The organism is Peribacillus sp. NPDC097295 (genome assembly GCF_044761665.1).
GTDB lineage: Bacteria > Bacillota > Bacilli > Bacillales > DSM-1321 > Peribacillus.
In genome coordinates this window covers 182,523-239,769 of record NZ_JBIWCW010000006.1, presented here as the reverse complement: position 1 = coordinate 239,769, position 57,247 = coordinate 182,523, and the positions used below count along the sequence as shown (strand labels likewise).

Here is a 57,247-nt window from a genome sequence, read left to right as displayed (position 1 = left end):
GAATGGAGGAGAACAAAAACAAGTCGCAAATCAATTACTCGATCAGAAAGACATCGTGGAATTTGAGAGTAACATTATTCTTTCTTTTGCTGATTACAACTTTCTAGGTTCCTATAATTCAAAAGTGTTATTGGAAATGGACGTTCCTTTTGAACAAATTCTTATTCACTATGACTCTATTGTTTTCCCAAACGGTACATCAGGTGAAGAAAAAGAAAATGAAGTTTGGGTATTAAATAAAGATCCATTTGGACGGATTAAACAACCCAAAGATAATTTTCGATTTGAAAAGCTTTCAAGAAATAAAAATGATTTCCCAGACTTTTCCCTACCTCAAACCGAGGACTTCTGGGGTTATGAGGAGGCATACAAAAAGCATAGAAAGGTATGGGATGATCCCTGGGTACAATTCATAATTAAACTCCGAAAAAAAATGGGGAAACTAAATTAGACTTAGTTTTTAATCCTTTTAGATTGTGAATTAATATAGTTAAATAAACGGGAACTTTAATTAAAGAAGAAAAGATAGAGTCAGCATTTGGATGCTGGCTTTTTAATAACGTATTAGGAAGATTTAGTTCATTAAGAAAACATTTTCTTTATGCAACTAACGGGTGAGTGTCATCATTACTTTAAACTCCTGGAGTAGAATAATTTTGAATAGTAATCTAACTTCGGTGTGAAAATATTAAGGAATACTTTAAAAAGGAGCTGACCTTAATGTATAAACAACTAAGATGGATTGTTATCACGTTTTTCCTTATTCCTTTATTTCTCATTGTAAGTGCTATACCTTCTTTCGCTGAGGGTAAAAACAATGAAGAAGGCAAGGTTATATTTAGGTATAAAACTGATTTTGAAGCCATATCTCGTTTTCTGGGTATAACCCAGGAAGAATATTTTGAATTAAGAAATCAAAAAAGTATTGTTGAAATCGTAAAAGAAAGAGGAATTTCTGAAGATGAGGTATTTCGTTACTTTGTAGAAAAAAATTCGATGCACTTAAAACAGGATATGAAAAAGGTGATTATGATATCGGGTTTGTTATGGATTATTGCTTAAGGTTAAAAGATGATATTGAATGGGAGATAAAAGTTAAAAAGGGCAAAGACGGTAGTTTGATAACGGAATAGCTAACTAAACTAAAGGATGCATTACTAGAACTGTAATGCTTTTTTCTTCTTCAAGTAAAGGGCAGAACATTTGAATAGTAATAACTTTTTTCTGTTGAGGAGAATTGATTTTCTTAATGAACTCCCTCAGTTTAATAAGAAAACATAAAGTCGACAGTAAATCTGTTGACTTTTTTGTGTCGCATCAGGAAGATTTAGTACATCAAGATAGCATTATCTTTTTCAACTAATGATGTAGTTTACTTTAACTGAAAAAGGTAAAATAAGTGGGGGTGAAAGAAAGGGGTAATTTTGAAAAAATGAGAAAGTTAACTAAATCTAAAATGGATAAATCATTATTTGGAGTGTGTGGAGGAGTAAGTGAGTTTTTGGGTATACCCTCTTTTATCGTAAGGGTGATAAGTATCTTAACTTTTCCAGTTGCTTTATGGGTGTACTTGATTCTCTATTATTTGTTAACGGTAAAAGAGAAACCAACACTATGATTATTCCTCTTCAAATAATAGGAGCTTTAGTTTAATAGGAAAACATAAAGTCGACAGAAGATCTGTTGGCTTTTTTTGCTGCGTATCAGGAAGATTTAGTTCACCAAGAGTGTTTTAACTTTTTCAACTAGCGAGTCAAGATATTTGAAAAACGAATGTGGGTTTTTATGGTATATTAACTTATGTATCCTTATTAAGGATTTTATTTGTAATTTAGAAATAGAAAAATTTAGGAGTTTCTTCTATGTTTGATATTGTCTTGATTTTGTTTATAGCTTCTCTTGGGGGAGTTATTGCTATTACAGGCTTTCTAGTTATATTAGGACGAAGAATTTTAGAACCTAAGAAAGAACTTCAACAAAAAATCGAAAAACTAGAAGAAGAGGTTCAAATATTAAAAAACTCTAATAAAAACTAGCTTTAATGAACTATCTGATTCCCTTAGATTAATAGAACATAATTCGACGGAAAGACTGTTAACTTTTTTAGAGGTGAAAACGATGAAACGTGCAGTAGGGATATTTCTTACGCTTTCTTCTTTACTAACATTCTTAATAGTGGATAAGCGTTATCCTCCTATTGAGGGAAAAATAACAACAACAGATTGGAATTCAGGAGTTACAAGAATCACAGTGACACACCAATATCCTTTGGTTTATTGGGTACTTTGTGTCATTTTAATAATTACTTTCATTCTTGGGATTTACTTTATTCTAGCAAAGGAAAAGCAATATGAGGAATATACACTCTGTGATACTCCAGAATATACTAGAAATAATTGAATCGAACTAAAGGGTTCTTTAGTTTAATAGAAAAACATATGCCGACAAAAATTTGTTGGCTTTTTTTGTTACGCATCCGGAAGAAGATACGCAACAAAACAAACACCCATATAGGTTTATGTTTTATCTCCTTTTAAATAAATAAATACTTTTTAGGTATTTATCGCTATCATTAAGTAGTGAATAATACCTATAGGAGAGATAGAATTGAAAAACTTATTTAAGATTATTAGCGCAATTACACTAATTTTAAGTGTAACTTTTGTTGTACCCACGGCAAAAGCAGCAACAAAAACTAATTCTACAACAGACAAAGTTATGTGGGGGAAAGTTGAGGTTAAAGACGGAGTAATAGGAAAAGTTAAAGTATTAAAAGATACTAACGTGTATAAAGTTGTAAGCATGAAGTTAAAGTATGTAAAAAAATTAAAAAAAATGAAGAATATGCGGTATATGGTAAAAGTGAAATAGCTGGTTCGAATACTTACCTATTAGAAAATAAGCTTTATGTGAAAAAAAATTCTAATGTAAAATATGAGACCATTCCAAATGCCAAAATAAAAGAATACAAAAACAGCCTAAAACCAGTTTCATATTTAAGCAAGGTCTTACCTAGTTTAGATTTTGAAATGTCAAAAGAGGAACTAATTACTCTTTTAGATAAAGATCCAACTAAGAATAAACCTGTAAGAATTAAATCAAATTACTTATTTTATTCTTTAGAAGTGAATGACAATGAGATTTTACGCTTGTTTAATGGGGTTAATGATATTGATTCTATGGATTTATACGTAGAATTTAAAAATGATCAGATTTCACTGGCTAGTTTAACTGTAAATATACCTGTTACAAAAAGCATAGATACAGAAAAAGAAGTTCATGACGAGCTATATTTATATGTTAACAACCTAGTCAAAGTATTAGCTGCTCCTGATAAACAGGAAAAGGAAATCTATAATGGAATTCAAAAGGGAATTTCAGAATGGGTGCTTTGGGAAAATGATATAGGGAATGCAGCAGTGCAAACTAATTATGTCTATAATAATGATTCTGCTTATGCTTATGCTTATTCATATACAGATATTACTTTTGTAAATTATGCATTGTATGGACATTAGATCAATATTTTGAACTGCACCCCTTTGTTTGAAGCAAAAACAATGGGGTGCAGTTTTTTATATCATATTGGGAAGATGATGCGACCTACTATTTCTATCCTCTTATGATAAAAAGAAAGGTATAATTTGTTCAGGAGGGGATTGATAGTGAAGGGAAAATTATATGAACTAGAATTAAGACTTGAAAACCTGCAAGATATGGTGCAAATGGTAGATGAATATTCTAGACATATGACTGCCCAAATGTGGACTATGTTAGGTGTTTTTATAACATTATTCATATTTATTATGAGCGGGGCGGCATATTTTCTGATAAGAAATATTGTAAATGATAAGGTAAATAAAGAGATAGATAAACGTTTGATTAACCTATTAAAAGAAAATCCACCTGTATTTAATGCTTCGGGGTCTTCAACGCCTGATGAAAATAAAAGAATTTATTTAAATTCTTCTATAGATGGTATTAGTCAACTTATTCCAGACCAAGTGATGATATTTAACGTATCTCCTGATAAATCTACCTACATGACTTTATCTGATGGTTTAATTCCAATACTTCGAATAAATGAGAATGGAATTGTGGAAATAGAAATACCGGATTATCATGAAAATAATGGAGAAATTCATTGGAAAATTCTATGGCCGAGAATGGAATACGAGAATAAAATTTAATTAATACACCCATAGAGGTGTATTTTTTATGTCCAAAATAGAGAGATAAATTAGAAGGGGGTCCCTAGAGAATAGAAAGGGGCGATAGTAGGTGACGAGATTGGAAGTAGCAGGGATTAAAAGCATTGGGGCTTTGATAGCAAGCTTCGGTGCTTATATATTGGGAATGATAAACGAGTGGGTTGTGGTGCTCGTTTTTTTTATGCTCTTAGATATGGGCACAGGATTACTAAGAAGTTGGATGACGAAAAGTTGGAATAGCACGATAGGGATGGCTGGAGTTATCAAAAAGGTGGCCATTGTTTTTCTTATAGGTATGGCAGGCGGAGTAGAATATATCATTAATGCTGCTGGACAGGATTCAAAAGGGATTGTCATTATTGGAGTAACCTCTTTTTTTATCGTAAATGAAGGGATATCAATCTTGGAAAACTGTGCACAATTAGGCTTACCAATACCGCCTATTCTATATAACGCCCTAGAAAAGTTGAATAAGGAGCCTATCGGAAAGGAACATCTTATTGAAAGAAATCCGAAACTATAGGAAATGGATAAGGCTGAATTGATAAAAGAAGTTGAAGTATTACAAATGGAAATAAAGGTTGATAAAAAAGAAGAAAATTAAAAGGAGATGATTTATATGAGTACAAAAACCGAAAATTTCATTCGACAAGTTAAAGATGGGGCTCTCGCATTATGGGAGGTTTATAAAGTATTACCTTCCGTTGCAATTGCACAAGCAGCATTAGAGTCATCATGGGGAACATCCGGTTTATCTACAAAGTATAACAACCTATTTGGCATCAAAGGAAATTACAGCGGAAACTCGTCAGCAATGCGTACTTGGGAAGTATACGGAGGGGTCACCTACAAAATTACAGCAAACTTTCGTTCATATCCGAATTGGTCCACGTCAATTAAAGATTATGGGGCATTCCTTAATGTAAACGGCCGTTATAAAAAAGCCCTTGGTCTAACCAACTATAAGGATCAAATTAAGGCTATTCACGAAGCAGGCTATGCAACCGATCCTGGCTATCAAGCTAAGATTATTTCCATCATTGAAGCGAATAATCTTGTTAAATATGATAAAGAGGTACTTGGTAGAAAAAGTACTGCCGTAAAGAATACAGCCGGAAGTACAAAATCTGTCTCTTATACAGTTAAATCAGGAGATACTCTTACAGCTATATCCAACAGATATAACACAAGCGTTAAAGTACTACAAAGCCTGAATGGAATAAAAAATCCTGACAAAATCACTGTAGGTCAAAAACTTAAAGTGCCATACACAGCTGAATTTACTTATCACAAAGTTACAAAAGGCGATACTGTATCTGCTCTTGCAGAAAAATACAGCAGCACAATAAAAAAAATTAAAGATTGTAATGACCTTGATAACAATTACACAATTACTATTGGTCAAAAAATGCGTGTTAAATAATTTAATTGATATGAAAATTATCTGTAACTGGGCTATAGTTCAACATTAAAAAGCCACAGATATTGTGGCTTTTTAATGTCTATTTATTGTTTTAGAGATGCCTGCAATGCTAGCTATATGGTTAGTAAGGAAATCTAATTGTACATTTTTTTTATTTATGTAACTTGTGAATAAATAAATAAATAATTTAAATACTCCATAACCAATCAACGTGCCGATAAAATTACAAATTAAATCATTAATATCTATTTTTCTCTCAGTATACTCTAAAGATAAAGCTAATAAGAACTGAATACCTTCTAATATAATAGGTAGAGTAATTGCAAAAATTAAAATTTTTCTTAGATTAATTTTCATTATAAATGGTAAAAGCAAACCAAATGGTATTGTCATTATTACATTTAGTATTAAGTTTTTGGGGTAATATAATATACCCTCAAATGGAATCAGGTTTATTTGTTTATATATATCAATAGTACCGCGAAACTCAGGAACAATAGTAATAGGGAATTGCGTGTAATTTATTAATTCACAAATATAGATATAGAATAAAGTAAAGAAAAGTAAATAAGCATTTGTTCTTTTTAACATAATTTTTAATACTAATACACATAGTAACCAAATAATAGCCGCGCCCAAAATTATATAATCTTCAAAATATATCCTCATACAGTTCCACCTCTTTTTATGAATGGCAATGGAGTTTTAAAACTTTAGATTTACTAACTCACTAATTTACTGTTTTAGTTTACCTTCGCCAGATATTTTCCAACCAGTATCTTTAGTGGAAATTACAAGGTAGTATTTAGATGATTTTGCTCCAGGTGATTTATCAAATGCTTCATTAAATTTATCAACTTTATTCGGGGTACTAGTACTACTAACATACTGACTTACAGTTCCGTAAAATGTATCTGCACCTGAATCATCTTTGTATAAGGCATAACTAACATTTTGACCAGGTGGCTTAGAAGCAGCATAGTCTTTACTAGTTCCTGTATAATATGCTAAGCCGGCAGCCGAAACAGAGCCTATATCTAGAGTATGATAGTTTCCTTTTTCTTTTCCATCTACAGCAACTACTATATTAAAATCGTAAGAGGAAGAAGCTGCAAATGCTGGAATTGCTACTATAAAAGATAATGATAAAACAAATAGAATTGAAAATAATTTCGACTTTAATTTCATTTTTTGTCAACTTTTTTCTAAAATTCTCCATTGCAGTAAAATAATATAACATACATTTATATGCAATTATAGTTTTTTTTTATTCTTTTAGAAAAATAATACTTAATATAGTTTGTAGCATTGGGTTTTTATTTTTCTTTTTTCTCTCATTATTCAAGGTCTATTTATAGCTTCTGTACTGTAAATGATTATTCTGCAATAAAATCCTCGTCAAAATAAAACTTTGTCATCAATTTGTTCACAATCCCGTTGAAGTATGCAAACTGCCCCTTAATCATTTTAGTTCCAGCTTTAACTTTCATAGCAAACTCCTTGAATACTCTGTTACCAATTTGTATTTCCTGAGACTTGTTAAATGCTCTGGATCCTGTGGAATGGTTTATAACTCTGTTGCATTGCTTAACGACCTTCCAAAATTCTTGAATCGTTTTAGCTTCATGATAAAAAGCACTTGCTAGGTTAGCAAAGTTATCTGGTACCCATGCAGCTACAAAGTTTGCTTTGAGTAGGTTATCAACAGATTTATCCACATGAGAAAGAGAAGGGGCGTTGTTACGTTCTTTATATCTTTTAATATTTTGTTTTAAGGAACTAGTAGTTGTTTTAATGGTAGGACACTTCTTGTCCACTTTCACAGGGGTCTTGTCGGTCACTTCTTCATTTACAGGTTGGATGATGATAGCATTAGCTGTTTGCATCATATCTTTTTTACGCTTCATAGGTATCTGCTTGATCATGCCTAGATCCACTAGTTTCTGCATTAGGCGTTGTACTGTTTTATAAGATAGTTTTAGCTTTTCTGCGATCGTATTTTTACACATGTAGCTCACACCGATTTGCTTACAGCTGTGGCGTTTAAGAACTTCCAGTAATGCAATAAGTCTAGCTTGTACATCTGCACGTTTAATAGACGTACGAATAATGTCTCTGTACACACGGACTGCTTTATTCATTTCTTCTCTTTCTGTGAAAGATGATAGGTTGTTATATGATTCGTCATTTGCTATTACATCGATACGTTTCTTCATTAATTATTCGTCTCCTTTTAGGAAACAAAAAAGCAACGATTCACCAATGATTAGCAAACCGTTGCGAAGAAACCCAAAATGTATTAAACTACATCTAGGGTACAGCAAGTGTTTGCCTATCGAGAGTAGGCGGACGGTATAAGAGTGTTGGTAGCACTACTTATACACGCTGTGCTCTTTTGTTTTTTATAATTAATATCTGCCCATATAATTGCCCATGGATTGCCCATAAAAGTTAGATGGATTTTGATTTATAATGATTATATTCATTTGGGAAATCACGATAATTAAGCATATTTAATATGTTTTTATCCGTTTTACTTCTATAGAATATGTTCCGCACGCAAGTTCACCCTTGGGAACGCGAACAATATATGAGCACGTATTAATTATTTGAACCCTTGACGCTCTAAGCGTTGAGGGTTTTTATTTTGTGGGTGAATACTTTATATTTATGCTTACTTTTTAAATACCTATTTTCAAGACAGAATTTTGTTTATAGATGCATCAAAAATTTACAAATTAGTAAATAAGATGGAATAAATTTATTTTATTAGTAATTTTATGTATAATAGTTAACTGAATGAGTTAATAATACAATGATGCAAAGTTCATATGATTCAATTGAGAAAAAAAAGAGAAGAAATGATCTTTTTTGAAGGTAGCATGGGCTAACTTCCCCAGAAATAATTTATGCAAGTCAACAGTTAGATCACCTCCTGAATGGATTACGCCTCACATGATACAATTTAAATCAAAAATGATTGCGCTTACACTCCACTCGATAAAAGTTTTTTAAAAAGAGGTTTGTACAAGCTTCCATCGTCTTAATCACATAATTCTATAAATTACAAAAAATAGGAAGTGTTAAATTGGAAATTAAAATTTCTGAAGAGAGTTATAACCATAATTTAGTTATGAACGAACGCAAAATTTTAATACCCTCTTCGGCTTTTGGGATTCTTCGAGAGCAACTGGTTAGGAACATAGGAATAGAGAGACTTAAAGGTTTTCTTTTTCATTATGGTTGGGAAACGGGCGTTAGTGAAGCCAAAGAGGCTTTGAAAACTGATATATCGTTAGAATCATTAATCAAAGTTGGACCTATTCTTCATGTTAAAAACGGTCAAATCAGTGGTTTTAAGCATGAATGCAATGTTGAGTTGGATGAAGACCAAACAATTATATCTTATCATGCAACTGGTACTTGGATTGATTCTTATGAGGCAGCCGAGCATATTAAACGAATTGGCCTATCTAAAACTCCTGTTTGTCATACACTTATTGGTTATTCAAGTGGTTTTATGTCAACCGTAAGCGGGGAACCACTTATGGCTAAAGAAATAGCATGTGTGGGAAAGGGAGATTCAGCATGCCGCTGGATCTTAAGGACACAAAAAGAATGGGAAAGTGAACTACAGAAAGATGAACAGCCTTTTTATAATGAAACACCTATATTGAAGGAATTAGAGTATACATATGAACAATTGCTTGAGCAAAAGAATTTCATTACACGATTAGCCAATTTTCAAAAAAAGTTAACGGAAGAGATAGCTCGAGGAAGTGATTTGCAAACGATAGCCAATATGGTATATGACATCGTTCAAATTCCGATCATGATTGAAGATATAGATTTTCAAACCATTACCTATTCGGGTTTATCTAAAGAGAAATATTTGGAACTAAACGCGGATCTGGAACAATATATTCAAGAAAACGAATCAAAAAATATGTTAGAAAGAAAAGATAGGAATCCAAGAGTATTTAGGAAAAAAGCATTGAAAACCACTATACAAGAACGTCTCATTACTCCTATTCTTGTACAAAAGGAAGTTTTAGGATATTGTTCTTTTATTTATGAAGACATAAAAAATGATAAACAAGAAGAAGATTATTTACTTTTAGATCGTTTTGCAAATGCGGCTTCTCTTATTCTATTAAATGAGAAGACTAAGTATGAAACTTTTGAGAGAATGAAAGGAAATTTCTTAGAACAAATATTAGATTCACAGTTCCCTGCTAGTGAACTAATCAAAAGAGGAAAATATGCTGGTCTAGACCTTGAGCAGCCTTATTATATAACGGTAATGGAATATAAGAATACACAAAGTTCTATTGAAAAAGAATTTCTTTTCCAGGAACAAATTTTCGAAATTGCTTTTCGCTACTTTACTGAAAAAAACCATAATATATTAGTAAGTCAACATGATGGAAAGATCATCTTATTTATTACGAACGATACCGTCCGAAATTCCACAATTTATAATATGATCAAAGAATTTCATGAATTTATGATGCAAAAATATCCACAAGGTGAATTTAAGTTTGGAATTAGTAATGTGGGTGATGATATTAAGAATGCATCAAAATATTATGAGGAAGCAACAATTGCCTTACGACTAACGATAAAGAAGAAAATTGTTCCATTCCAAACATTAGGAATCGTTGGGGTGCTGATTAACTCGAATAATAGAAACGGAATTAAAATGATCGCCGAGCAGGAACTCGGACCTTTATATGACCTGAAGGAACCAAAAACAATCGAACTTATTAAAACGTTATATTCTTTCTTGTTAAATGGTGGAAAACTGGAGCAAACTATGAGTGATCTATCACTATCAATGAGTGGGTTGCGGCATAGGATTAATAAGATAGAAAGTTTGCTAGAAAAAGATCTCCGAGATTCGAATGAAACGCATCAATTATTACTGATTATAAAATCCTTAATTGCTTTAGGTGAATTAGATCTCGAATAAAAAGTTCATTAATACAAGAGAGACCATCCAGTTTTTAACTGGTTGGTCTTTCTTGTTTTTTTGAGAAATAACTTCATCCGCTGTTTATAGATGGACAACAAAATGCTATAAAAAGGAATTTTATGAACAGTTTTTGTTCTAGTCTGAATATTTTAAAAACATTACACTGTATTTAGACGGTTACAAGTAATAGAGAGCTTGAAACACGTGAATGTAAGCGGTATCAAATATTTAATTCATTAGTTCAATCACTTTTCCTTTTCATTATAAAAAATAAGAAGCCGTCAAGGAATGAAAAATAAACAAATGAGGTGAAGATATGGGAAACATGGCACTAAAAGAAGAATATATGACAGTTGAACAGATATTAGCAGGAGCCGAAAAAGTTGGGAAACTAGCGGAACAAGAAGCGCAGGAAGCAGAGAAAAATGCGACGATTTCTGAGAATGTTATCAATCTAATGAAAGAAACACAAATTTCTAGATTAATGCTACCTAAGAAATACGGTGGACCTCAAATCGATTTAAAAACGTTTGCAAAGGTTGTCCGTAAGGTTGCCAATTATAACATTTCCGCGGCTTGGTTGGCATATCTTTACCCTCTCCATAATATTTTGCCCTCTTATCTTCCGGAAAAAGGCAGAGATGAAATAGTGAATCAAGGTGGATTAATTTGCGATGTATTTGCTGCAATTGGAAAAGCAGAAAGAGATGGTGATGGGTACCGGATTAGTGGAAAGTGGAATTTTGCGAGCGGTGTCCTATATTGTGATTGGATAGGGCTTGGGGTTGAAATGCAATTTCCCGATAGTATAAAACCAGAGGTTGCTTTGCCGATTTTACGAGCATCAGAAATTCAAATTGTGGAAAATTGGGATACATTTGGGCTTAGAGGTTCTGGAAGTAACCAAGTGATTGTGGATAATGTATATGTTCCCATGGAACGTATTTTACGGTTAAAGGATGCTGAATCAAAACGAAAACCACCAGAGGAAGACTATGATAAGGAATATCCTTTATACCATGTTCCATTTTACCCTGCTTTTTATCTCGGATTTCCAAACATGGCACTTGGCGGTGCAGAGCGTATCCTCTCAGAATTTAAGAAGCTTACCGAAAACCGTGTTCGATTAATGGACGGAATACGGGAAAGTGAGTCACCTCGCAGCCAAAGAGTTCTAGCTGAAATAACAACGGAATTTCACGCTGCAGAAGGATTGATGGAACAATATATTCGTTTATTAGAAAACTATGAAAAAGATGGTGCGGAAACCGGATTAGCAGAATTCTTTGCAATTAGGACGAAAATAATCAAAATCTGTACGGATATCGCGGTAAGAGCTCTTTCAACACTTGGAGGTGCTGCTCTCTATAAGGGCGGTACAATGGAATTGTTTATAAGGGATATCTTATCCGTAGCCACTCATAAAACATCATTATATGAAGATTCAGTAGCTGCTTACGGTAAGGAACTATTTGGATTTGATGGAGAAGTTAGGGGATAAAAAGGGCAGTTAGTGATTGGATAATAGAATATCTAATTCAAAAACCAGGAGGTTCTGAGAATGGATGATCGTCAATTTCGTAATGCAATGGGTAAATTCGTAACAGGCGTAACGGTAATTGTAACAGAAGTGGATGGCGTGGAGCATGGAATGACTGCAAATGCTTTCATGTCCGTATCACTCGACCCGAATCTAGTGGTCATCTCACTTGCTGAAAAAGCACAAATGCTCGGAAAGATTAAACGGAGCAAAACGTTTACAGTCAATATTCTTGCTGACAATCAACAGGAGTTATCGATGGTTTTTGCTGGGCAGAAAAAGGAACAACAGGAAGTTGTGTTTGACCGTCTTGATGGGAAACCAGTGATCCCGGGTGCAGTGGCACAAATTGCCTGTGAAGTATCGGTGGAACATGTCGAAGGTGATCATACGCTGATTATTGGTAAAGTGACCGATATTCATTTAGAAGAATCTGAACCGCTTATTTTCTATAGCGGACGATACCGTTCATTGTCAGAAGCGCAACCTGTAATCGTATAGTGACATGGGAGGAGACTGTATGGAAACGATTTATTTGAACCGAGAAAATTTGGCCACTTGGCAGGAAAAGGCTAGACCGAATGTTATGGCTCTTGGATGTTTTGACGGTCTCCATCTTGGACATTGTAAAGTGATCGAAACAGCTTTACAGAAGGCGAAAACAAGAAATATATCGTTAGCGCTTATGAGCTTCTTCCCCCATCCGAAAACTGTATTATCGTGTGGAAAAGAACAAGTAAACTATTTGATGCCGTTAGGTGAAAAAGAGGAACGACTTCGTAAACTTGGGGTCGATACGTTTTATATTGTTACATTCGATGAAGAATTTGCTGCTCTTTCGCCAGGACAGTTTGTCGCCAGTTACTTGATCAATCTCGGAAGTGTTCATGCAGTTGCAGGTTTTGACTTTTCATATGGATGCAAGGGTGCTGGACATATGGATCGGCTAAAAAACGACTCCAGAGGTATTGTTGATGTAACGAAGGTAGAAAAAGTAGAACACCATGGCGAAAAGATTAGTTCAACTTGTATACGCGAAAAACTGTTAAAAGGGGATGTAAATGAGTTGTATGATCTTCTAGGAAGATCCTACGAAGTAAAATGTGACTGGGACGGAAATTCATTTGAACTTCTCCCGTATTATACGCTCCCTGCCTCCGGTCGCTATGCTGTTACGTTGAAAAATGAGATGAAATCAATGCAAACAGAAGTGATCGTAATGAAGAAGCAAGGAGTTCAATCTCTAAAATGTGTGATAGAGATTCCCCCATTCATGGAAGGGAGACTATCCATTGTGTGGCATCGCCATATCCCGGAAGAAAAGGTTCAAATACATGACGAGAGAGTACTAAGCTATTAAGTGGGTCAAACGGTGGAAAAATGGATTATTTTAGGAATTTCGGAAAATGAAAAATAGGTTAATTCAAGTTTTCATGAGTGACTCCGTAATCGAAAGAGGTTAAAAAGAAAGCGCTTTAGAGACGAATTTTAGAAACTTCAACCAGCAGTGTTAATCAGGCTGGATGGATTAAACAGGAGGATGACTTTGAGTTTAAACAATACGGATAAAAGTATCGAGTATTCTCAATATCTGGAGCAGGCAGAACAAAATCAAGAGGGAGTCTCTCCTCTCACTGAATTGGACCCGGATCTGACACAGGACGAGGCGTATTATATTCAATTAAAAACCATTCAGAAAAAAGTAGAAGCAGGTCAGAAAATAGTAGGGAAGAAGATTGGATTAACTTCAAAAGCCATGCAAAATCTTTTGGGAGTGGATCAGCCGGATTATGGTCATTTACTAGATGGGATGGCAATTGAAAATGATGGCGAGATTTCATTAGAAAAAGTGATGCAGCCAAAAGTAGAAGCAGAAATTGCTTTTGTATTAAAAGATGACTTAACAGGGCCAAGGGTAACGATCGAAGATGTACTGAATGCCACTGCTTATGTGGTTCCTGCTTTAGAAATTGTAGATAGTAGAATTAAAGATTGGAAAATTACATTGCAGGATACGATTGCCGATAATGCTTCTTCAGGATTATATGTACTCGGAGGAAAAATTCTTTCTGTTCATGAGATTGACCTAGTTCAAGAAGAAATGGTTTTTTATAAAAATGGTGAAATCATGAATTCAGGGGCAGGAGTAGAGGCTCTTGGACATCCAGCTAATTGTGTCGCTTGGCTGGCCAATAAATTGTTTGAATACGGTATAACGCTTAAGAAGGGAGAGGTTATTCTTTCAGGTGCTCTATCGGCCGCAGTTATTGGAGTTCCAGGGGATCATTTCCAAGCACGCTTTGGTCATTTAGGAGAAGTCAGTGTTCGTTTTTCTCAAAAGTAATAATGAATTGGTAAGGAGAGGAAAAGATGTCTAAAGTGAAAGTAGCGGTTCTAGGGTCTGGAAATATCGGGACAGACCTGATGATGAAATTGGAGCGTTCAAACGAGTTAGAAGTAACGACGATGATTGGAATTGACCCAGACTCAGAGGGGTTGCAAAGGGCTAAAGCAAAAGGGTATCACGTGGTTGATACCGGGTTAAAGGGTTTTCTTGAAACTGAACACGATGTTGAAATCGTATTTGATGCTACTGCCGCAAAAGCACATATCCGTCATGCAAGAATGCTGCGGGACGCGGGGATTATTGCCCTTGATTTAACACCAGCTGCAGTGGGTGAATTGATTGTGACATCTGTCAATTTAGAAGAACATATTGATAAAGATAACGTGAATTTAATAACATGTGGCGGGCAGGCAACGATTCCCATTGTTCATGCGATTAACCGTGTTAGTCCAGTTGATTATGCAGAGATCGTTGCAACGATTTCAAGTAAAAGTGCAGGTCCTGGAACACGTGCGAACATCGATGAATTTACTGAAACAACAGCAAAAGGAATCGAAAAGATTGGCGGTGCTAAAAAAGGGAAGGCCATCATTATCTTAAATCCAGCTGAACCACCGATTTTGATGCGCGATACGGTTCATGTATTAGTGGAAGAAGGCAGTATGAACGAAGTAGCTGTGATTCAATCGATTCAAGAGATGGTCCAATCTGTTCAATCTTATGTACCAGGTTATCGCTTGCGAACAGAACCGATTATTGAAGGAAATAAAATAACTGTACTTATCGAGGTAGAAGGAGCAGGCGATTATTTGCCAAAATATTCAGGTAACCTTGATATTATGACCGCAGCAGCCGTGCGAGTAGCTGAAACAATAGCAAAAAAAAGACTTGCTAAAGAATCAGTCTAAGGAGGGATCATGTTGGGAAACAAACGAGAAATTATCTTAACAGAAGTTGCATTACGCGATGGAAGTCATGCTGTTGCGCATCAATATACAGTAGAACAAATATTGAATATCGCAAAAGGGTTAAATGAGGCTAAAGTACCTTATATTGAAGTAACGCATGGGGATGGTCTTGCAGGTTCTTCTCTGCAATATGGATTTTCCCGCACTAATGAACTTGAGTTAATTGAGGCAGCTGTTGCTGTATGCGATACATCGAAAATTGCGGTTTTGTTACTGCCAGGAATCGGGACGGTAAAGGAATTAAAACAGGCAGCAAAACTTGGTGTGAAAATGGCAAGAGTGGCAACTCATGTAACCGAAGCTGATGTATCAGCTCAACATATTGCTGCAGCGAAAGATCTAGGTCTTGAAACAGTTGGATTTTTGATGATGTCCCATATGGCACCGATTGCAAAGCTAGTTGAACAAGCTAAGCTTATGGAAAGCTATGGAGCGGATATTGTTTATATGGTTGATTCAGCTGGAGCGCTTTTGCCACATCAAGTAACCGAGCGAATTAAAGCATTAAGAGAGCATATTGGAGTTGAAATCGGATTTCACGGTCACAATAATTTATCTCTTGCGATGGGTAATACGATTGCATCCATTGAAGCAGGGGCGACACGCGTTGATGGAAGCATTCGCTGTCTAGGCGCGGGTGCTGGAAATACGCAAACAGAAGTGCTGGTTGCTGTTTTGGATCGAATGGGTATTCAAACGGGCGTAGATTTGTATAAAATCATGGATCTTGCTGAGAATATTGTGGCCCCTATCTTACCAAAACCACAGGAAATTACGAAAGACAGTCTTGTACTTGGGTATGCAGGTGTGTATTCTAGCTTCTTATTGCATGCTCAGCGTGCAGCAAAAAAATATGAAATTGATTCACGTGATATTTTAATAGAATTGGGGCGCTGTAACGTGGTTGGCGGTCAAGAAGATATGATAGTAGATGTAGCAGCGGAAATCGCTCAAAAAAGAACAGCATCCATCACTTACTAATATTTTAATAGATGAATAGTAAGTTTGTTTTCATCCTATACGAACGACTGTTAAATGATGGAGTAATTTTTGGATTGTCAATTAAACAAAAATAATAGAATGCGGGAGTGACGAAAAATGATTTTACGTTTAGGGCAAATTGAACTTTTTGTAACTGATTTAAACAAATCCAAGGAATTTTATGTGGATGTATTAGGCTTTATAGAAGTTGAAAGAACGGAAAATAACTTATATCTAAAAGCTACAGAGGAATTTGATAAATACACGTTGATCTTAACTCAAAAACCAGTTGCAGCATTAGGTAGCTTTGGATTACGGGTTTCAACCCCTGATTATTTAGAGGTATTAAAAAGAAAACATGATGAAGTAGGAATTAGAACGGAACTTTGTCTAGATAGCCCACATCCTGGTAGAGGACCTTCTTTAAAAGTAGCTGAGCCAAACGGACATTCAGTAGAATTCTATCATTCTATGGAGCAAATTGATGTTAGTAATCCAGGTGGTGGTGTGAAAGCACTTCCAATGCGTCACACTCACCTTCATAGAGGAATTCCACCTATTCGCATAGATCACATGAATTTACGTGTTCCTGATGTGGATAAAGCGCTTGAATACTGGAATGGTGTACTTGGTTTTAGTATTTCAGAATATGTACAAGGGAAAGATGGAAAATTTGCGGCATGGACTCGTGCGAACGCAGCTACTCACGATGTAGCATTAGTGAAACACAAAGAAACAGCATTGCACCATATTGCTTATACAGTAGATGGGGTTGCTGGGGTCGTAAGAACAGCTGACTTGTTAGCAGACGCAGGGTATAGAGATTCTGTTGAATACGGTCCAGGAAGACATGGAGTATCGAATGCATTCTTCTTATATATAAGAGACCCAGATGGACATCGTATAGAAATTTACTCTGGAGATTATAACAGAGATACTGATTTAGCACCAATTGGCTGGACACAAGAAGATTATGAGAAAAACGGTCGTTTATGGTGGGGGCCAACCGTACCAGAACGCTTCTTTGAGACAACTCCTGTTAATTCAGAGTGGATGAAATCTGCTGTTCATAAATAATTTTATCAAGGTAGTCAACAATTCATAAATAGTGTACCTGATACCATCTTGAGTGGTTTAGGAATTTTAATCAATCAAGAACTACGCGAAAAATTAACTAAATTATTTAGAAATGGATAATTGTCTAAGCAAAGTAATTTCATGCCAGTAGAGCACGTAACCTTTACATAATTATACTAAGAAGGCTACTAGTTCTACTGGAAGAGGGGTTCGTTTCTACTTAATAGAATAGCTAATTGGCCCAGTTATTTAATAGTTTTTAGAAAAGGGAGAGATTGATATGACAATGTGGACAGACTTAGCTGATCTGGAATATAAACTTCATTATATAGATGCTAACGGAATTAGAACAAGAGTTTTGGAAGCTGGCAAGGGTGATCCACTAATTTTACTCCATGGTACTGGGGGGCATATTGAAGCTTATGCAAAAAATATCAGAGGCTTAAGTGAACAATTTCGAGTCATCTGTATTGATATGGTCGGTCATGGTTATACAGAAAAACCGAATAGACCTTATGGTATAGATTATTATAGTGATCATTTATTAGGGGTCATTCAGTCATTAGGTTTGTCGAAAGTGTTTCTTTCAGGTGAATCATTAGGTGGTTGGGTAGCAGCTTGGTTTGCAGCCAATCATCCGGAATATGTGAAAGCTATGGTTTTAAACACTCCAGGAAATGTTAATAACAAGCCTGAAGTCATGCAAAAACTAAAAGAATCAACGATAAAGGCGGTTGTTGAAGCGAACTATGAAAATGTAAAAACAAGACTTGAATGGTTAATGTATGATAAAAGCCAGGTAACAGAAGAACTAATAGAATCTCGGTATAATATCTACACTCAACCATCTTATCAAGAAGCTGTTTACCATATTGTGTGCCTTCAAGATATCGAAATGCGAAAACAATACAGTTGGGACCCATCTTGGTGCGGAAAAATTAATGTGCCTACTTTGTTAGCATGGACGAGCCATGATCCTACCTCAACTGTAGAAGAGGGAAAACCTCTTCAGGAAATGATTCCAAATAGTGATTTTATGGTCATTCAAGATGCAGGACACTGGCCTCAATGGGAAAAACCTGAAGCTTTTAATAGTGTGCTATCTACCTTCCTAATGAAAAATAGTGATATAGTGTCAGCAAGATAATATGTGATTTTTAATCGTATAAACTGGTAGTACTTCCCCTCCCAAGCTTAGAGGAAGCATAGGTGGGGGGGGAGGGCTTTTAAAACCCGATTGTTTCAACTAGCTAGCACTGTCCTCGAAAAGCGGTGGAGAAATATCATCAATTCTACTTCACCATTAAACTTTCAAAACATATTATGCAAGCGTTATGCCTCTTAAATAAAAAAATCAAAAGAGGGAGGTTAGGTTATGGTTCAAAAGGAAGCAAAAAGTGCTAGAGTATCAAAAACAGCGTGGGTAGTGATCATACTTTTATTCTTATTGACGGTTATCAGTAATGCAGATAAGGCGATTATTGGATTTGCCTCCGTTTCAATAATAAAGGAATTAGGATTGACCCCGGAGCAATGGGGAGTTGTAGGCAGTGTTTTCTTCTTATTATATTCTTTATCAGCAGTCTTAGGTGGAGCACTCGCTGATCGAATTGGAACGAGAATAGTGATAGTTGGTATGGTAGCGATTTGGTCTATCGTTCAGTTTTCAACTTTGTTTGTGACAAGCTTTTCGTATTTGTTAATTACTAGAATCATTTTAGGGGCAGGGGAAGGACCTTCCTATTCTTTAGCGATGACTGCCGCTGCTAAATGGCTCCCTAAAGAAAAGCTTGGAATAGGCTTAACGCTAGTATCCATTGGTGGTCCTCTTGGAGTAGCGATATCAGCCCCAATCTTAATGCATCTTATTTTAGCTTATGGATGGCGTTCAGCTTTTGTAACCACGGGAATCGTGGGTGTAATTTGGATTGTTTTTTGGTTATGGTTAGTAAAAGAAAAAAGTGATTCGATAGTTGAATCATCGGCGACAAAAAACGCTTCTGATCCATCTTCTAACCTCTCAGAATCAAAATTTTCATCTGTATTGCTTTCTAAAAATTTCATCTTAATTGCTTTATGTGGCTTTGCGACCTATTGGTCATTTACTATTGGTTTAAACTGGCTACCAAATTATCTCGAGAATGTTCGCCAATTAAGTGCAGAACAATTAAAGATCGTTGTAGCGTTACCATGGATTCTCATTACCATTTCGCAGATTGTATTCTCGACAATTTCCGATCGTCGGTATCGTAAAACTCAAAGTTTTGTCAGGGCTCGTGTGTTTGTTCTTGGACCTGTCATGTTGGCGGGAGCGGTCTGCTACTTTCTTGGAACGATGGTAAGCTCTAACTTCATGGCTATCACGTTCCTATCGCTTGGATTAACGTTTGGATGTATTACATTAGTCCAAGGTCCAGCAATATTAGTGGACCTCGTTTCAAAAAAACACCAAGGAAAAATCCAAGGTTGGTTTATGGCCTTTACTTCATTAGGTGGTATAGCTGGCCCATACGTCACAGGGATTCTTATTGAAAATTCTTCAAATTCAAGGACGGGTTTTCATTACTCATTTCAGCTATGTGCATTGATTCTTCTTATTTTTGGCGGGCTGGTTTGGGCTGCTGTACGCCCGAAGAAACTTGAAAATACATCAAAAACATCAAAAACATCTTCCGCGTTAATCAAAAATATACCAAGTTAAGAACGGTTGACAATGATAAATATCCAGCGTTCTTTTACAAGGATGGGATAAGGTACTTTATTAAGATCTACAAAGATTGAAGTTAAATGAAATTAAAGCTATTAGGATAAAAGAGTAGGTGATTATAAGTAAAGTAGAATACTAACGAAAAAATAAGTCATCCTTACAAAAGGAAGGCTTTTTATTATGCCTATATATAGAAGGAACGTGCTTAATGGGGGATGGATTAATGATTAGTAGCTATTAAAAGGTAGTTATACTTGGAACTAAGATAATCGATAAATAAAAGTACGCACATCCGGGCTAAAAACAGGCTGGATTATTAAGTTACTTAGATGGAGAGGCGAAGAGATATAAAAATGCCGGTTATATACTACAGAAATACTATCGTAGGTTCCAGTACAGTCATTTTAAAAGAGTTTGAATATATTGAAGGTAGGACAACCTTGTTTACGTTTGCCATCTAGGAACGAAACTGATGAGTGTTATAAGCTTAGTCCATAAATTTGTAATCAAGGAGGAGAACAACTAATGGCAACGATAGAACAGCAAAATTTCATCAATAAATTAGGAATTCCTGCAAGAGCGGACTTCGAAAGGACGAATATCTTACCAAGTCTCATTATCGCCCAGGGAATATTGGAATCCGGATGGGGAAAGAGTGCGCTAGCGATAAATGGTAATAATTTATTCGGCATTAGAGGGGACTTTAATGGCGAATCGATATTAGGGACTGATAAGGATATTGATAGAAATGGAAATCCTATTCCCGTTATTGTTCCATTTCGAAAATATCCCTCATTTGCAGAATCCATTAAGGATCATGCAGACATGTTAACAAAACCGAGGTATTTAAAAGTCGTACAAGCCAAGGATTATAAGCAAGGTGCGCAGGCTTTATTTGATAGCGGATATGCTGGTGATGTGAATTACCCTGCCAAATTAATCGAAATAATAGAGAAATATAAGCTCCATGAGTGGGATCAGGTGGAAATCTATCACATGGTCGTATCGGGTGACACAGTTTCACTCCTAGCTAAAAAGTATGATAGCTTAATTGCAGATATTAAAAGGTGGAATTACCTTAACGATAAATATGTTATAAAAATCGGACAGAAATTAAGAGTTAAATAGGTTTTCTATGCGAAAATAGAAAAAAGCTTAAAAGTTTTAATAAAAAAATTTCGTATGAAAGATCTGACCATGATAACCTTAAAGCTAAAGGTATGCGTATAAGGGGAGGAAACAATATGACTAAAAAATCGCTAATGCTTTCTCTTCTATTGTCACAGGGGCTATTCTTTGCAGGACTACCGATTTTCCTTCAACTTCTTTTATACTTGAATCAATGGGTGATTATGGTTGTTTGGTTCTGTACCATTGTCTTTGTGGCACTCATCGTTTTGGGGATCAGGGGAGAATCCATTACATTACCGCGGTGGTGTTGGCATATAACAATGGTTAGTTACAGTGTTTCTATATTAGTCTTACTATTCTTCCGCCCAAAAGGACAGGAGCATACTTATAATTTCACTCCTTTTTCTACAATTTTAGCTTATTTATCAAATGATTCTTATTGGCTTGTTTCATTTTATAACCTTAGTGCGAATATCGTGTTATTCATTCCTCTTGGACTGTTCTTACTATACAGACAAGGGAAAAAAATGACTGTTATGCACAGATTCCTGATTCCTTTTTTCTTGATTTCAAGCATTGAAATTGGTCAGTATGTTTTCAAAAGAGGAAGTTTAGATATAGATGATCTTATTCTGAATCTAACTGGGGTATATTTGGGGTATTTCCTGTATCATTGGTTCGTGAAAATAATTGTTATTCTCCCAAAAATCAGAGTGCAATGTATGACCGCTAAAAAAAATGAAAAGCCAGCTTGTCCATGATACGACAAGCTGGCTTTATGTTTATCTTAAGCCTTTCATAAAGGATTGTATCTTTGGTGAGATTGCTAATAAGATAAATCCTAAAACGAGAGAAGAAATACCGATTACTCCGAAATAAACCATTTCTGTTTTTTCTGAGTAAAATCTAACAATTTGAGCGTTTAATGCCTGAGCTGCTGCATTAGCTAAGAACCATAAGCTCATCATCTGTGATGAGAAGGCCGATGGAGCAAGTTTAGTCGTAGCTGACATTCCAACAGGTGACAAGCAAAGCTCTCCAATTACTACAAGGAAGTAGCTAAGTACAAGCCATAATGGACTAACTAGGGAACCGGCACCTCCGAAATACGATGGAACCAAAATCACTAAGAAAGATAAACCAGCAAAGAATAAACCAATCGAGAATTTTTGAGGGATGGTTGGCTGGCGTTTCCCTAATTTAACCCATAACCATGCGAATATTGGAGCTAATGTAATAATGAACAACGGATTCAAGGATTGGAACCATGCAGGTGAAATGGTGAAACCAGCAAATTCTAACTGAGTCCGTTTATCAGCATAATTCGCTAAAATAGTTGAGCCTTGTTCTTGGATTGCCCAGAACATGACAGCAGCTATAAATAAAGGAATATAGGCTATTAAACGAGATCGTTCAACAGAAGTTGTTTTTGGACTACGATACATGACAATGAAATACATAGTAGGAATAAGAATTCCAAGAATACCAACAAGACCGATAAAACTATTTAGTGTTAAAGTGCCTGTAACAATAGCGATGGCACCGATGATTGCAATAATTATTATGGCTAGGCCAATCTTGGTGTAAACGGATTTTCTTTCCATAGGGTCTAAAGGATTGACAGGCTCTACTCCTGCAAGACCTAAGTTCTTTTTCTTTGTAGCCATAAAGACGATTAATCCTATGAACATACCAATTGCGGCTATACCAAAACCAAGGTGGAAATTGTACTTCATTCCAACTGTTCCGACAATTAGAGGAGCAATGAATGCACCCGTGTTAATCCCCATGTAGAATATGCTGAAACCGGAATCTCGACGGTCATCGCCTTCAGCATAGAGATCGCCAACAATGCTGGATACATTTGGTTTTAAAAGGCCTGTTCCTAGTACGATTAGTACCATGGAAACGAAAAACATGGAAATGCTACCGGGGATAGCCAGTGCAATGTGACCCAGCATAATCAATATACCACCGTAAAAGACGGCTTTGGCTGTCCCAAAAATCCTATCGGCTAACCAGCCACCGATAATCCCTGACATATATACTAACGATCCGTAAATGGATACTATGGCAAGAGACGTTTTTTCATCAAGCCCTAATCCACCTTTAGATACCTCGTAGTACATATAGTATACAAGAATGGCTTTCATTCCATAATAGGAAAAGCGCTCCCAAAATTCTGTGAAGAAAAGAGTGAATAGACCTTTAGGGTTTCCGAAAAAACCTCTTTGAGGAATGCTATCCAAAATTTTCTGTTTATTCATCGATGACATACATTCAACTCCCTTTTATTATAGTATAATAACTTTTCTTTTATCGGTTGTAAAGAATATTTAGTGTATTTTAATAATAATTCTTAAGAGGTGCATTATTACTAGTGCCTATGTTAAAAATAGTTCTATTTTACCTCTTTTTATTATGAAAATCCCCTCAAATGATTGATGGTATTTTACTCTCATAATTTGGTTTCGGAAACTCATATTTTTGACATTTCGCAAAATGTAAATGAGATAATCCAATGAAATAGTTCAATGGAATAAGATGGAACATTTATATTCACTGTAATACAGCCATCTTTGCGAAAATTTGTATTCCATATATTTAGAAATAGAGGGATAACAGTTAAATGATATTAGAGAATAAAAAATAGTTAAATTGTCTTATCGACAAAAAAAGACAAAATACTTATTCTAGTATAGAAAGCAATTTGATTGTTTTCTTTTTTACCATGTTGTGCAGCCAGATAATTGCAGTTATCTGGCTGCTTTTATTATTATAACCATATAACATTATTTAATCGTCCATATGGAAAATTTTAAAATTGAAAAGCTTCATATTAAAGAGAATAATTTAGTAACGGAGAATTATTCCATAAGCATGAATGCACTTATAAGCCGCCTCTTTAAGGTGGCTTTTTATATTGTCGTCCAGTTCCAGTAGGTAATGAATGTGCCCAACATATACATAGAGGATAGGAAGTATTTCCGTTATTTGTTGGTCTGTTCTAATGATAAATTAAATTCATAAATTTAAGGGAAGGGAGGTGGATATCTTTGGAACTGATATGGATGTTAATTGTTGGTGGAATAATTGGATGGCTGGGAAGTCTGATTTTGGGAAGGGATATGCCGGGTGGAATTATTGGAAATATCATTGCTGGATTTGTTGGAGCATGGCTTGGTACAGCAATTTTAGGACCAATAGGACCTGAAACAGAAGGATTTTATATTGTGCCCGCTTTGTTGGGCGCTATAATTGTCGTGTTTATCGTGTCAATAATTATGAGAAACACCAGATGGAGGTAGAATGCTGGTCAACTATCATAAAATGTATTGATCAGGAGCGCAGTGCAGATGAAAGAAATATGTGAGTTGCATTTGTCCATTATTGTTTGAAAAAGCTGTTCAACAATGCTGGACAGCTTTTTTTGTGAAGAGATTTTTAAGTATCAATTCGAATGATGATCAGATTCCCTATAAGACAATATGGCTGTCTTAAGTGCTGCATAATTTCCAATGCTGGCGTATCCATAAAACCACCCCATAAAAATCCCTGTCATTAAGTAATGCCGATGACTAACGAAAATGGAAAGGATTAAACCAAGTCCTAATGCCATGGAAGGTATATATTTTCGGGGAATTGGAAAAAGAATTTTGATGAATTGGGTTAAAATCATGATAGTTGGAATGGCTATCACTGCATCCCAAAAATTTGTATGAATCGTAGGGAAATCCATGGAAACACCACTTTCGAAAGGAAATATGTATTGGGTTAATTTCACCGGTTCTTTAAGGAATATACATCCTAATATTTTTTATTTTTAATCCTAGAATTATTTTTCGCGTAAAAGACACCATAATCTATCAATTCAAAGGCTTTAAAGTAAACGAGTTACTACTCTATTGAAATTCATCTATTCTTTCTGTCATATAAATGGACGAGATACATAGATTATAAAAACAAAAAAAAAGCGCATAGCGCTTTTAGTGAATTTGTCTATATAAACCGATTACCCTTCCAAGGATTTTAACATCTCTTAGAATAATAGGCTCCATATTGGAGTTTTCCGGCTGAAGCCGTATGTAATCCGGTTCCTTAAAGAATCGTTTTACAGTGGCTTCATCATCTTCCGTCATGGCCACGACGATATCTCCATTGTTGGCGTTGCTTTGTTGCTTTACGATGACATAATCACCGTCATGAATTCCTGCTTCAATCATACTTTCCCCCATAATTTCCAGCATGAATACATGATCATCATGTGGAACCATACTTTCTGGAAGTGGGAAGTATTCTTCTATGTTCTCAATGGCAGTTATCGGTAAGCCTGCTGTTACTTTTCCGAGTAGTGGTACGTTAACTACGCTTGTTTTTGGTATATTATTAGCTTCTTCTATATTCAAAATCTCAATGGCCCTCGGCTTAGTCGGGTCGCGTCTGATTAAGCCTTTGCTTTCCAAACGAGATAAATGACCATGGACAGTCGAACTTGATGCAAGTCCCACAGCTTCGCCAATCTCTCTTACGGAAGGTGGATAACCCTTTTGGCGAACTTCATCTTTTATGAAATCAAGAATGTCCTGTTGTCGTTTTGATAGTTTAGTCATATGTGCACCTCTTCCCCATAATTCTTTGCTATATTATAGCATGGCTACCTCCTCTATACAAACATAAGTTCGAATTTCACAGTTGACTGAAACAAACGTTCGTATTATAATTCATTTATAAATTAAAAACGAACGTATATTCGCTATGGAGGGATATTGATGAAAGATTTTTACAAAAATAATATGTATACGATTCTATTAGCAGGATTGGTATTTATCTTTTCAATTTTATTTTCTTTCACATTAGACAAAAATCAAGATAAAAATTTCCTTTCAATTGAAGTAAATGAAGGAGATACCATATGGGAGATTTCCGAGAAATATGATCAGACTGAATTGACAAAAAAAGAATTCATTGGTTGGATAGAAGAGTATAACGGTGTAAGAGCAGATGCTATTAAGGCTGGTCAAATAATTGTCATCCCAGTTGAAAATGAAAAAGTAGTCCAAAGTTTGGCTAGCAAGCAGTAAGTAGTAAAGGTAGGGTCATATGAAAGCAGTCATCTATTGTCGGGTAAGTACAGAAAAAGAAGCACAGGAAACTTCGCTTGCAAGGCAAGAAGAGGAATTAGTGAAGTTAGCGGACAATAAGGGTATGGAAATTGTATCCGTTATAAGGGAGCAGGCAAGTGGTTACGAATTAAATCGTGATGGGATATTTGACATGCTTGATCTTTTTAAAGCAAAAGAGGCAGATGTACTTTTGATTCAAGATGAAACGAGATTGGGAAGAGGAAATGCAAAAATCGCCTTGTTTCATGTTGTTCTTAAAGAAGGGGTTAAAATTTATACACTTTCACATGATGGGGAATTAGAGCTATCGGATTCGGATGCCATGGTTATCCAAATTGTCGGTATAGTGGAAGAATATCAGCGAAAGTTACATAACTTGAAAATTAAACGAGGAATGCTTCGAGCGGTTGGGAACGGCTACCGGCCCCAAAAAAACTTGAAGAACCAAAGAAATTCTACTGGTAGAGAGCGTAAAGAAGTACCTATAGAAGAAATTATAAAACTGCGTTCGAATGGATTAACCTTTGCAGAGATTGCTGCAACGCTTAGAGGATTTGGTTATGACGTATCGAAAGCTACTGTAAACCGCAGATTTCTAGAACATTATCAGATTACACAGGAAAACCAATCTTAGAACTTGTAATTTCACTTTTTTTTTTATACCATGTCAATATCCGTATATATATGAAGGAGCGAAATTATGTTATCAAAAGAAAAACTCGCCCGTATCAATGAACTTTCTAAGAAGGCTAAGGGAGACGGCTTAACGGTAGAAGAGGCGAAAGAACAAACTTCTTTGCGAAGTGAATACTTAGAAACATTCAGGCGTTCGATGGCTGATACGTTGGAACATGTTAAGGTTGTCGATCCTGAAGGCAATGATGTCACTCCTCAAAAAATTAAAAATATAAAAGAAAAAAAAGGTTTGCATTAATTTTGAAGTCAAATTTTGGAACCCTTCATCTGGTCCAATCTGAAGAAATATTAAGCAAAAAAGAGAATGCATCAATGTATGTATTCTCTTTTTAAGTTCAAGCTAACTATGGTAATTCATTAATTAGTAGAAAATTGAAATAGCTGTGAAAGAAATGTCTATTTTAGTTGTGATATTAAGCATGTCAAGATAATATAAAGATGTACATTACAGGAAGGGATGTTTTACACATGTTAGATAAATTAGATGCGCTTTCTATTAATACCATTCGTACATTATCAATTGATGCAATTGAAAAGGCTAATTCCGGTCATCCAGGCATGCCAATGGGTGCCGCTCCCATGGCATATAAACTGTGGACTGAATATATGAATCATAACCCGAAAAATCCTGAATGGTTCAATAGAGACCGTTTTGTTCTATCGGCAGGACACGGTTCTATGCTTTTATATAGCCTCCTTCACTTATCAGGTTACGGATTGACTATCGATGATTTAAAGAGTTTCCGTCAATGGGGCAGTAAAACTCCTGGACATCCTGAGTATGGACATACAGCTGGAGTGGACGCCACCACTGGACCACTTGGTCAAGGAATTGCAATGGCTGTAGGTATGGCCTTGGCAGAACGCCACTTGGCTGAAAGCTACAATCGTGACTCTTATAATGTGGTTGATCATTATACATATAGTATTTGTGGTGATGGTGATTTAATGGAAGGCGTTTCAGCTGAAGCAGCTTCTTTAGCTGGCCACCTTCAACTAGGAAGGCTTGTCGTTTTATATGATTCGAACGATATTTCTCTTGATGGAGATTTGAGCCAATCATTTAGTGAAAGTGTAGCTGACCGTTTCAAAGCGTATGGCTGGCAATATCTGCGAGTAGAAGACGGTAATGATCTACAACAAATCGCAAATGCCATTGAAGAAGCAAAAACGGACGATACTCGCCCAACATTAATTGAAGTAAAGACAGTAATCGGGTACGGATCTCCCAATCGTTCAGGTAAGTCTGCAGCCCATGGCGCGCCTCTAGGTGCAGATGAAATGAAACTGACGAAAGATGCATACAAATGGACTTTCGAAGAAGATTTTTATGTCCCAGATGAAGTGTATACTCACTTTAATGAGTCTTGTGTCGAAGCAGGAAGTAAAAAAGAACAAGCATGGAACAAATTATTTAGTGAATACAAAGAAGCTTACCCAGAGCTTGCTGAACAGCTGGAGTTAGCTATCAAGGGTGAACTGCCTGCAGATTGGGATCAAGAAATTCCAGTTTATGAAGAAGGTAAGACATTGGCTTCACGTGCTTCAAGTGGAGAGGTACTGAATGCATTAGCGAAAAAACTTCCAGGTCTTATTGGGGGTTCAGCCGATTTAGCAGGATCCAATAATACGTCTATCAAAGGTGCTACAGATTTATTACCTGGTAATTACAGTGGCCGTAATATTTGGTTTGGTGTACGTGAATTCGCTATGGGAGCAGCAATGAATGGAATGGTGCTTCACGGTGGCATAAAGGTTTATGGGGGAACATTCTTCGTATTCTCTGATTATTTGCGTCCTGCTATCCGGATGGCAGCTTTAATGGGGCTTCCTGTTACGTATGTATTCACTCACGACAGTATTGCTGTCGGTGAAGACGGACCGACACACGAGCCTATTGAACAACTAGCTTCGTTACGAGCCATGCCAAACCTTGGTGTGATTCGTCCTGCTGATGGTAATGAAGTAGCGGCAGCTTGGAAGGTTGCTATGGAGTCTAAAGATAAACCGACGGCACTTGTATTAACACGCCAAGGTTTGCCAACAATCAAAAATACTTCTGAAACAGCATATGAAGGTGTGGTAAAGGGTGCATACGTCATATCGAATTCTAAAAAAGAAGTAGCGGATGCATTACTGCTTGCTACAGGTTCTGAAGTTAACCTTGCTGTTGAAGCACAGAAAGCTTTGGCTGAAGAAGGAATTGATGTCTCTGTTATCAGCATGCCATCATGGGATCGCTTCGAAACTCAGTCAAAAGAATACAAACAAAGTGTAATTAACCCGGCAGTTAAAAAACGTCTGGCCATAGAAGTGGCTTCACCGTTTGGATGGGATCGTTATACGGGTGATGAAGGAGAAATTTTAGCCATTAATCATTTTGGAGCTTCAGCACCAGGCGGTAAAATCATGCAAGAGTTCGGCTTTACCGTTGAAAATGTCGTGACCCGCGTAAAAGCAATGCTTGCAAAATAATATTGATTAGTTAATGACTGACACCATTTCATTTGGTGTCAGTTTTTTTCTTATATTTAATGAAGAAATTTGAATTATCATAGGGAATATCTTCCTTTCGACAAAAAAAGATGAAAATTTCTCCAGTAAACAACATATCTTGTTAATTTGTCAAGATATAATAAGAATAAATATTTAATCTTTTCAATGTGCCACATATAAGGTTTCAGGGCAAATACTAAATAATATGTTGGTTCATAAATAGGAATCCTAGGGAGGTAGGCTTATGAGAACTTATCAGATTTTTTTGATTGAAGATGAATTTGCCCATCATTATTATGGCAGGGAGAAGCTTTTCTTCAATTTGTTTTTAGAATATATTCAAGCAAAGGGTAGGCTTAAGAGTATTTTGCAAAAACAAATTGAATATGTTACTAAAACAGTTCCAGTAATCCAATTACAGGGAGTTATTGAACAACGGCTAAAGAAGAAAATGAATTTTTGGTCGCAAAACGGTAAATACTATTTAGAAAAAACAAATGGTACAAGCACAAGTAAAGCAGCTTTAACCTTTGAAGGCGATTCCATAATACTCAAAGCTGAAGGTGACTATGAAGCGGAGACTGCTTTCTTCGAATGTATTCGTAAATGTGAAGCAGGTTTTCTTGCCATTGATTTTGACCATGAAAAATATGGCTGGTTAAAACCAATAAAAGAAAGAAAATTTGTCTAAATGGGGGACTTTTCGCTAGCGGGTATTGTATAATAATCTTTGGTCTAGTACACTGATGTTAGACAACATGAAGGAGGAAATAGTATGTGGGTTTACATTCTAGTTGGCGTACTAGCATTGATCTTAGGTATAGTGCTAGGATTTCTCATCGCTCGTAAATACATGATGGATTACTTAAAGAAAAATCCGCCAATTAACGAACAAATGTTGAAAATGATGATGATGCAAATGGGTATGAAACCGTCCCAAAAGAAAATTAATCAAATGATGAGCGCTATGAATAAACAACAAACAAAATAATTAGCATGAAAAAAGCTATGCTTTAGGTTTTATCAATTGATTATGGCATTATAGGATAAGCAAATTATAAGAATCTTATAGAGTGAATCTTTCATCATAAATTTTTTTGCTTTTTCTTTCATCAAACTAAACTGAAACCTCTTTCTCTGACGGAACTACCAGAGAAGGGGTTTTTTGCGTTGTAGAGGATACTAGGAGGTGGAGAGTACCTAAAGTTCCTTTATAAAAGGTGACAGTCGAATGTTATGGCAACGTTTTTGCTTCCCAAATAACTTCCCCTGTTCTTTTCTCATACTTCTTTCTGCTTGCCATTACAGCATGGGTCACGTCTCAATGGACTAAACAAAAAAAGTGAGGAGGAATATAGGAATAAATAAAGGTTTCCATATAATATATATGGCTATATATAGTTTGTTTTGTGAAGTTTCCTTTTATTTATTATGTAAGTGATAGGGGAATAAGGTGCTTATGAAATGAGCATTAAAAAGAGGATTAGCTTAGTTCAGTACCAGCTTTATAGTGCTTTTTATGATACATGTTTAATAATTGGTCAAGCTGTTGGCTAAGCTCGATTGCAAGGTGAGAACTCAAACCGTTTCGAGCGACAATTGTAATAAGTTCACTCCGTTTTAATTCTATTTGTTCAAGACATTCTTTACTTTTTGACATAGTTATTCCTTTCTGAATCCGGATGCAGTGGGTTTGTTGTAAAATATGTATGAATATAACAATTATAAAGGCTTGATGGATTGATATCAAATAAGTTTATCATATGTATAAATAATTATTTTTTTGAAATTTTTAATACCAAAAATGTATTTTTTTATCTTATTTGTTACAATGTTTATAGGTTGACTTACATAGGAGTGAAAGTCGTTGAATGAAATTAATATTTTCTTAGCATTTGGAGCAGGGTTTTTAAGTTTTATTTCTCCATGTTGCTTACCGTTATATCCTGCCTTTTTATCTTATATTACTGGAATGAGTGTTGGAGAAATTAAATCGGATAATGCCATGTTGCAAAGAAGGAGCATGTTACACACATTATTCTTTTTGCTTGGGTTCTCTTTGGTATTTATAGCGCTAGGGTTCGGTACTACATATCTAGGTTCTTTCTTTTCGGATTACCAGGACTTAATTCGACAAATTGGTGCCATATTAATTATCCTATTCGGGTTGTTTATCGTGGGAATCTTCCAACCGGAGTCTTTAATGAAAGATAGTCGGTTTGAATTCAAGAATCGTCCTGGTGGCTATATTGGTTCCGTAATGATCGGGCTAGCTTTCGCCGCTGGGTGGACACCGTGTGCGGGCCCTCTTTTAGGTACGGTTGTGACTCTAGGCGCCACTAACCCTAGTGCTGCTATGAACTATATGATTGCTTATGTATTAGGGTTTGCTATACCGTTTTTTGTTTTATCTTTCTTTATAGGTAAATTAAAGTGGATAAAAACATACAGTCGTTACATCATGAAAATCGGTGGTTACTTAATGATTGTTATGGGCATTATTTTATTTTTTGATTGGATGACCAAAATCATTGCTGTTCTAACTACACTATTCGGTGGATTTATTGGATTTTAGTACACATATTTTGAAGAATATAATTTTTTCAATTAGAATGTTTCTTTGTTATGTCTTTAGTCGCTTTTTTATGGTTTTTATTTTGATTTTTATGGAAAATTCGTTGATTTTAGGACTTAAGTTAGATATTCTATGAATATATAAATTTTTAGATATCTTTATTTGTTCTGCTTGTTGTGTGAAATAAGGAGGAGCGGCTATGGCCCGATTATTAGTAGTTGATGATGCTAAATTTATGAGAATGACACTTTCAAATATATTAACTAGAGCAGGTCATGAAGTGGTTGGTGAAGGTGAAAATGGAAAAGAGGCGATTGAATTATATCGTGGGCTGAATCCTGATTTGGTGATCATGGATATAACCATGCCGATAATGAGTGGACTGGATGCAGTTAAAGAAATCAAAAAGGAATTTTCTTCTGCGATGGTGATCATGTGTTCAGCCATGGGACAACAAAAGATGGTGGTCGATGCCATTGAGGCAGGAGCAAAGGACTTTATAGTGAAGCCTTTTGACGAAAGTCGGGTCTTGGACGCCGTGAATCGGGTGCTTGATTGATTACTCGCCTTGTTTATCTGAATTAGGTACTATATACTTTGGGTAAGGTTATGATTATTATATAATTTTATTAGTATGGTACTTACTTAACTTAGTTAAAAAGGATGAGTCAAATGATATATTTAACAACAGGAATGGCTATTGTGATGGCTATCGTTGTTTTTAAGTTGCGAATGAAGGAAACGGAAAGACCTGTTAATGCCAAAAAGATTATTTTACCGCCGGTATTCATGAGTACAGGTGCGTTAATGTTTCTTTTTCCAGTTTTTCAAGTTACGCGTGCTGAACTTTTAGAAGCTCTTATAGCTGGCATGTTATTTTCTATCTTATTAATTAAGACATCGAAATTCGAAGTTCGGGATGAACAAATATACATCCAACGTTCGAAAGCGTTTGTATTCATTTTAATCGGTCTTGTTGTAATCCGCCTAGTAGCCAAACTGATCTTAGGGAGCAGGGTAGAAATCGGTGTGCTCGGAGGGATGTTTTTCCTTCTTGCCTTCGGTATGATTGTCCCTTGGCGTGTTGTCATGCTTTACCAATATAAAAAGGTCAAAGCCGCCTATTTTAATGAGGGTAAAATGGTGTAAACCTTATCGAATAAGAAAAAACACATGTATCCATGGATCCATGTGTTTTTTTTGAATAAATCACTTTGTTATTTTGGTATAAAAGTTATTTTATGTAAATATGTGTTATTACGGTAATTAAAGATTATTTTGTTCAAGGATAAGTTTATTAAAAAAACTTTATTTAAAAGCATAGTAATTTCATGTGAATTGTATTATATTGATATTATTGTTGTTTCAAGAGGGGGGGAACGGTTCATGTTACAAATGATTGTTTTAGGAATTATTTGTGGTTTACTGCTGGGATTTGTGCTTCAACGAGGCCGTTTCTGTGTTGTCGGTGCATATCGCGATTTGCTTATAGCTAGAGATGGTCGAATGTTTTTAGCGACGTTCATTGTCATTGCGATACAAAGTATCGGGGTGTATGCATTACGTGATACAGGAGTTATTCAGTTTGGAAATGATGGCTTTCCATGGTTAGGAACCATACTTGGAGGCTTTATATTTGGTATTGGAATGGTTCTTGCCGGTGGTTGTGCGACAGGAACATGGTATCGGGCTGGAGAGGGTATGATTGGCAGTTGGGTTGCCCTTTTCGGATACATGCTTGGAGCTGCGATGACAAAGTACGGTGTTTGGAAAGCTACGGGTGATCATTTAGTTTCATATAGGACAAATGATACTTATATTCATGAAACGCTGAATGTTTCACCGTGGTTACTTATCATCGCTTTGATGATCATAGTGGGGATTTTAGTCATCAGGGAATTGAAAAAGCCTAAACTACCTATCATTAAAATGAAACCGAAGAAAACGGGATTGGCACATATTTTATTTGAAAAGCGCTGGCATCCTTTTGTCACTGCTGTATTGGTAGGGTTGATTGCAATTATGGCCTGGCCTCTAAGTGCGATGACAGGGAGAATGTTCGGACTAGGCATTACAACGCCTTCCGCAAACATTTTAACGTTCCTTATCACAGGTGAAAATGCGCTTATTGACTGGGGTACATTTTTAGTATTGGGTATCTTCCTCGGTTCTTTCATAGCAGCTAAGGGTAGCGGGGAATTCCGTTGGAGACTGCCGGACATGAAAACTTTGCGTAACAATGCTATTGGTGGAGTAATTATGGGATTTGGCGCAAGCATTGCCGGTGGTTGTACAATTGGGAATGGACTTGTAAATTCAGCATTATTTGCTTGGCAGGGCTGGGTTGCCATTGTCTTTTTCTTACTTGGGACATGGGTAGCTGTTTATTTCACTATCATCCGTAAACAAAAGAAATCAACAGCTTCAAAGGTAGCCTGAATTTTATCATAATAATTTAAGGAGTGGATTTTAATGGCGAAGGTACTAGAAACATCAGGAATGGTTTGTCCGTTTCCATTAGTAGAAGCAAAAGAAGCCATAGCGGATATGGCTAAAGGGGAAGAATTGATCATAAACTTCGATTGCACACAAGCTACGGAAAGTATTCCACGCTGGGCTGCTACAGAAGGGCATGAAATTACGGAATTTGAACAAATTGATGATGCCAAGTGGCGTATAATTGTAAAAAAGGGTAAGTAATACAGAAGATGTGCCAGGAATTTCCTGAGCGCATTTTTTATTTCAAGCTAAAATCGTTGGCGTTAAGCAGCAGGAGTGGTAACATAACTTTAATCTATACTAAGGAGTTGTTGATAAGATGGTTGATGAAGTTGTATTGAATGATGTTGCACTGCATGTCACTAATTTTCATACAGAATCCGTGGGGAATTCTGAAGGTGGAGAGTACAGAAAAGTTAGTTTCGATTTTAAAGTAACGAACGAGGAGTATCATGATATTACAACACTGCTCTATCAAATGGTTTTTGATTTGAAAATTCCACAAACAAGTGAGGAATTTAGGGCAGAAATATTCAACTATTCAACATCGGTTACAAATTTGTACGAAGAAAATTCTGTGGGAGATTTTTCCCTTACGTTAATTGAAGTAGACTCTCAAGAATGATTCTATTACCAGCCTTGTAAAGAAATGGGTTACTGTCTATAATAATGGTAACGATTAATTAATTTATACATAAGAGGTGGTTCTTTGCTAGGAGGCTGGTTTTTATGGTTTATTCTTTTTTGGGTAGTCCTTTTAGTGACGTTAATGAGCATTGGTGGCTTTTTCATGTTTCGAAAATTCCTGAAAAGATTCCCGAAAGAAGATGGGAAATCAGATATGGATTGGGAAGAATATTATTTGGAGCAAACAAATCACTTATGGTCACAGCAACAAAAGGATTTACTTGAAGATTTAGTGAGCCCTGTACCGGAACTTTTTCGTGATGTGGCACGTCATAAAATTGCCGGTAAGATAGGGGAATTGGCGTTAAAGGAGAAGGCATCAGATATAACAGAAGATTTGGTGATTCGGGGTTATATCATTGCCACACCTAAACGGGATCATAAATTTTTACAAAAGAAGTTGACCGAACGAAAAGTGAATATGGATCCATATCATCATTTATTTAGCTAAAGGCATGCTCTTGGAGTATGCTTTTTTTCATGACTTGTGGTAATAATTAGAACGTTTGTACTCTATCAAAGCTTTCTTTTTAATATTTGATATAATAGTAGTAAGAAAAATGAGGACGGAGTGAAATGATGAAATTTATCCATACGGCAGATTGGCATTTAGGTAAAATCGTCCATGGTATACATATGACGGATGATCAACGTCATGCACTGTTACAGTTTATTGAGATAATTGAAGAGGAAAAACCAGATGCAGTGGTCATAGCCGGTGATCTTTATGACCGTTCCGTACCCCCAACAGATGCGGTGGAACTCCTTGATGAAATTCTTTATACAATCAATGTGAAAATGAATATACCCATTGTTGCCATTTCGGGAAATCATGATTCTGCGGAGAGGTTATCGTTTGGTACATCGTGGTATCGTCATAGCCAGTTATACATTCAAGGGAAACTGACAAAGACATGTGAACCGGTCCATATCAAAGGGGTCAATTTTTATTGTGTTCCTTATGCAGAACCTGGAACGGTCCGTCATCTTTTCGACGATGAGAGCATCCATTCCCATCAGGAAGCGATGAAAAGGATAACGGGGGCAATAGAGGAAACCCTCAATCCCAATGAGGCGAATGTATTGGTTGGACATGCCTTTGTTTTAGGCGGCAAAACGAGTGATTCAGAACGGGTACTGTCAGTTGGGGGATCGGGTTGTGTTACAGCTGATCTATTTGATGCGTTCGATTATACGGCACTTGGGCATTTGCATAGCCCAGATGCAATTCGTCACCCAAAGGTCTATTACTCTGGTTCTCTTTTGAAATATTCATTTTCCGAGGCGAAACAAAATAAATCTCTATCCATCGTTGAGATGAAAGAAGATGGGAACATTGATATTCGCTACCGTTCACTGACCCCTAAATTTGATATGAGGGAGATTACAGGTACGATGGAAGAACTACTGGATATCTCTTTTTATCAAAATCAAAAGGTAGATGACTATTTGAAAATTATCTTGAATGATGAAGGATCCCTCATCGATCCAATCAACCGTTTACGCCAAGTTTACCCCAATGTGCTTCATCTGGAACGGAAATGGGACTTGACCGATTTGAGAAGGAAAAAATCATATTCCTCCGTCAAAGATGAACGAAAGTCTGAACTAGATTTGTTTGAGACATTTTATCAGGAGATGACGGAACGGGAGTTCGATTCTAAAAAGCAAGAACTGATGGTTTCTGTCATTGAAGCTGTCAAGAAAGAGGAGGCTTTGAAATGAGACCTCACATTTTGACGATGCAAGCATTCGGTCCATATGCCCGTAAGGAAGTCATTGATTTTAACAAGCTGGGGGAAAGAACCATGTTTGTCATTTCCGGAAAGACCGGTGCCGGTAAAACGACGATATTTGATGGGATTAGTTTTGCGATATATGGGAAAGCGAGCGGTGAGGATCGTAGTGGGCAAGATTTACGAAGCCAGTTTGCCGAAGATGATGTCTTGACGGAAGTATCACTACAATTTACGCTTCGTGGAAAGACATATCTGGTAACCCGTTCCCCACAGCAGGAACGGAAGAAGAAATCTGGAGAGGGCACCACAACGGTTAGCGCGAAGGCTGAATTATATGAAATCCAAGCTGATGGAAAAAAGTTGCTTGGAGCCAATGTTCGCGAGGTTGAAGAAAAAATCAAAGTACTCATCGGATTGGATGCGAATCAATTCAGGCAAATCCTGATGATACCGCAAAATGAATTTCGTAAACTATTAACATCCGATAGTAAAGATAAAGAACAGATTCTCCAAAAACTCTTTCATACTGAGTTGTACAAGCGAATTGAAGAAAGGTTAAAAGAAGAAGCATCCCTCCTTAAGAAACAAAGCGAAAAAAGCGCACAGCGACGCATTGAATTAATGAAGGGCATAAAAACAGGCGAGCATGCAGAACTTCAATCCCTTTTGGAAGCAGATGAACCAAATGAACAACAAATTCTGCCTTTACTGCATGCAGTAATTACAGTAGCCACAGAAAAATATCAATCCTTAGGTCAGCTATTAAAGGAAAAGCAGGAAGCTCGTGATCGCGTTAACCAAGAACTTTCAAAAGCGGCTGATTTGTTAAATCGGTTTTCTGAGAAAGAAAGGCTGCAAAGTGAAAAAGCAGCCCTTGAAGTGAAGCGTCCTGAAATACTGGAATTAAAAGAACAGATGAAAATGGCACATAAAGCGGCCTCGCTCGAAAAGCAAGAGCAGTATTATTTGCGAATCGGTAAGCAAGTAAAAGAGGTGACGACTGAACTTCAAACACTAACCAATCAGGCCGAAATATTGTTAACGGAGCGCCTTAAGAAGCAGGACCTATATGAGCTAGAGCTGGAAAAGGAAGAGGATAGAGTGCAGGCGTTACGGGATGTGCATCAGCTTGAACAAGTGAAAGAATCCGTAATGATTTTTACAAGTCTAAAAGACCAGGTCCTTTTAGATGAAAAAGAGTGGCAAAAAAGTAAGCAACTTCGTGAAAATAATGTTAATGAGCTTACTAGAATTGAAACGGAAATGGAGAAAATCAGTCTAGAAAAGTCGGAAGCGGAAAAAGCAGCCATCCTTTATGGAGATAAAGAAAGGGAATTTGAAAAAAAACAACAGTTCCTTTCAAAACTCAGAAAGTTTCAAAATGTTTGTTCAGAATATGAGAGTATGGAGGGCGTCTTAAAAGAGAAAAAGTCCACTTTTCAAAAGCTCCTTGATGTTCAGCTTAAGGAAAAAGAAAAACTGGAGACGCTTAATCAAAATTGGCGGACAGGGCAGGCGGGCATGCTTGCATCCATGCTTCATGATGGTGAAAACTGTCCGGTCTGCGGTTCGGTCAATCATCCAGCCCCTGCGCATGTACATGATAATATGCCATCGGATATAGAATTGAAACAGCAGGAGACTAAAGTGAAAACGGCAGATCAGCAAAAAAGTCAGGCTGAAAGTGAATTTTATCAGGCTGAATCTAAATGCCAAGCTCTTAAAGACTCCTGGAAAGAAAAATTAACGGATTTACAAAATGATATGCCGGCGTTCGCTTCTGAGCACACGGAAGAATATGTTAATTCGTTTGAAGAAATAGGAAAAGAGCTACAAAAACAATTACAGTCATTGATGCGTATGAAGGATACGGTTAATCAACTGGAAAAACGATTGATGGCCTTGAAAGCGAAGACTGCCGAATTGAAAGAGAACGTGGCTTCTTTAGAAAAGGTGGAAGACGGTAAGAAAACTAGGTATATTGAAAATTCTACAAAGCTTACCGGTCTAATGGATTCCCTACCAGAAGGAATACGTACAGAAGAAGAATATACGAGAGTATTTGACGAGGCGTGCAAACGGCAGAAGCAGTTGCAGCAAGCATTGGAAGAGGCGCAAAAAGCCCTTCAATTGGTCAAAGAAAAAGAATCGGGGATCCATGCGAAAAAGGAATCGCTGTCCGGAAATATAGAAGCCTTGAACCTTGAATTAAATGAAGAGCGTGAAAAGCTGATTACGGACATGTCCAATCAAGGATTTGCTACTTATAAGGAATATACAGCAGCCAAAAGGCCGAAAGATGCACTTGAATCCATGGAAAGGCAAGTTCAGCAATACGAGCAAAATTGGCAAAGTGTCATTAGCTTGTTTCATGACCTGGAAATGAAGTTGAAGGATGTACCAAAACCAGACTTGGATGGGTTGAGAAAGACATTTGAATTCATTGACGGTGAACTGGACCGGTTACGTCACACACAGAATGAATTACAGGCCGACAAAAGGAATAACCAAGAAATCGAGCAAAAATTGGCACTTATTCGGGAAGAGCAAAAAAGTCTGGATGAAAGATACAGCATCGTCGGCCATCTTTCCGAGATTTCAAAAGGACAAAATTCATTCCGGATTACGTTTGAACGGTATGTCTTGGCTGCCTTTTTAGATGATATTTTAAAAGAAGCCAATCTTAGGCTTTTAAAGATGACGAGCGGTCGTTATCAACTCTTAAGAAAGCTTGATCCAACACGAAGGAATATTCAAAGTGGATTGGAGTTGTCTATATACGACCAATATACAGGCCAGGAACGTCATGTCAAAACGCTTTCTGGAGGCGAAAGTTTCAAAGCGTCGCTCGCACTCGCTCTTGGTCTCGCAGATATAGTCCAGCAAAATGCAGGAGGAATTTCACTTGAAACGATGTTCATTGATGAAGGTTTCGGCACACTTGATCCTGAATCACTTGATCATGCAATTGAAGCGTTGATGGATATCCAGAGCAGCGGTCGACTAGTTGGCATTATTTCCCACGTTCCGGAATTAAAGGAAAGAATTGATGCTCAACTTCAGGTCACATCTACACAAAACGGAAGTACCACTTCGTTTAATTTTGCAGGCTAGTAATAAAGAATGGCTCGTGAAGCAGAAGCTTCACGAGCCATTCTTTTATATATTTGAAGATGCAAGTTACTCAATCCTAATATCATCTGTGGCTCTACCGGGGGAATACTTATGAATACGAATCACTAATAATGGTTGTGTAAACTCAGCTGTGATCCTACGTGCACAGATGGAAAAAGGAAAAGAAATCTTCCGCTGCGCAGGTGGTGTAACCGCTTTATCTTTACGAAGGAGTTTTTGAAAAGGCTTATGAGGCTTATCGACCAGAATCGATATCTCATTATCTCTTAAACATATTTTGATATCTTTTGCATCATGATTTTCCAAAATTGCTTCCACCATATACTCATCATTACTTTCGTAAATATCAATCGTAAATAACTGATGATCCAAGATACTCGTTTCCGGATTGAGAAAGAATTTTTTTACCCAATCATCAAATATCTTAACCTCATTCATCTGTACTTCATGTAGTTTATCTTGCATGTAGATACCCCCGGTTTTGCCTTTGTTCGTATTATATGTAGAAAGTAAGGATAAAGGTGATAATAATAAAAACATTCTCAGTTTTTAATGTAGATAAGTAGATAGGAAATGCACGAATAAAGTAGGTAATGCAGTGATTATTTGATTTCCTGCGGGGACCGGGTTAATAGTTAGGAAAACCGAGTACGAGCCAAACCCCTAACAAATCTTTGAAACAAAGTTTAAGCATTGGCCTAAAGAGGATTTAGACTAGTTAATGAAGAAGATAATAAAAATGTTAAAATGGAACTTTAAAAATCACTCGAAAAAAAGTTATTATTGAAAACAATAGAACCATTCAAGGACAAAAAATTGTTCCCAGTGTTCATATGACCTCTTTGGGTTATTTTTTTATTGCAGAATATACTGCAATATAGTGGTATGAGTTCTATAAATGATGGAAAAAATGAAGAGTCATAAATATAATCTTAGCCATAATACAGGTATGAAGTTATAATTAGAAGATAACAAGTTAAGCTTTTCAAAAGATGGTAAAAGCTGAGGAAAGTTTAATTTTAGGAGTTAAGGAAGTGAAGGATGAAAAAACATATACCTAATATGCTGACTTTGGGTAATTTATTTTGCGGGTTCTTATCGATAGGATGCATTATCACTGATGATGTAAGAAATGCGATCATATTGATTTTTATCGCGTTAATGTTAGATGCATTGGATGGCAGGGTGGCAAGGATCCTTGGGGTCTCTAATGAAATGGGTAAAGAATTGGACTCTTTGGCCGATATAGTATCATTTGGGGTAGCGCCCGCCTTTTTAGCTGTACATACATATTTCAGTGATTTTGGGCAAGTCGGGATGCTAATCGCGGGATTGTTCCCCCTATTCGGTGCATATCGATTGGCGAGGTTTAACATCACCGATCAAGCAGAATCTGTAAAGTATTTTAAAGGGATCCCCATCACCTTAGCGGGTGGGATTGTGGCATTCTTTGTCTTGTTTGAAGCATCGATACCATTGTGGGTATTTATTATCCTCTATTATGGGCTGTGTATACTGATGGTAAGTACAATGAAAATTCCAAGCTTCAAAAAAGTTGGCATGCCGAAGAATAGTGTTCTTATTACTTTGTTTTTATTCTATACATTTTATTTAGTGGCTAAATCCAGATTCGAATCCGTACCGCTATCTTTTTATATTGCATTAGGAACTTATATATTATTAATTGTGGTGCGATATATCAAAGAAAAAGAACCCAGGTTCCCAAACAAAAAGAAGGTCAAAAAACAGAAAATCAAAGTGATCCGTAAGAAAAGGATGAAACAATAAAAAGGCGCTGTCCCAAAAGGCATGGATAATGACTTCTGGGATGGCCCTTTTTTCTATAACAAAAAACCGTCTAGTCTTTAGTTTTTGTTCGAAATAAAAGTGAATGAACTTAGCTTGACAATATACCCCTATAGGTATATTATTGGGGTATAACTTGTTACACAGGTTCTTTGTTTGTCTATATAGATAGGTGGGTGGGTATAGATCATGGAATATGATAAAAGCGTCATCAATCGGTTAAGACGAATTGAAGGCCAAATTAAAGGTGTGCTAGGCATGATGGAGCAGGGTAAGGACTGTAGAGATATCGTCACCCAATTATCGGCTGCGCGAAATGCCATTGATAGAACGATGGGAGTGATTGTAAGCACCAATCTCGAACAATGTGTGAGAGAGAATGTTATGAAAGGCGAAGAAACAGGTGGTCTTGTCAAAGAAGCTGTTGATTTATTAATTAAAAGTAGATAGTGTATGGTGGGTTGACATCTATTATTTTTAAACATATTATATACCCCTGTGGGTAATTTAATGATATTTTTTTTGAAAAAATATACCCATCAGGGTAATGAGAAATCAGGGGGGAAACAAATGACAGAACAGAAAAAAACGACGATCATTTTATTTAGTGGAGACTATGATAAGGCGATGGCCGCTTATATTATTGCAAATGGAGCTGCGGCCTATGATCATGAAGTGACCATTTTCCATACATTCTGGGGATTAAACGCCCTACGTAAGGATGAGCCAGTGACCTTAAAAAAAGGCTTCCTTGAAAAGATGTTTGGCAAAATGATGCCGCGTGGTGCAGATAAAATGGGATTATCCAACATGAACTTTGCAGGCATGGGTCCTAAAATGATCAAGCATGTCATGAAAAAACATAATGCCATGTCCCTCCCCAGTTTAATTGAAATGGCCCAAGAACAAGAAGTGAAACTGATCGCTTGTACAATGACCATGGATTTACTTGGCTTGCAGCAAGAGGAATTACTAGAAGGCATTGAATATGCGGGTGTGGCTGCTTATTTAGCTGACGCAGAAGATGGTAACGTCAATTTATTTATCTAAAGTAAGGGAGGAATCAAGCTATATTGAGTACACTATTAAATGTCCTCATGATTGCTGTAATTGTCTGGTTCTTGTATCAACGATTTATTCCGGCAAAAGGGATTAAACAGATTACTACGATGGAATTAAGAGCACAATTGAATCATAAAAGTAAACAATATATCGATGTCCGGACGCCTAATGAGTTTAGGGGAAACCATATCAAGGGATTTAAAAACATTCCCTTATTCGAACTGCAAAATAGAGTGAAAGAACTCTCTAAAGACCAAGAAGTTTTCGTAATCTGCCAAAGTGGTATGAGAAGCAGTAAGGCAAGTAAGGTATTGAAAAAAATGGGATTCAAAGAAATTACGAATGTTAAAGGCGGAATGAGTGCTTGGCGTTAATAAAAGGAGGAATTCTACTATGAAGGAAATTTCAACACAGGAAGTCGAAAATCTTTTAAATCAAAAGGCACCAGTGAACATTATCGATGTACGTGAAGTGGTTGAAGTGAAAACGGGGAAAATTCCGACTGCCATGCATATACCTTTAGGACTAATAGAATTCAAGATGCAAGATCTGGACAATTCAAAAGAATATATCATGGTCTGCCGCTCTGGTGGTAGAAGTTCAAAGGCCGTAAAACTACTTGAAAATCATGGGTATCAAGTAATCAATATGACAGGCGGAATGCTTGCCTGGAATGGACCAACCACGTAATTTTTTTCAAAAGTTAAATACCCCATGTAGTATAAAAACGAGGAGGAAGAAACATGATTAAAACAAATTCTGTATTAGATGCAAGAGGATTAGCATGTCCGATGCCCATTGTAAAAACGAAAAAGGCTTTAAATGCCTTGGGATCTGGAGAAGTATTGGAAATTCAAGCGACGGATAAAGGTTCAACGGCGGATATGAAAGCTTGGGCTGAAAGTACAGGCCACCAATATTTAGGTACAGTCGAAGAAGGGACTGTTCTGAAACATTATCTTCGTAAAGCAAGCGGGGAAGAAAATATCGAAAAGAAACACCAGAACGTCATTTCTAATGAAGAGCTTCAACAAAAAGTAGAAGCTAAACAGAATATCATCGTACTGGATGTACGAGAATCAGCAGAGTATGCTTTTGAACACATTCCCACGGCACAATCCCTTCCCCTGGGTGATTTGGATGGCCGTCTAAGTGAATTGGATAAAGAATCCGAGATATACGTAGTTTGCCGTACTGGGAGCAGAAGTGACCTAGCTGCGCAAAAACTTACTGAATCAGGATTTAAACAAGTGATCAATGTCATGCCTGGCATGAGCCAATGGAATGGTCCGACAGAAAAGTCAGTGAAGTATTAAAAACTACAACTAATATGGAGGAATGAAGGATGACTAAAAAAGTAGCAATCATCGCTAGTAATGGTGGATTATTTGACGCATATAAAGTATTTAATATTGCAACAGCAGCGGCAGCAACAGATCAAGAGGTAACCATTTTCTTTACGTTCGAGGGCTTGAACCTGATTCATAAAGAAGGCAATAAACAACTTCCGATGCCAGAAGGCAAAGAACATTTTGCGGAAGGATTTGCGAAGGCCAATGTACCGGCTATTCCAGAATTACTTGCTATGGCTCAAGAATTAGGCGTGACTTTTATCGGATGCCAAATGACAATGGATGTTATGGGACTAGTGAAAGAAGACTTCGTTGACGGAATTGAAGTCGGCGGCGCCGTCACGTTCTTGGAATTCGCTAAAGATGCGGATGTTACTTTAACATTTTAATAGCTTAAAAAAAGAAAAAATTTGAAATGAAATATACTATAGGGGGTATATAGAGTGCCATACAATGAAATGACAGCTAAAGAAGTGGCAAAGAAAGTAATCAATAAAGATGAGCTATTTATCTTTGACGTTCGTAATCAAAATGATTTTAACGATTGGAAAATTGAAGGCGTGAATTTCGACTACTTAAATATTCCTTACTTCGAATTGCTAGATGGTGTGGATGAAGTTATGGATAAAATTCCTGCAAATAAGGAAGTTTTGGTGGTATGTGCAAAAGAAGGTTCTTCCGTTATGGTAGCGGAAATGCTATCTGATGCAGGGCTAACGGTTTCTTACTTAAAGGGCGGAATGAAAGCATGGAGTGAACACTTAGAGCCATTGAAAATTGGCGATTTGAAGGATGGTGGGGAAATCTATCAATTTGTACGTCTTGGAAAAGGATGCTTGTCATACATGGTCGTTTCCAATGGAGAAGCAGCCATTATTGACTCCACCAGGATGATTGATACCTACTTTGATTTTGCAAAAAGTATCGGTGTAAAGATCACACATGTATTTGATACACACTTACATGCTGACCATATTTCAGGTGGTCGACAAATTGCAGAAAGCACGAATGCAACGTATTGGTTGCCACAAAAAGATGCTACCGAAGTCGTTTTTGAATATGAGCCATTAGAGAATGGTAAAGTGGTCAAAATCGGTCACACGGCAATTGAAATCCAAGCACTATATTCTCCAGGACATACAATTGGTTCTACTTCATTTGTTATCGATGAAAAATACCTTTTGACAGGGGACATTCTATTCATCGATTCGATTGGTAGACCGGATCTAGCTGGATTGGCTGAGGATTGGGTTGGCGACTTGAGAGAAACCCTTTATACAGGTTATAAAGAACTATCAGACGAGTTGATTGTTCTGCCATCTCATTTCATGATCATTGAAGAATTGAATAAAGATGGCAGTGTCGCTAAGAAATTAGGTTCGTTATTTGAAGAAAATCATGGTTTAAATATTGCTGACGAAATGGAATTCAGAGAGATGGTAACGGGAAACCTACCGCCTCAACCGAATGCATACCAAGAAATCCGTCAAACGAACATGGGGAAAATCACGCCTGATGAAGAAAAACAACGTGAAATGGAAATTGGACCGAATCGTTGCGCGGTACGCTAAAACATCATAAAAAAACTACGAATAGAGGAGATTTATCATGATGAAATCAGAAAAGGTATTAGATGCTAAGGGCTTGGCTTGTCCAATGCCGATCGTAAAAACAAAGAAAGCGATGAATGAATTGGAATCCGGTCAAGTACTGGAAATCCATGTAACAGATAAAGGCGCGAAAGCAGATTTAGCAGCTTGGTCAAAATCAGGTGGACATGAGCTAATTGAAACGACAGAAGATAATGGCGTGTTGAAATTCTGGATTAGAAAAGGCTGATCAAGATAAGGGGACCAATTAGGTTGCCTTCTTCTAAGGAGAGATTGACATGGACATTACTTTTATTATCACCATATTTTTAATTGGTTTCATTGGCTCATATATTTCAGGAATGCTGGGCATAGGCGGGTCGATCATCAAGTACCCGATGCTTTTATACATTCCGCCGATTTTCGGTTTAGCGGCATTCAGTGCCCACGAAGTTTCAGGGATTAGCGCTGTACAGGTATTATTTGCCTCCATCGGCGGTGTATGGGCTTACCGTAAGGGTGGTTATTTAAACAAGCCACTGATCCTCTACATGGGTATCAGCGTATTAATAGGAAGTGTAATCGGAAGTTTCGGTTCGCAATCAATGTCGGAAGACGGTATCAATATCGTCTATGGCCTGCTTGCTTTAATAGCAGCTGTGATGATGTTCATACCAAAAAAAGGAATCGATGATATCCCGTTGGACCAGGTCAAATTTAATAAATGGCTAGCTGCAACACTTGCCCTGATCGTCGGTCTGGGTTCCGGGATAGTTGGGGCGGCCGGGGGCTTCTTACTTGTTCCGATTATGCTCGTTGTCTTGAAAATACCGACGAGGGTAACCATCGCCTCTTCACTAGCTATTACCTTCATTTCCTCCATTGGGGCAACAGTCGGCAAGGTATTTACAGGCCAAGTTGACTATTACCCAGCGATCATCATGGTAGTTGCAAGTATCATCGCAGCCCCACTTGGTGCAATGGCAGGGAAGAAAATGAACACAAAAATCCTTCAAGTCATATTGGCACTATTAATATTAGCGACAGCGGTGAAAATTTGGTTGGGGATTTTGGCGTAGGGTTATAAATAGGGTATTAGACCTCTACCTTGACAGGATTGGGGTCGGGGGTTCGAGCCCCTCACAGGTCCCCGATTGGAAAGGCTGGAACTCTTGATATATCAAGGGTTCTAACCTTTTTTGTAGTTGTCGTACTAACTGCAGTTTTCGGATAGAGTGTTATGCTAACAAAGTAATTTTTCTCTCTCGAGACTTAATGTAATTAGTTGATCTAGATTGAATGTATTCAATGAAATTTAAAGTGAAAAGGTGTAGGTTAACTGCTGTCGTCTAATGAAGTATAAAATTTCCTTTTTTAAAAAATTAGTTAAAATATGACTCTACCACATTGTGAAGTGGTTGCATGGTTGGAGTTATAGTAATGAAAGAAGAACGAATTTCCGATGGTGGAATTCGTTCTTTTTTCGCATTAAGAAGGGTTAAAGTTATTTTTGTTGAATGATTGTACTGATTAGCTAAATTTTAGTGATGGATATTTTGAATGAAGAGCGCGTTGGGAAATTCAATTAAAGGAGGTATGATTCTTATTGAAACGATCCAAAAGATGTATGAACATTTAATTTGGGCTAACCAGCGTATCCTTGAAACATTGCAAAGTTTGAAGATTAAAAATCAAGAGGGTAGCCGTTTATTTTCCCATATCCTATTTTCAGAAAAGGTATGGATAACTAGATTACAGGGGATGGACAGTTCACGACTACCTATCTGGTCAGATGTAGACATAGAAGTTTGTACAGAACTTGTTATGCAAAATGAAGAAAGCATAACAATATTTTTTACTAATTTGGCAGAGACTGATTTAGAAAAGATAATATCTTACAAAAATAGTAGTGATAAAGAGTTTAAGAATTCTGTAAGAGATATTTTAACTCATGTGGCATTACATGGTCAGTATCATCGAGGACAGATTAACTCTCGACTTCGAGCAAATGGTATAGAACCAGTTAATGTTGATTTTATTACATTTATGAGATAGATGTTTTTGCTATAGTCTTGTTCAAAGTTCTTAAGAATGTTAAAAAACACCAGCATCCTTGTGTCGCCATATACAATCACCACATGTGGAGTGCTGGCGTTGTTAAAAATAAAAAAAAATTAGCAGATGGGTCCGAGAATTTGTAAAAGATTCACGGACCCATCTGCTTTTATTTCAATTAAAGGGTACTGAATTTTTGGTGAAGTACTTGGAAATTAGCGAATCCGTCGGTCCGATGTTTTAGCTTAGTTTTAAGTGCATTCAAAAGCTCATAGATATCTAGAATAGAAGAGGGGTTTATTTAGGTCATTGATGTCAATATCCCGGAGCGTAAAATGTCAGGCTCTACAAAGACTTGATCATTAAAAACATCGACAAGTCTTTTATATCAAAAATATCTCTACAAAACAGGTCAAAACCCATGAACAATTGACAAATACTTTGCAAGTTATTCAGTAGATACGTCGATTCCTAACTAGTAAACAAGTTGTATGTAGGGTTTTGTCAAATTAAAATTTCTTATAATTCCGAAAACTAACAAAATTTTCACTAAGCAATGCTTAGAATTAACACCAAGGTTTAAGGAAACTATTAAACATTTTATAAACAAATCATCATATCCATACACCTGAAAAATTCTAATAGAAGAATTTTTTTATTTAAAATTCACAAACATAACCAAGTAGTAGATTTCACACAGGTGTTGTCCGATTTATGGCTTTGAGGGGGTGGGGATAAAAATTAAGCTGTGACAGAAGGCGATTAAGGGACATGTTTCTATTCAAGGCGGTATGTAATTGGTTTTAAGTGCTGGTGGATCATCAAAAAAAATCGAATGTGATGTCCGCGAAAGCCTATAACAGTTGGAAAGCGAATGACGATGCTATTGATGAAGAGAAAAGCCGGTTAACGGACTACCCCATCATGTTAAAAAGGGGAGGTCGTTACTTATAAAACAAGTGACGGAATCCTGATTACCCATCGGATTTTTAAGGGACGGGGACGCAATACATACCAAAGGGCAATCACAACAATATACCGGATGCCACTATATTTCATTGGGCATCTATATAGGGGTTACAATTCCTTATATCGGTTATATCGGTCATTTTGTCAATTAAAGTGAGACTAGCGTTTTACTACTTATTATATTGGGGGTGTTGTTATTCTAAATGCAGGTTTTACCCATATGGTAGACCTTAAGTGGAATTCGAAGTAAAGAAGAAAGCGAAAGAACAATATCAATTAGCTTCGATTATAAAACTAAACTTGATAGTCGTTCAAAAATAACATCCCTAAAAAGGGGAAAAAGCTCAAGGAGGAGTATATATGGAATTGAAAAAGAAATTAGGTATGGGAATTATGTCAGGAATAATGGGGGTATCTTTAATTGGAGGGGGAACTTTTGCGTACTTTAGTGACAGTGCAGATGCGAGCAGTACGTTTGCGGCGGGGACACTCGATTTATCTGTGCAACCCACAAAGGTTATTGATATCAGCAATATCGCTCCTGGAGACTCGATGACGCGTGTTTTTGAACTGCATAATGAAGGCACACTAGATATCAAAGACGTGACGTTGGGTACCCAGTATTCCGTGGTTGATACCAAAGGAGATAACACGGAGGATTTTGGCAAGTATATTGAAGTGGAATTTCTGTACAATATGGACCAAGGTAATGAAATCATTTACAAAACAACATTGGATAAGCTCAAGGGTATGAGCCCAAAAGCGGTGTCAGAAAAGATATTTAACGAAGCTCTTGATGGTGGCATCCTTAAGGTGGGCGATGAACATGATTTAGTAGTGAAGTTCAATTTCATTGATAACGAGGGAGATCAAAATCAATTCCAAGGGGATAAACTTAATCTATCATGGACTTTTAATGCCACACAAGGCAAGGGTAGAGATCTATAAGATAAAAAAAGCTCTGTCATGGCTGCTTACTTATTTTGATTGGGACACTTCTCTATCAAACTTAGTTATAGATTTTCGCATTTATGAGATTCATAGGAAAAAACCAATAGAATGGCTGGGACAGTTGGAGAACTGTCCCGTCTAGTTTATTGATTAGTTATTGCCAATTTATCCTTGTAATTTTTACTTGGTGCTTGTTCGGCTCTAGCCACCTGGGCCGGGCAAGGTACACGTTAAAACGTACTATGAAAATATCACATAGGGACATTTGTATCCATTCCATCCATTAGTAGTTGTTATTAATTGTCGTTGCACCTTACACCAATTACATAGTTAATTATGCTACTAACGATAGTGTTTATCATTATAAAGTATCAGGTTATTCTTATGGAATGATTACACCACTCTTGTATTTTTAGAAGGGGACGGAGGAAAATGTATCTTAAAAAATTGATGGGAGGTGATTTGCAGGCGCTTTCCTATTAGGGTGCTTAAGAGGTATTTCCCTTAAGTTGCATAAGAATTGAGAATAAATAAACGGCTCTTGAATTCCTCAATTTGTAAAATATCAAATATTAAGGGTATGTCTTCCTTAAGGGCCCTGTTAAGAATTTGGGAAGAGCGGATAGTTTGCCAAGCTACGCAACTAATGTTTTTAAAGTAAAGGCGTGGAATGTAAAAAAAAATCAAGGATTAGATGGAAAAAGCAAAAAGGGAGCATTCATCTTCAAAAAGCTCCCACTTGGTATGACGGGGTGTCAAATCGTAGTGAGACACTTCAGTTACCCACGTATCATGAAGGTATGGAGGCTGAAATTCGCGTTAGAATCGAATAATGAGAGTTATTACTAGCTTTGTAGAGGGTACATAAGTTCCTACATCCCATTATTAGACCTGGACAACAGGATAATACGGAAGAAGCTGGCACTATTTTTTCGATTCTACCTCGAGTTCCTAAGATTGCTTGGCTAGCCTTTTCCTTATGAATGGATTTAACGAAGGAATGTAGGCACACTGATGCCTAAAGAATCGGGAAGGGACGTCAAAATAGGCATTTAATAATGCATTCTGCTGTGGATACATCCCTAACACTACTTTCCGTAATTATCCAGTAGTGATAGCAAGCGTACCCTTATCTAGAGATAGTTTCATATAAAATTAAAATATTGTAAGAGACTTTGTAAAAAAAATTATGACACTCTATCAATGGTTAAAACCGTTGATACTACAACATTTATACAGGGGAGGAATATGATGAAAAGGTTTGGTCTGAAAAAAGTTTTTTCAATAGCGATAATAATTGCATTTTTACTTGGTATGAACCAAATGAGTTCTACGGCTGCGGAAAATCGAATATTCAATGATATGCCACATACAGGAAATGTTTTCGCAGACATGGAAAAACAAATTGACTATTTTAAAGAAGATGGGAATATTCGGAGTGATATCGCGGTCCGTACATTGAAAATGCACATTAGCGGAGTAGCTCTTTTTCAAAAACAAGGACAGACCGATAAGGTAATTAAACAAATGCAGAGTTTTAAACGCCTGCTTGATAATCAGAAAAGCAACGGGGGCATTTCCGGAATAGCGCATGATGTCCTGAATACGTACACGCAATACGTGATTGGGAATATTAATGGTTCATTTAACTCCGATAATGTTATGAAGCATATCAAACACCTAAGTGTTGATATTGGGCCAAGGGAGGCAGGCAGCGAGGGAGAGAGAGCAGGTGCTGAATACATTGAAAGTGTGTTGAAAAGTTACGGCTATGAGACCAAAATCGAGGAAGCGCCCAGGAGCAATCGAGTTGAATTGATACTTAAGGTGCTCTCCGACAATAACAAAAAACTTCCATTGAGGTCCGTTAGTGGAGCCCCTCAAACGACTGGGGACGGTATCACAGGGAATATATATCATGCGGGTGCTGGCCAACCGAGTGATTTCACTGCGGCTGCAAGTGGCAAAATCGCCTTAATACAAAATGGAGGAATCACTGCCGGGGCCAAGGTGCAAAACGCAATGGCTGCAGGTGCGATAGGTGTTCTTATATATGACAACCAGGATCGCTTTACCCTTCCATCTGTTTCCCTAGGCAGCGTACGCCCTAACATTCCGGTTGCGACAATTACTAAGAAGGATGGGGAAGCATTTGTTTCTCAACTTTCCAAAGGAAATGTAAAAGTTCAACTTTCAATTAAAACACTGACGAATCAAAAAACAGTCAATGTAATCGCTGTAAAAAAACCAAAAGGCATTGAAAATCCTGAAATATATTACATTGGCTCACATTTGGACAGTGTTGCATTCGCGCCAGGGGCCAATGATGATGCCTCCGGGACGTCTACACTAATGGAGTTGGCAAGGATTTTTAAGGACTACGATGGCGACAAAGAATTACGCTTCGCTGCCTTTGGGGGCGAAGAACTTGGATTTGTAGGCTCGAAATACCATATCGGTAATTTGTCAGAAGATGAAGTTAAAAGAACAAAAGTTCAGTTTCAGATGGATATGACTGGTACGGCTTGGGTACCTGCCTCGCAACTTTTTATTAATACTGTAGATGGGAAATCGAATCTTGTTTCGCAATCAACACATCAAGCTGCTGAAAAACTAGATATTAATAAGGATTTATTGCCTGTTCATATGTTGAGTAGGTCTGATCATGTTCCATTCCACGAGAAAGGGGTACCATCAGCGTTGTTCATATGGATGGAACCTGGTACACCACCTGGGGGCGCAAATATCGAGCCTTATTATCATTCTTTAGAGGATAAAATAGAGCATGTAAGCCCTGAAAGAATACAACTTACCGGGGATGTAGTTTTTAAGGCTATTTCTGATTTAATTGGTTTCCAGAAAAATAGTGGTAAGAATGAAGAAGCATTACTAAAGGATGCTTCATAGATTCATAGTTAAACAGATGAATGCCTGGAGAACAGCTTGATTCCGTAAGCTCCAGGTAAATAACCAAAAATATCAAACATTTCCTTGGGAAGCCTAAGGGAATGTTTGATACACTCACCACATTGCGAAGCTGTCGCGGTACTGGAATAGTTTAATAAGCGAAAAATAGCTGTGTCAAAATCCGGGTTTGAATGGATTTCGGCACAGCTTTTCTTTTGTAGATATGATTTATAGTTAAACAGGATTAGTTGCGAAATATCATAACCATAGGAAAATGAACAACTGAGGGCTGCATTTACAGAAGAAGAAAAAATCCTTACGTTTGCTTCGGCTGAAAACCAAGTATTTGAAGAAGCACTAGCTGCTACTCTTAGTCTGTTTTAATACAATAGATTTTTACAATGAAGAGCAAAAATTAAAGCTTCTCTATATTGCGATTTAAGCGCGTGAGGAATTGCTTGAGCTCCTGTAATTCGCTATCTGAAAAATCATCATAGAGATCATTCATAAATTGATCTTTAAACATTGTACAGCCTTCTAATAATGCTCGTCCTTTATCTGAAATCGTTACAAGTACTTCGCGATTGTTTTTTTCATTACGTTTGCGTTCAACATATTGCTGTTCTTCAAGCAACTTTAAATGGCGCGTAATGGCCGATTGATCGATAGCTAAGGATTGTTGTAGTACCTTTTGTGTAACACTATCCTTTTTAACTAAAGAAACTAAAATTTCATATCTAGTCAAACTAACTTCTGTTCTTTTTTCAAAAATTTGAGTGACGTGACGGTCTAATCTTTTCAACATCATAATCATTTGTTTTTTATCATCCAAACAAACTTCCATACTATTCCTCCTCACATTGGTTGCTCGTCGTTTTGCGCTCTCACTAAAACTTGTGTTCGAATTCGGGCCTATTATAGAAGCAATTTAGGTATCTAATTATTTACTCCAACGCCAACTGACTGCTCTTTGTTACATTAAGCTTTTGGACGTTTTGCGATCCCTATATGATAGCATTTCCGTTCATTTGGATAAAGTATAACAAATTTCAAACTTACGTGGATCAAAATATGATTAATGCATTAGTGATACGAATCAATAACACGTCATGTGAATACTTCCTCTAATTCACTTAGCTTGAAAAACGAATAATTTGTTCAAACGGTAAACGTGATGAATTACGTGCTGGCATAGCAGGCTTTCCGATAGCAATTAAAATCATCGGTAACTCATTGGCAGGTAGCTCATATTTTTTAGCGAATGCTGCTTTATCAAAGCCGCCCATTATTACTGTTTCATAGCCCATGTCCTTCGCTAAAAGTACTACTTGCATAGAAATTAAACCAACATCTAAATGTGCAATATTTGTTCGTTCAATTTCAGAAAAATTACTATATGCAGATTCAGAATTGGCAATCATCATATCAGCAATATCACGTGGCATATAACCTAGCTCAACATTTAAATCATTAATTTGTTTAGCGTTTTTATACATTTCATTATCGCCTATTACCGCAATAATCGCTGATGATGTTTCGATTTGTGCCTGATTAAATCCAGCAATGCGTAATTCTTTCTTTTGCTCTTGATCATCAATAACAAGGAAGCGCCAAGGCTGTAAGTTACTTGATGATGGAGCTGATGTTGCTTGCTCTAAAATATGTTGAATTTGCTCACGAGGAATAGTAACACCAGGTTCATATTTACGCACCGATTTACGTTCATCCATTAATTTTTCTAAAGCTGTTTTTTGTTGTAACATATTTTTCACCCTTTTTTGTTGGAATTTGAATCGGCTTTTATTATAGTTGATTAGTCAACAGTTGACAAGTCATTTATCATTTCGTGATTTTTGATAGGCGAATGATTGGACAATTTAACAGGTATTTTGATTCGTTAGTTTTGATCGTTTATGCATATAAATTTGTTTATATAATTAAACCCACCAGCACCAATGTGTTGCCACATACAGTCGACATACGTTGAGTGTGGGAACAAAAGGAAATTTGCCAATAAACAAATTGAATGGGCTATGATTAATGTACCATGCAGCATAATCAAAATAGGTTATAACAGACCACCTGCTCACCATCTTACTAAAAATACTTGTTTTTTTGAGTTTAACTTATTTAACTGAGTTGATTTTAAATCTTTCATAAACTTTGATATATCAACGTTTTCTGTACTTATTTAATTCAGTTTAACTAGATCACTTTTTCTCAATAAGATTGGCAGGGAAGGGATCGGGGTTCGAATCCCTCCTGGGACGTCGAAGGGTTCATGTTGATGAAATTTGAACCGAAGTAAAATCGCTTCAAATCTTTATTATATAAGGGTTTGGGGCGATTTTTCTATTTTAGGAGATGAAGATAGGAAAAGGTTGAAAAAGGTGTGATTTTTACACCTGTTTACACAAAATATACACAGCGGTTTATACGCTTAATAATCGTTCGAAAATACTTGTAGTTTGCTTTGAATCCTTCTCATGCAACTCTTTCATAAGATGCGCATATGTAGATGTTGTAATGTCTAATGATGCGTGACCAAGTCGCTCTGATACATAGAGTAAACTAATGCCTTTATAAAGTAATATACTCGCATGTGTATGTCTTAGTCCATGTGCGGTAATAACCGGTGTAATTTTTAAATTGCGGATGCAACGACGCAACACATCATTTAAACGATCATTCGTTACAACTTGAATAGGGGAATCAGGATGATAGAACACAAGCTGATTCTCATTTCCTTCATCATTCTTCACTTTCAGTATTAATTCTTTCAATACAGTCAAGGTTAGCTTATCAAAGCTAATGTTACGTTCACTGGCCTCGTTTTTAAGAGGGCCAAATCCACCGCCTTCTTTATATTGCCACTGCTGTACAATCGCTATTTTACTAGCTTTTAAATCTACATTATCGATGGTTAGACCAATTAATTCTCCAAATCGTATGCCTGTACTCAAACTAACGATTAGCATTGGATATTCCAGACATTCATGACGATGTTCCGCTAAGTATTTAAGCAATTTCTGGCTCGATTTATAGTCAAGAAACTTCTCAGATGACTTTTTACTCGCCAAGCCTGTAATTGTTACTTTCCACGTGAAATCCGTTTTAATAAGTCCTTCATCGATTGCTTCTTTCACGCAAGTTCGAATAAAACCATTCATTTTCCGATTTGTTGTTTAATTGCGCGATCCTTAAAGTATGCTAGAAGCTTACCGTGTGTAGCTTTGTATGAGTTGAGTGTAATGTTGGATATATCCGTCTTAAAAGTCTCATACCAGCTTTTAAAGTATTTCTCTAGAGGATAGTTTTTAGTAGGGTTTAAAACACCATTTACCTAGTCTAATTTTGCCGCGCTTTGTGTAGCTTGCCATATTATATCTCCTATCTTTAAGACGAAATTACTTTAGCTTAAGAAATCCTATTTGTTAAATTCGATTTAAATGTAGTATTTTTGAATTTAATCTTAGTTAAACATATAGTAGAATTATTTTATATAATGGATTATTTAGTAATTAATCCTAAATTTAGAGGTGAGTGAATGTATATTTGGGGGTTTCAACCACATTTTCAAATATCAATAAATGTTTTAGCTGAAAATATTTTTAACAGTATTAACTCCGATTTAAAAGCCGAAGTATCAGTTATCGGTTTATGGAACAAGGAAAAATATCCAAACAATCCTAATGGGATAGATATAGTAACCGTAGACTCGATTTTTCAAGAAAATGACTTTATCGATATATTAAAAAATGCTGAATTAGCATATCAGACAACTTCGCATATGTTAATTAGTGATTCATATGCAGAAAAAAAGTATCATGAAGGCTTGAAATTATTACTGAAATCAAAAGAAATGGAAAAAAAACTTAACCAAAAATATTGTAATAATCAATTTTTTGTAGCAAAGCCAGTAGAAGTGAATGGTTATTTTACATTTATTGTATTGCATTTAGAAAAGCATGGATTAAGTAAGATCCCTAAATTAACAAAAGAATTTAGCGATAGATACAAAATATATAAATCTTATTTAGAAGCTACTATTCAAGAGTTTTTAAGTGCAAGTTCAGAAGTCTTAAATATCCCTGATATTGGTCAAGAAAGAGCTATAAGAAGGCCTGCCGAAGAATTTATAAAAGGTGGAGCGAAAGTATTTTTAGAAAATTTATTATTTCAATTTAAAGGTAGCTTCAACTTATACGAATCTTTTAATATAATTTCATCGCAGTATTATGAGGGG

64 protein-coding genes and 1 pseudogene (2 of these 65 only partly in view) are annotated in these 57,247 nt (G+C 36.6%); 54 read left to right on the top strand and 11 right to left on the bottom strand.

Annotated features, from left to right (window positions below):
• From ACIQXN_RS13310 to ACIQXN_RS13265, 10 genes are all read left to right on the top strand, one after another.
• A protein-coding gene (locus ACIQXN_RS13310; RefSeq protein ID WP_402967087.1) for a hypothetical protein crosses the window boundary here: on the top strand, window positions 1-451 show its 3' portion. It extends 359 nt beyond the left edge of the window; the window shows 451 of its 810 coding nt (coding positions 360-810); its start codon lies off the left edge, out of view; it ends in the stop codon at window positions 449-451.
• Between the two features lie 269 nt (window positions 452-720).
• Window positions 721-1,062: a hypothetical protein gene (locus tag ACIQXN_RS13305; protein ID WP_402967085.1), complete on the top strand. Its 342-nt coding sequence runs from the start codon at window positions 721-723 to the stop codon at window positions 1,060-1,062.
• A gap of 370 nt (window positions 1,063-1,432) precedes the next feature.
• Window positions 1,433-1,618: a PspC domain-containing protein gene (locus ACIQXN_RS13300; RefSeq protein WP_402967141.1), complete on the top strand. Its 186-nt coding sequence runs from the start codon at window positions 1,433-1,435 to the stop codon at window positions 1,616-1,618.
• A gap of 244 nt (window positions 1,619-1,862) precedes the next feature.
• Window positions 1,863-2,036 carry a hypothetical protein gene (locus ACIQXN_RS13295; protein WP_402967083.1) on the top strand — a complete coding sequence of 58 codons (174 nt, stop codon included), beginning with the start codon at window positions 1,863-1,865 and terminating at the stop codon, window positions 2,034-2,036.
• An 82-nt stretch (window positions 2,037-2,118) separates the two neighbouring features.
• Entirely contained in the window at window positions 2,119-2,400 is a 282-nt protein-coding gene (locus tag ACIQXN_RS13290; RefSeq protein ID WP_402967081.1) for a hypothetical protein, read from the top strand.
• A 207-nt stretch (window positions 2,401-2,607) separates the two neighbouring features.
• Entirely contained in the window at window positions 2,608-2,871 is a 264-nt protein-coding gene (locus tag ACIQXN_RS13285) for a hypothetical protein (RefSeq protein WP_402967079.1), read from the top strand.
• 38 nt (window positions 2,872-2,909) lie between these two features.
• Entirely contained in the window at window positions 2,910-3,518 is a 609-nt protein-coding gene (locus ACIQXN_RS13280; protein ID WP_402967077.1) for a hypothetical protein, read from the top strand.
• A 147-nt stretch (window positions 3,519-3,665) separates the two neighbouring features.
• Window positions 3,666-4,190 (top strand): hypothetical protein, encoded by a 525-nt coding sequence (locus ACIQXN_RS13275; protein WP_402967075.1) that lies wholly within the window; start codon window positions 3,666-3,668, stop codon window positions 4,188-4,190.
• Window positions 4,191-4,281: 91 nt separating this feature from the next.
• Window positions 4,282-4,734, top strand: coding sequence for a phage holin family protein (locus ACIQXN_RS13270; RefSeq protein ID WP_402967073.1), 453 nt, complete (start codon window positions 4,282-4,284; stop codon window positions 4,732-4,734).
• 96 nt (window positions 4,735-4,830) lie between these two features.
• Entirely contained in the window at window positions 4,831-5,634 is an 804-nt protein-coding gene (locus ACIQXN_RS13265; protein WP_402967071.1) for a glucosaminidase domain-containing protein, read from the top strand.
• A gap of 72 nt (window positions 5,635-5,706) precedes the next feature.
• Here the strand turns inward: ACIQXN_RS13265 and ACIQXN_RS13260 are convergent, their stop codons facing one another.
• From ACIQXN_RS13260 to ACIQXN_RS13250, 3 genes are all read right to left on the bottom strand, one after another.
• Window positions 5,707-6,303, bottom strand: coding sequence for a VanZ family protein (locus tag ACIQXN_RS13260; protein WP_402967069.1), 597 nt, complete (start codon window positions 6,301-6,303; stop codon window positions 5,707-5,709).
• Window positions 6,304-6,369: 66 nt separating this feature from the next.
• Window positions 6,370-6,822 (bottom strand): hypothetical protein, encoded by a 453-nt coding sequence (locus ACIQXN_RS13255; RefSeq protein WP_402967067.1) that lies wholly within the window; start codon window positions 6,820-6,822, stop codon window positions 6,370-6,372.
• A 188-nt stretch (window positions 6,823-7,010) separates the two neighbouring features.
• The gene (locus ACIQXN_RS13250; protein WP_402967065.1) at window positions 7,011-7,850 is read right to left on the bottom strand and encodes a helix-turn-helix domain-containing protein; all 840 of its coding nucleotides are present in this window, start codon (window positions 7,848-7,850) and stop codon (window positions 7,011-7,013) included.
• A gap of 668 nt (window positions 7,851-8,518) precedes the next feature.
• On the opposite strand from ACIQXN_RS13250, the pseudogene ACIQXN_RS13245 reads away from it, so the two are divergent.
• The 13 genes and pseudogenes from ACIQXN_RS13245 to ACIQXN_RS13185 all read left to right on the top strand — a co-directional run.
• Window positions 8,519-8,593, top strand: a pseudogene (locus ACIQXN_RS13245) (Spo0E family sporulation regulatory protein-aspartic acid phosphatase); the annotation flags it as partial.
• Window positions 8,594-8,722: 129 nt separating this feature from the next.
• Window positions 8,723-10,606 (top strand): XylR N-terminal domain-containing protein, encoded by a 1,884-nt coding sequence (locus tag ACIQXN_RS13240; protein ID WP_402967064.1) that lies wholly within the window; start codon window positions 8,723-8,725, stop codon window positions 10,604-10,606.
• 319 nt (window positions 10,607-10,925) lie between these two features.
• Entirely contained in the window at window positions 10,926-12,110 is a 1,185-nt protein-coding gene (locus ACIQXN_RS13235; RefSeq protein WP_402967062.1) for an acyl-CoA dehydrogenase family protein, read from the top strand.
• Between the two features lie 60 nt (window positions 12,111-12,170).
• Entirely contained in the window at window positions 12,171-12,650 is a 480-nt protein-coding gene (locus ACIQXN_RS13230) for a flavin reductase family protein (protein WP_402967060.1), read from the top strand.
• Window positions 12,651-12,669: 19 nt separating this feature from the next.
• A complete protein-coding gene (locus ACIQXN_RS13225) occupies window positions 12,670-13,509 on the top strand; it encodes an adenylyltransferase/cytidyltransferase family protein (RefSeq protein ID WP_402967058.1) in 840 nt (279 codons plus the stop codon).
• Window positions 13,510-13,695: 186 nt separating this feature from the next.
• Complete coding sequence (locus ACIQXN_RS13220) at window positions 13,696-14,493, top strand: 2-keto-4-pentenoate hydratase (RefSeq protein WP_402967056.1); 798 nt, start codon at window positions 13,696-13,698, stop codon at window positions 14,491-14,493.
• 26 nt (window positions 14,494-14,519) lie between these two features.
• Window positions 14,520-15,404, top strand: a complete 885-nt coding sequence (locus ACIQXN_RS13215) for an acetaldehyde dehydrogenase (acetylating) (protein WP_402967054.1) — start codon at window positions 14,520-14,522, stop codon at window positions 15,402-15,404.
• Window positions 15,405-15,416: 12 nt separating this feature from the next.
• Entirely contained in the window at window positions 15,417-16,445 is a 1,029-nt protein-coding gene (gene dmpG, locus ACIQXN_RS13210; protein ID WP_402967052.1) for a 4-hydroxy-2-oxovalerate aldolase, read from the top strand.
• Window positions 16,446-16,562: 117 nt separating this feature from the next.
• Window positions 16,563-17,522, top strand: a complete 960-nt coding sequence (hpaD, locus tag ACIQXN_RS13205) for a 3,4-dihydroxyphenylacetate 2,3-dioxygenase (RefSeq protein WP_402967050.1) — start codon at window positions 16,563-16,565, stop codon at window positions 17,520-17,522.
• 280 nt (window positions 17,523-17,802) lie between these two features.
• Window positions 17,803-18,669: an alpha/beta fold hydrolase gene (locus ACIQXN_RS13200; protein WP_402967048.1), complete on the top strand. Its 867-nt coding sequence runs from the start codon at window positions 17,803-17,805 to the stop codon at window positions 18,667-18,669.
• A gap of 228 nt (window positions 18,670-18,897) precedes the next feature.
• Complete coding sequence (locus tag ACIQXN_RS13195) at window positions 18,898-20,223, top strand: MFS transporter (RefSeq protein ID WP_402967046.1); 1,326 nt, start codon at window positions 18,898-18,900, stop codon at window positions 20,221-20,223.
• Between the two features lie 531 nt (window positions 20,224-20,754).
• The gene (locus ACIQXN_RS13190) at window positions 20,755-21,357 is read left to right on the top strand and encodes a glucosaminidase domain-containing protein (protein ID WP_402967044.1); all 603 of its coding nucleotides are present in this window, start codon (window positions 20,755-20,757) and stop codon (window positions 21,355-21,357) included.
• Window positions 21,358-21,473: 116 nt separating this feature from the next.
• Complete coding sequence (locus ACIQXN_RS13185; RefSeq protein WP_402967042.1) at window positions 21,474-22,121, top strand: VanZ family protein; 648 nt, start codon at window positions 21,474-21,476, stop codon at window positions 22,119-22,121.
• Between the two features lie 21 nt (window positions 22,122-22,142).
• On the opposite strand, the gene ACIQXN_RS13180 is transcribed toward ACIQXN_RS13185, so the two are convergent.
• On the bottom strand, window positions 22,143-23,636 hold the full coding sequence (locus tag ACIQXN_RS13180; RefSeq protein WP_402967040.1) for a peptide MFS transporter: 1,494 nt from the start codon (window positions 23,634-23,636) through the stop codon (window positions 22,143-22,145).
• Window positions 23,637-24,431: 795 nt separating this feature from the next.
• Between ACIQXN_RS13180 and ACIQXN_RS13175 the strand changes: the two genes are divergently transcribed.
• The gene (locus tag ACIQXN_RS13175) at window positions 24,432-24,668 is read left to right on the top strand and encodes a GlsB/YeaQ/YmgE family stress response membrane protein (RefSeq protein WP_402875429.1); all 237 of its coding nucleotides are present in this window, start codon (window positions 24,432-24,434) and stop codon (window positions 24,666-24,668) included.
• Window positions 24,669-24,811: 143 nt separating this feature from the next.
• Here ACIQXN_RS13175 and ACIQXN_RS13170 read toward each other — a convergent pair whose 3' ends face one another.
• Together ACIQXN_RS13170 and lexA are read right to left on the bottom strand one after the other, a co-directional pair.
• Window positions 24,812-25,099, bottom strand: a complete 288-nt coding sequence (locus tag ACIQXN_RS13170) for a hypothetical protein (RefSeq protein ID WP_402967038.1) — start codon at window positions 25,097-25,099, stop codon at window positions 24,812-24,814.
• A gap of 247 nt (window positions 25,100-25,346) precedes the next feature.
• Window positions 25,347-25,970 carry a transcriptional repressor LexA gene (lexA, locus tag ACIQXN_RS13165; RefSeq protein ID WP_402967036.1) on the bottom strand — a complete coding sequence of 208 codons (624 nt, stop codon included), beginning with the start codon at window positions 25,968-25,970 and terminating at the stop codon, window positions 25,347-25,349.
• Between the two features lie 159 nt (window positions 25,971-26,129).
• Here lexA and yneA point away from each other — a divergent pair, with 159 nt between their 5' ends.
• The 6 genes from yneA to ACIQXN_RS13135 all read left to right on the top strand — a co-directional run bounded on the left by yneA (window position 26,130) and on the right by ACIQXN_RS13135 (window position 30,666).
• Window positions 26,130-26,441 (top strand): cell division suppressor protein YneA, encoded by a 312-nt coding sequence (gene yneA, locus ACIQXN_RS13160; RefSeq protein WP_402967034.1) that lies wholly within the window; start codon window positions 26,130-26,132, stop codon window positions 26,439-26,441.
• 19 nt (window positions 26,442-26,460) lie between these two features.
• Window positions 26,461-27,117 (top strand): YneB family resolvase-like protein, encoded by a 657-nt coding sequence (locus ACIQXN_RS13155; RefSeq protein WP_402967032.1) that lies wholly within the window; start codon window positions 26,461-26,463, stop codon window positions 27,115-27,117.
• 66 nt (window positions 27,118-27,183) lie between these two features.
• Window positions 27,184-27,417 (top strand): DUF896 domain-containing protein, encoded by a 234-nt coding sequence (locus ACIQXN_RS13150; RefSeq protein WP_402967030.1) that lies wholly within the window; start codon window positions 27,184-27,186, stop codon window positions 27,415-27,417.
• A gap of 230 nt (window positions 27,418-27,647) precedes the next feature.
• A complete protein-coding gene (gene tkt / locus ACIQXN_RS13145; RefSeq protein ID WP_402967028.1) occupies window positions 27,648-29,654 on the top strand; it encodes a transketolase in 2,007 nt (668 codons plus the stop codon).
• Between the two features lie 265 nt (window positions 29,655-29,919).
• On the top strand, window positions 29,920-30,366 hold the full coding sequence (gene sirA / locus ACIQXN_RS13140; protein ID WP_402967026.1) for a sporulation inhibitor of replication protein SirA: 447 nt from the start codon (window positions 29,920-29,922) through the stop codon (window positions 30,364-30,366).
• 84 nt (window positions 30,367-30,450) lie between these two features.
• Window positions 30,451-30,666 carry a YneF family protein gene (locus tag ACIQXN_RS13135; protein ID WP_402967024.1) on the top strand — a complete coding sequence of 72 codons (216 nt, stop codon included), beginning with the start codon at window positions 30,451-30,453 and terminating at the stop codon, window positions 30,664-30,666.
• 492 nt (window positions 30,667-31,158) lie between these two features.
• On the opposite strand, the gene ACIQXN_RS13130 is transcribed toward ACIQXN_RS13135, so the two are convergent.
• Window positions 31,159-31,335 (bottom strand): Spo0E family sporulation regulatory protein-aspartic acid phosphatase, encoded by a 177-nt coding sequence (locus ACIQXN_RS13130; protein ID WP_402967022.1) that lies wholly within the window; start codon window positions 31,333-31,335, stop codon window positions 31,159-31,161.
• 207 nt (window positions 31,336-31,542) lie between these two features.
• Here ACIQXN_RS13130 and ACIQXN_RS13125 point away from each other — a divergent pair, with 207 nt between their 5' ends.
• The 9 genes from ACIQXN_RS13125 (at window position 31,543) to ACIQXN_RS13085 (ending at window position 40,289) form a co-directional block, all read left to right on the top strand.
• Window positions 31,543-32,250: a cytochrome c biogenesis protein CcdA gene (locus ACIQXN_RS13125; RefSeq protein ID WP_402967020.1), complete on the top strand. Its 708-nt coding sequence runs from the start codon at window positions 31,543-31,545 to the stop codon at window positions 32,248-32,250.
• Window positions 32,251-32,449: 199 nt separating this feature from the next.
• On the top strand, window positions 32,450-32,809 hold the full coding sequence (locus ACIQXN_RS13120) for a response regulator (protein WP_402967018.1): 360 nt from the start codon (window positions 32,450-32,452) through the stop codon (window positions 32,807-32,809).
• Between the two features lie 113 nt (window positions 32,810-32,922).
• A complete protein-coding gene (locus tag ACIQXN_RS13115) occupies window positions 32,923-33,399 on the top strand; it encodes a CcdC family protein (protein WP_402967016.1) in 477 nt (158 codons plus the stop codon).
• Window positions 33,400-33,636: 237 nt separating this feature from the next.
• Window positions 33,637-34,689: a YeeE/YedE thiosulfate transporter family protein gene (locus tag ACIQXN_RS13110; RefSeq protein ID WP_402967014.1), complete on the top strand. Its 1,053-nt coding sequence runs from the start codon at window positions 33,637-33,639 to the stop codon at window positions 34,687-34,689.
• 33 nt (window positions 34,690-34,722) lie between these two features.
• Complete coding sequence (locus ACIQXN_RS13105; RefSeq protein ID WP_402967012.1) at window positions 34,723-34,950, top strand: sulfurtransferase TusA family protein; 228 nt, start codon at window positions 34,723-34,725, stop codon at window positions 34,948-34,950.
• A 118-nt stretch (window positions 34,951-35,068) separates the two neighbouring features.
• On the top strand, window positions 35,069-35,374 hold the full coding sequence (locus ACIQXN_RS13100) for a DUF3219 family protein (protein ID WP_402967010.1): 306 nt from the start codon (window positions 35,069-35,071) through the stop codon (window positions 35,372-35,374).
• A gap of 84 nt (window positions 35,375-35,458) precedes the next feature.
• Window positions 35,459-35,887 (top strand): DUF2621 domain-containing protein, encoded by a 429-nt coding sequence (locus ACIQXN_RS13095; protein WP_402967008.1) that lies wholly within the window; start codon window positions 35,459-35,461, stop codon window positions 35,885-35,887.
• 128 nt (window positions 35,888-36,015) lie between these two features.
• Window positions 36,016-37,161, top strand: coding sequence for an exonuclease SbcCD subunit D (locus ACIQXN_RS13090; RefSeq protein WP_402967139.1), 1,146 nt, complete (start codon window positions 36,016-36,018; stop codon window positions 37,159-37,161).
• On the top strand, window positions 37,158-40,289 hold the full coding sequence (locus ACIQXN_RS13085) for an AAA family ATPase (RefSeq protein ID WP_402967006.1): 3,132 nt from the start codon (window positions 37,158-37,160) through the stop codon (window positions 40,287-40,289). Before ACIQXN_RS13090 ends, ACIQXN_RS13085 begins: the two co-directional genes overlap by 4 nt.
• A 66-nt stretch (window positions 40,290-40,355) precedes the next feature.
• On the opposite strand, the gene ACIQXN_RS13080 is transcribed toward ACIQXN_RS13085, so the two are convergent.
• A complete protein-coding gene (locus ACIQXN_RS13080; RefSeq protein WP_402967004.1) occupies window positions 40,356-40,775 on the bottom strand; it encodes an Hsp20 family protein in 420 nt (139 codons plus the stop codon).
• Between the two features lie 576 nt (window positions 40,776-41,351).
• Between ACIQXN_RS13080 and pssA the strand changes: the two genes are divergently transcribed.
• The 14 genes from pssA (at window position 41,352) to ACIQXN_RS13010 (ending at window position 53,001) form a co-directional block, all read left to right on the top strand.
• Window positions 41,352-42,098 carry a CDP-diacylglycerol--serine O-phosphatidyltransferase gene (gene pssA, locus ACIQXN_RS13075; RefSeq protein ID WP_402967002.1) on the top strand — a complete coding sequence of 249 codons (747 nt, stop codon included), beginning with the start codon at window positions 41,352-41,354 and terminating at the stop codon, window positions 42,096-42,098.
• 207 nt (window positions 42,099-42,305) lie between these two features.
• Entirely contained in the window at window positions 42,306-42,566 is a 261-nt protein-coding gene (locus tag ACIQXN_RS13070; RefSeq protein WP_402967000.1) for a metal-sensitive transcriptional regulator, read from the top strand.
• Window positions 42,567-42,686: 120 nt separating this feature from the next.
• Complete coding sequence (locus ACIQXN_RS13065; protein WP_402966998.1) at window positions 42,687-43,166, top strand: DsrE/DsrF/DrsH-like family protein; 480 nt, start codon at window positions 42,687-42,689, stop codon at window positions 43,164-43,166.
• Between the two features lie 47 nt (window positions 43,167-43,213).
• Window positions 43,214-43,552, top strand: coding sequence for a rhodanese-like domain-containing protein (locus ACIQXN_RS13060; protein WP_402967137.1), 339 nt, complete (start codon window positions 43,214-43,216; stop codon window positions 43,550-43,552).
• A gap of 19 nt (window positions 43,553-43,571) precedes the next feature.
• A complete protein-coding gene (locus ACIQXN_RS13055; protein WP_402966996.1) occupies window positions 43,572-43,868 on the top strand; it encodes a rhodanese-like domain-containing protein in 297 nt (98 codons plus the stop codon).
• A gap of 53 nt (window positions 43,869-43,921) precedes the next feature.
• Window positions 43,922-44,494: a sulfurtransferase TusA family protein gene (locus ACIQXN_RS13050; RefSeq protein WP_402966994.1), complete on the top strand. Its 573-nt coding sequence runs from the start codon at window positions 43,922-43,924 to the stop codon at window positions 44,492-44,494.
• 29 nt (window positions 44,495-44,523) lie between these two features.
• The gene (locus ACIQXN_RS13045; protein ID WP_402966992.1) at window positions 44,524-44,919 is read left to right on the top strand and encodes a DsrE/DsrF/DrsH-like family protein; all 396 of its coding nucleotides are present in this window, start codon (window positions 44,524-44,526) and stop codon (window positions 44,917-44,919) included.
• Between the two features lie 54 nt (window positions 44,920-44,973).
• Complete coding sequence (locus ACIQXN_RS13040) at window positions 44,974-46,101, top strand: MBL fold metallo-hydrolase (protein WP_402966990.1); 1,128 nt, start codon at window positions 44,974-44,976, stop codon at window positions 46,099-46,101.
• Window positions 46,102-46,141: 40 nt separating this feature from the next.
• Window positions 46,142-46,369, top strand: a complete 228-nt coding sequence (locus ACIQXN_RS13035; RefSeq protein WP_402967135.1) for a sulfurtransferase TusA family protein — start codon at window positions 46,142-46,144, stop codon at window positions 46,367-46,369.
• Window positions 46,370-46,418: 49 nt separating this feature from the next.
• Window positions 46,419-47,198, top strand: a complete 780-nt coding sequence (locus tag ACIQXN_RS13030) for a sulfite exporter TauE/SafE family protein (RefSeq protein ID WP_402966988.1) — start codon at window positions 46,419-46,421, stop codon at window positions 47,196-47,198.
• A gap of 517 nt (window positions 47,199-47,715) precedes the next feature.
• A complete protein-coding gene (locus ACIQXN_RS13025; RefSeq protein WP_402966986.1) occupies window positions 47,716-48,174 on the top strand; it encodes a DinB family protein in 459 nt (152 codons plus the stop codon).
• 813 nt (window positions 48,175-48,987) lie between these two features.
• Window positions 48,988-49,128: a hypothetical protein gene (locus ACIQXN_RS13020; RefSeq protein WP_402966984.1), complete on the top strand. Its 141-nt coding sequence runs from the start codon at window positions 48,988-48,990 to the stop codon at window positions 49,126-49,128.
• A 375-nt stretch (window positions 49,129-49,503) separates the two neighbouring features.
• Window positions 49,504-50,091, top strand: a complete 588-nt coding sequence (locus ACIQXN_RS13015) for a TasA family protein (RefSeq protein ID WP_402966982.1) — start codon at window positions 49,504-49,506, stop codon at window positions 50,089-50,091.
• A 1,254-nt stretch (window positions 50,092-51,345) separates the two neighbouring features.
• The gene (locus tag ACIQXN_RS13010) at window positions 51,346-53,001 is read left to right on the top strand and encodes a M28 family peptidase (protein ID WP_402966980.1); all 1,656 of its coding nucleotides are present in this window, start codon (window positions 51,346-51,348) and stop codon (window positions 52,999-53,001) included.
• A gap of 415 nt (window positions 53,002-53,416) precedes the next feature.
• Here the strand turns inward: ACIQXN_RS13010 and ACIQXN_RS13005 are convergent, their stop codons facing one another.
• From ACIQXN_RS13005 to ACIQXN_RS12995, 3 genes are all read right to left on the bottom strand, one after another.
• A complete protein-coding gene (locus tag ACIQXN_RS13005; RefSeq protein WP_402966978.1) occupies window positions 53,417-53,845 on the bottom strand; it encodes a MarR family winged helix-turn-helix transcriptional regulator in 429 nt (142 codons plus the stop codon).
• A gap of 289 nt (window positions 53,846-54,134) precedes the next feature.
• On the bottom strand, window positions 54,135-54,764 hold the full coding sequence (locus ACIQXN_RS13000) for a nitroreductase family protein (RefSeq protein ID WP_402966976.1): 630 nt from the start codon (window positions 54,762-54,764) through the stop codon (window positions 54,135-54,137).
• Window positions 54,765-55,433: 669 nt separating this feature from the next.
• Window positions 55,434-56,171, bottom strand: coding sequence for a site-specific integrase (locus ACIQXN_RS12995; RefSeq protein WP_402966974.1), 738 nt, complete (start codon window positions 56,169-56,171; stop codon window positions 55,434-55,436).
• Between the two features lie 377 nt (window positions 56,172-56,548).
• On the opposite strand from ACIQXN_RS12995, the gene ACIQXN_RS12990 reads away from it, so the two are divergent.
• On the top strand, window positions 56,549-57,247 hold the start of the coding sequence (locus tag ACIQXN_RS12990) for a DNA integrity scanning protein DisA nucleotide-binding domain protein (protein ID WP_402966971.1). The gene runs 1,005 nt beyond the window's last position; 699 of the gene's 1,704 nt are visible here — the first part of the coding sequence; its start codon is at window positions 56,549-56,551; its stop codon lies off the right edge, out of view.

What these genes read in the sequence shown, in the direction of transcription:
- ACIQXN_RS13305 (WP_402967085.1), top strand. Translation starts at nt 721, where the DNA reads ATGTATAAACAACTAAGATGGATTGTTATCACGTTTTTCCTTATTCCT.
- ACIQXN_RS13300 (WP_402967141.1), top strand. Translation starts at nt 1,433, where the DNA reads ATGAGAAAGTTAACTAAATCTAAAATGGATAAATCATTATTTGGAGTG.
- ACIQXN_RS13295 (WP_402967083.1), top strand. Translation starts at nt 1,863, where the DNA reads ATGTTTGATATTGTCTTGATTTTGTTTATAGCTTCTCTTGGGGGAGTT.
- ACIQXN_RS13290 (WP_402967081.1), top strand. Translation starts at nt 2,119, where the DNA reads ATGAAACGTGCAGTAGGGATATTTCTTACGCTTTCTTCTTTACTAACA.
- ACIQXN_RS13265 (WP_402967071.1), top strand. Translation starts at nt 4,831, where the DNA reads ATGAGTACAAAAACCGAAAATTTCATTCGACAAGTTAAAGATGGGGCT.
- ACIQXN_RS13260 (WP_402967069.1), bottom strand. Translation starts at nt 6,303, where the DNA reads ATGAGGATATATTTTGAAGATTATATAATTTTGGGCGCGGCTATTATT.
- ACIQXN_RS13255 (WP_402967067.1), bottom strand. Translation starts at nt 6,822, where the DNA reads ATGAAATTAAAGTCGAAATTATTTTCAATTCTATTTGTTTTATCATTA.
- ACIQXN_RS13250 (WP_402967065.1), bottom strand. Translation starts at nt 7,850, where the DNA reads ATGAAGAAACGTATCGATGTAATAGCAAATGACGAATCATATAACAAC.
- ACIQXN_RS13235 (WP_402967062.1), top strand. Translation starts at nt 10,926, where the DNA reads ATGGGAAACATGGCACTAAAAGAAGAATATATGACAGTTGAACAGATA.
- ACIQXN_RS13230 (WP_402967060.1), top strand. Translation starts at nt 12,171, where the DNA reads ATGGATGATCGTCAATTTCGTAATGCAATGGGTAAATTCGTAACAGGC.
- ACIQXN_RS13225 (WP_402967058.1), top strand. Translation starts at nt 12,670, where the DNA reads ATGGAAACGATTTATTTGAACCGAGAAAATTTGGCCACTTGGCAGGAA.
- ACIQXN_RS13215 (WP_402967054.1), top strand. Translation starts at nt 14,520, where the DNA reads ATGTCTAAAGTGAAAGTAGCGGTTCTAGGGTCTGGAAATATCGGGACA.
- hpaD (WP_402967050.1), top strand. Translation starts at nt 16,563, where the DNA reads ATGATTTTACGTTTAGGGCAAATTGAACTTTTTGTAACTGATTTAAAC.
- ACIQXN_RS13200 (WP_402967048.1), top strand. Translation starts at nt 17,803, where the DNA reads ATGACAATGTGGACAGACTTAGCTGATCTGGAATATAAACTTCATTAT.
- ACIQXN_RS13195 (WP_402967046.1), top strand. Translation starts at nt 18,898, where the DNA reads ATGGTTCAAAAGGAAGCAAAAAGTGCTAGAGTATCAAAAACAGCGTGG.
- ACIQXN_RS13190 (WP_402967044.1), top strand. Translation starts at nt 20,755, where the DNA reads ATGGCAACGATAGAACAGCAAAATTTCATCAATAAATTAGGAATTCCT.
- ACIQXN_RS13185 (WP_402967042.1), top strand. Translation starts at nt 21,474, where the DNA reads ATGACTAAAAAATCGCTAATGCTTTCTCTTCTATTGTCACAGGGGCTA.
- ACIQXN_RS13180 (WP_402967040.1), bottom strand. Translation starts at nt 23,636, where the DNA reads ATGTCATCGATGAATAAACAGAAAATTTTGGATAGCATTCCTCAAAGA.
- ACIQXN_RS13175 (WP_402875429.1), top strand. Translation starts at nt 24,432, where the DNA reads ATGTTAATTGTTGGTGGAATAATTGGATGGCTGGGAAGTCTGATTTTG.
- ACIQXN_RS13170 (WP_402967038.1), bottom strand. Translation starts at nt 25,099, where the DNA reads ATGGATTTCCCTACGATTCATACAAATTTTTGGGATGCAGTGATAGCC.
- lexA (WP_402967036.1), bottom strand. Translation starts at nt 25,970, where the DNA reads ATGACTAAACTATCAAAACGACAACAGGACATTCTTGATTTCATAAAA.
- yneA (WP_402967034.1), top strand. Translation starts at nt 26,130, where the DNA reads ATGAAAGATTTTTACAAAAATAATATGTATACGATTCTATTAGCAGGA.
- ACIQXN_RS13155 (WP_402967032.1), top strand. Translation starts at nt 26,461, where the DNA reads ATGAAAGCAGTCATCTATTGTCGGGTAAGTACAGAAAAAGAAGCACAG.
- ACIQXN_RS13150 (WP_402967030.1), top strand. Translation starts at nt 27,184, where the DNA reads ATGTTATCAAAAGAAAAACTCGCCCGTATCAATGAACTTTCTAAGAAG.
- tkt (WP_402967028.1), top strand. Translation starts at nt 27,648, where the DNA reads ATGTTAGATAAATTAGATGCGCTTTCTATTAATACCATTCGTACATTA.
- sirA (WP_402967026.1), top strand. Translation starts at nt 29,920, where the DNA reads ATGAGAACTTATCAGATTTTTTTGATTGAAGATGAATTTGCCCATCAT.
- ACIQXN_RS13135 (WP_402967024.1), top strand. Translation starts at nt 30,451, where the DNA reads ATGTGGGTTTACATTCTAGTTGGCGTACTAGCATTGATCTTAGGTATA.
- ACIQXN_RS13130 (WP_402967022.1), bottom strand. Translation starts at nt 31,335, where the DNA reads ATGTCAAAAAGTAAAGAATGTCTTGAACAAATAGAATTAAAACGGAGT.
- ACIQXN_RS13120 (WP_402967018.1), top strand. Translation starts at nt 32,450, where the DNA reads ATGGCCCGATTATTAGTAGTTGATGATGCTAAATTTATGAGAATGACA.
- ACIQXN_RS13115 (WP_402967016.1), top strand. Translation starts at nt 32,923, where the DNA reads ATGATATATTTAACAACAGGAATGGCTATTGTGATGGCTATCGTTGTT.
- ACIQXN_RS13110 (WP_402967014.1), top strand. Translation starts at nt 33,637, where the DNA reads ATGTTACAAATGATTGTTTTAGGAATTATTTGTGGTTTACTGCTGGGA.
- ACIQXN_RS13105 (WP_402967012.1), top strand. Translation starts at nt 34,723, where the DNA reads ATGGCGAAGGTACTAGAAACATCAGGAATGGTTTGTCCGTTTCCATTA.
- ACIQXN_RS13100 (WP_402967010.1), top strand. Translation starts at nt 35,069, where the DNA reads ATGGTTGATGAAGTTGTATTGAATGATGTTGCACTGCATGTCACTAAT.
- ACIQXN_RS13090 (WP_402967139.1), top strand. Translation starts at nt 36,016, where the DNA reads ATGAAATTTATCCATACGGCAGATTGGCATTTAGGTAAAATCGTCCAT.
- ACIQXN_RS13085 (WP_402967006.1), top strand. Translation starts at nt 37,158, where the DNA reads ATGAGACCTCACATTTTGACGATGCAAGCATTCGGTCCATATGCCCGT.
- ACIQXN_RS13080 (WP_402967004.1), bottom strand. Translation starts at nt 40,775, where the DNA reads ATGCAAGATAAACTACATGAAGTACAGATGAATGAGGTTAAGATATTT.
- pssA (WP_402967002.1), top strand. Translation starts at nt 41,352, where the DNA reads ATGAAAAAACATATACCTAATATGCTGACTTTGGGTAATTTATTTTGC.
- ACIQXN_RS13070 (WP_402967000.1), top strand. Translation starts at nt 42,306, where the DNA reads ATGGAATATGATAAAAGCGTCATCAATCGGTTAAGACGAATTGAAGGC.
- ACIQXN_RS13065 (WP_402966998.1), top strand. Translation starts at nt 42,687, where the DNA reads ATGACAGAACAGAAAAAAACGACGATCATTTTATTTAGTGGAGACTAT.
- ACIQXN_RS13060 (WP_402967137.1), top strand. Translation starts at nt 43,214, where the DNA reads ATGATTGCTGTAATTGTCTGGTTCTTGTATCAACGATTTATTCCGGCA.
- ACIQXN_RS13055 (WP_402966996.1), top strand. Translation starts at nt 43,572, where the DNA reads ATGAAGGAAATTTCAACACAGGAAGTCGAAAATCTTTTAAATCAAAAG.
- ACIQXN_RS13050 (WP_402966994.1), top strand. Translation starts at nt 43,922, where the DNA reads ATGATTAAAACAAATTCTGTATTAGATGCAAGAGGATTAGCATGTCCG.
- ACIQXN_RS13045 (WP_402966992.1), top strand. Translation starts at nt 44,524, where the DNA reads ATGACTAAAAAAGTAGCAATCATCGCTAGTAATGGTGGATTATTTGAC.
- ACIQXN_RS13035 (WP_402967135.1), top strand. Translation starts at nt 46,142, where the DNA reads ATGAAATCAGAAAAGGTATTAGATGCTAAGGGCTTGGCTTGTCCAATG.
- ACIQXN_RS13030 (WP_402966988.1), top strand. Translation starts at nt 46,419, where the DNA reads ATGGACATTACTTTTATTATCACCATATTTTTAATTGGTTTCATTGGC.
- ACIQXN_RS13025 (WP_402966986.1), top strand. Translation starts at nt 47,716, where the DNA reads ATGATTCTTATTGAAACGATCCAAAAGATGTATGAACATTTAATTTGG.
- ACIQXN_RS13015 (WP_402966982.1), top strand. Translation starts at nt 49,504, where the DNA reads ATGGAATTGAAAAAGAAATTAGGTATGGGAATTATGTCAGGAATAATG.
- ACIQXN_RS13010 (WP_402966980.1), top strand. Translation starts at nt 51,346, where the DNA reads ATGAAAAGGTTTGGTCTGAAAAAAGTTTTTTCAATAGCGATAATAATT.
- ACIQXN_RS13005 (WP_402966978.1), bottom strand. Translation starts at nt 53,845, where the DNA reads ATGGAAGTTTGTTTGGATGATAAAAAACAAATGATTATGATGTTGAAA.
- ACIQXN_RS13000 (WP_402966976.1), bottom strand. Translation starts at nt 54,764, where the DNA reads ATGTTACAACAAAAAACAGCTTTAGAAAAATTAATGGATGAACGTAAA.
- ACIQXN_RS12995 (WP_402966974.1), bottom strand. Translation starts at nt 56,171, where the DNA reads ATGAATGGTTTTATTCGAACTTGCGTGAAAGAAGCAATCGATGAAGGA.